Annotated in this window: 63 protein-coding genes, 1 tRNA gene and 1 pseudogene (1 of these 65 running past the window's edge); 29 read left to right on the top strand and 36 right to left on the bottom strand. The window is 65.2% G+C overall.

All coding sequences use genetic code 11. The features are described from left to right. On the top strand, nt 1-269 hold a 269-nt coding region (locus NU1_RS42365), incomplete at its 5' end, for a hypothetical protein (protein ID WP_169815153.1). A 258-nt stretch (nt 270-527) separates the two neighbouring features. On the opposite strand, the gene NU1_RS28265 is transcribed toward NU1_RS42365, so the two are convergent. Beyond that, complete coding sequence (locus NU1_RS28265; protein WP_169815152.1) at nt 528-1847, bottom strand: PIN domain-containing protein; 1320 nt, start codon at nt 1845-1847, stop codon at nt 528-530. Between the two features lie 539 nt (nt 1848-2386). Between NU1_RS28265 and NU1_RS28260 the strand changes: the two genes are divergently transcribed. After that, complete coding sequence (locus NU1_RS28260; protein ID WP_245720350.1) at nt 2387-2644, top strand: DoxX family protein; 258 nt, start codon at nt 2387-2389, stop codon at nt 2642-2644. A 342-nt stretch (nt 2645-2986) separates the two neighbouring features. On the opposite strand, the gene NU1_RS28255 is transcribed toward NU1_RS28260, so the two are convergent. Next, nucleotides 2987-3583, bottom strand: a complete 597-nt coding sequence (locus NU1_RS28255) for a TetR/AcrR family transcriptional regulator (RefSeq protein ID WP_067526096.1) — start codon at nt 3581-3583, stop codon at nt 2987-2989. Between the two features lie 125 nt (nt 3584-3708). On the opposite strand from NU1_RS28255, the gene NU1_RS28250 reads away from it, so the two are divergent. Continuing rightward, the gene (locus tag NU1_RS28250; RefSeq protein WP_067526094.1) at nt 3709-4005 is read left to right on the top strand and encodes a putative quinol monooxygenase; all 297 of its coding nucleotides are present in this window, start codon (nt 3709-3711) and stop codon (nt 4003-4005) included. A gap of 222 nt (nt 4006-4227) precedes the next feature. Here NU1_RS28250 and pip read toward each other — a convergent pair whose 3' ends face one another. Then, the gene (gene pip / locus NU1_RS28245) at nt 4228-5166 is read right to left on the bottom strand and encodes a prolyl aminopeptidase (protein WP_067526092.1); all 939 of its coding nucleotides are present in this window, start codon (nt 5164-5166) and stop codon (nt 4228-4230) included. 126 nt (nt 5167-5292) lie between these two features. Beyond that, nucleotides 5293-5811, bottom strand: a complete 519-nt coding sequence (locus NU1_RS28240; protein WP_371859845.1) for a GtrA family protein — start codon at nt 5809-5811, stop codon at nt 5293-5295. Nucleotides 5812-5885: 74 nt separating this feature from the next. On the opposite strand from NU1_RS28240, the gene NU1_RS28235 reads away from it, so the two are divergent. From NU1_RS28235 to NU1_RS28200, 8 genes are all read left to right on the top strand, one after another. After that, the gene (locus NU1_RS28235) at nt 5886-6188 is read left to right on the top strand and encodes a hypothetical protein (RefSeq protein ID WP_067526089.1); all 303 of its coding nucleotides are present in this window, start codon (nt 5886-5888) and stop codon (nt 6186-6188) included. After that, entirely contained in the window at nt 6185-6517 is a 333-nt protein-coding gene (locus NU1_RS28230; protein WP_067526087.1) for a ribbon-helix-helix domain-containing protein, read from the top strand. Before NU1_RS28235 ends, NU1_RS28230 begins: the two co-directional genes overlap by 4 nt. Before the next feature lie 115 nt (nt 6518-6632). Further along, nucleotides 6633-6977 carry an ArsR/SmtB family transcription factor gene (locus NU1_RS28225; protein WP_212761205.1) on the top strand — a complete coding sequence of 115 codons (345 nt, stop codon included), beginning with the start codon at nt 6633-6635 and terminating at the stop codon, nt 6975-6977. Next, on the top strand, nt 6977-7651 hold the full coding sequence (locus tag NU1_RS28220; RefSeq protein WP_067526084.1) for a cation diffusion facilitator family transporter: 675 nt from the start codon (nt 6977-6979) through the stop codon (nt 7649-7651). Before NU1_RS28225 ends, NU1_RS28220 begins: the two co-directional genes overlap by 1 nt. 128 nt (nt 7652-7779) lie before the next feature. Further along, the gene (locus tag NU1_RS28215; RefSeq protein ID WP_067526082.1) at nt 7780-10383 is read left to right on the top strand and encodes a sensor histidine kinase; all 2604 of its coding nucleotides are present in this window, start codon (nt 7780-7782) and stop codon (nt 10381-10383) included. After that, on the top strand, nt 10361-10786 hold the full coding sequence (locus tag NU1_RS28210) for a roadblock/LC7 domain-containing protein (protein ID WP_067526080.1): 426 nt from the start codon (nt 10361-10363) through the stop codon (nt 10784-10786). The genes NU1_RS28215 and NU1_RS28210 overlap by 23 nt, the downstream gene beginning before the upstream one ends. After that, the gene (locus tag NU1_RS28205) at nt 10786-11160 is read left to right on the top strand and encodes a DUF742 domain-containing protein (protein WP_067526078.1); all 375 of its coding nucleotides are present in this window, start codon (nt 10786-10788) and stop codon (nt 11158-11160) included. Before NU1_RS28210 ends, NU1_RS28205 begins: the two co-directional genes overlap by 1 nt. Beyond that, a complete protein-coding gene (locus NU1_RS28200; RefSeq protein WP_067526077.1) occupies nt 11141-11740 on the top strand; it encodes a GTP-binding protein in 600 nt (199 codons plus the stop codon). The genes NU1_RS28205 and NU1_RS28200 overlap by 20 nt, the downstream gene beginning before the upstream one ends. An 88-nt stretch (nt 11741-11828) precedes the next feature. Here the strand turns inward: NU1_RS28200 and mtnC are convergent, their stop codons facing one another. The 3 genes from mtnC to mtnA form a co-directional block, all read right to left on the bottom strand. Beyond that, on the bottom strand, nt 11829-12509 hold the full coding sequence (gene mtnC, locus NU1_RS28195; protein WP_067526076.1) for an acireductone synthase: 681 nt from the start codon (nt 12507-12509) through the stop codon (nt 11829-11831). A gap of 69 nt (nt 12510-12578) precedes the next feature. Further along, on the bottom strand, nt 12579-13154 hold the full coding sequence (locus tag NU1_RS28190) for a 1,2-dihydroxy-3-keto-5-methylthiopentene dioxygenase (protein ID WP_067526075.1): 576 nt from the start codon (nt 13152-13154) through the stop codon (nt 12579-12581). After that, complete coding sequence (gene mtnA / locus NU1_RS41840; RefSeq protein WP_157553166.1) at nt 13151-15133, bottom strand: S-methyl-5-thioribose-1-phosphate isomerase; 1983 nt, start codon at nt 15131-15133, stop codon at nt 13151-13153. The genes NU1_RS28190 and mtnA overlap by 4 nt, the downstream gene beginning before the upstream one ends. Before the next feature lie 167 nt (nt 15134-15300). Between mtnA and NU1_RS28175 the strand changes: the two genes are divergently transcribed. From NU1_RS28175 to NU1_RS28160, 4 genes are all read left to right on the top strand, one after another. Further along, nucleotides 15301-15582 (top strand): ribbon-helix-helix domain-containing protein, encoded by a 282-nt coding sequence (locus NU1_RS28175; protein WP_067526071.1) that lies wholly within the window; start codon nt 15301-15303, stop codon nt 15580-15582. A gap of 218 nt (nt 15583-15800) precedes the next feature. Then, nucleotides 15801-16064 carry a hypothetical protein gene (locus NU1_RS28170; protein WP_067526067.1) on the top strand — a complete coding sequence of 88 codons (264 nt, stop codon included), beginning with the start codon at nt 15801-15803 and terminating at the stop codon, nt 16062-16064. Further along, entirely contained in the window at nt 16061-16465 is a 405-nt protein-coding gene (locus NU1_RS28165; RefSeq protein WP_067526066.1) for a hypothetical protein, read from the top strand. The genes NU1_RS28170 and NU1_RS28165 overlap by 4 nt, the downstream gene beginning before the upstream one ends. Before the next feature lie 108 nt (nt 16466-16573). Beyond that, complete coding sequence (locus NU1_RS28160; RefSeq protein WP_067526065.1) at nt 16574-17401, top strand: amidohydrolase family protein; 828 nt, start codon at nt 16574-16576, stop codon at nt 17399-17401. Nucleotides 17402-17415: 14 nt separating this feature from the next. Here NU1_RS28160 and NU1_RS28155 read toward each other — a convergent pair whose 3' ends face one another. Together NU1_RS28155 and NU1_RS28150 are read right to left on the bottom strand one after the other, a co-directional pair. Further along, nucleotides 17416-17859, bottom strand: a complete 444-nt coding sequence (locus tag NU1_RS28155) for a hypothetical protein (RefSeq protein WP_157553164.1) — start codon at nt 17857-17859, stop codon at nt 17416-17418. 57 nt (nt 17860-17916) lie between these two features. Continuing rightward, nucleotides 17917-19161, bottom strand: a complete 1245-nt coding sequence (locus NU1_RS28150; protein ID WP_067526063.1) for a KasA/KasB family beta-ketoacyl-ACP synthase — start codon at nt 19159-19161, stop codon at nt 17917-17919. A gap of 39 nt (nt 19162-19200) precedes the next feature. Here NU1_RS28150 and NU1_RS28145 point away from each other — a divergent pair, with 39 nt between their 5' ends. Beyond that, entirely contained in the window at nt 19201-19827 is a 627-nt protein-coding gene (locus NU1_RS28145) for a TetR/AcrR family transcriptional regulator (RefSeq protein WP_067526062.1), read from the top strand. Nucleotides 19828-19885: 58 nt separating this feature from the next. Here NU1_RS28145 and NU1_RS28140 read toward each other — a convergent pair whose 3' ends face one another. Further along, nucleotides 19886-20416, bottom strand: coding sequence for an NUDIX hydrolase (locus tag NU1_RS28140; protein ID WP_067526061.1), 531 nt, complete (start codon nt 20414-20416; stop codon nt 19886-19888). A 162-nt stretch (nt 20417-20578) separates the two neighbouring features. On the opposite strand from NU1_RS28140, the gene NU1_RS28135 reads away from it, so the two are divergent. Next, nucleotides 20579-21034, top strand: a complete 456-nt coding sequence (locus tag NU1_RS28135; protein WP_067526060.1) for an SRPBCC domain-containing protein — start codon at nt 20579-20581, stop codon at nt 21032-21034. Between the two features lie 23 nt (nt 21035-21057). Here NU1_RS28135 and NU1_RS28130 read toward each other — a convergent pair whose 3' ends face one another. From NU1_RS28130 to NU1_RS28115, 4 genes are all read right to left on the bottom strand, one after another. Further along, nucleotides 21058-21927, bottom strand: coding sequence for a GmrSD restriction endonuclease domain-containing protein (locus NU1_RS28130; RefSeq protein ID WP_067526059.1), 870 nt, complete (start codon nt 21925-21927; stop codon nt 21058-21060). 282 nt (nt 21928-22209) lie between these two features. Further along, entirely contained in the window at nt 22210-23331 is a 1122-nt protein-coding gene (locus NU1_RS28125) for an NAD(P)H-dependent flavin oxidoreductase (protein WP_067526057.1), read from the bottom strand. 134 nt (nt 23332-23465) lie between these two features. Beyond that, nucleotides 23466-23873, bottom strand: coding sequence for an NUDIX hydrolase (locus tag NU1_RS28120; RefSeq protein WP_067526056.1), 408 nt, complete (start codon nt 23871-23873; stop codon nt 23466-23468). A 57-nt stretch (nt 23874-23930) separates the two neighbouring features. After that, nucleotides 23931-24365: a VOC family protein gene (locus NU1_RS28115; RefSeq protein ID WP_067526051.1), complete on the bottom strand. Its 435-nt coding sequence runs from the start codon at nt 24363-24365 to the stop codon at nt 23931-23933. Nucleotides 24366-24481: 116 nt separating this feature from the next. Here NU1_RS28115 and NU1_RS28110 point away from each other — a divergent pair, with 116 nt between their 5' ends. Beyond that, a complete protein-coding gene (locus tag NU1_RS28110; RefSeq protein ID WP_067526049.1) occupies nt 24482-25432 on the top strand; it encodes a patatin-like phospholipase family protein in 951 nt (316 codons plus the stop codon). 66 nt (nt 25433-25498) lie between these two features. Here NU1_RS28110 and NU1_RS41835 read toward each other — a convergent pair whose 3' ends face one another. The 4 genes from NU1_RS41835 to NU1_RS28095 form a co-directional block, all read right to left on the bottom strand. After that, the gene (locus NU1_RS41835; RefSeq protein WP_157553162.1) at nt 25499-25642 is read right to left on the bottom strand and encodes a hypothetical protein; all 144 of its coding nucleotides are present in this window, start codon (nt 25640-25642) and stop codon (nt 25499-25501) included. Between the two features lie 4 nt (nt 25643-25646). After that, complete coding sequence (locus NU1_RS28105) at nt 25647-26792, bottom strand: serine hydrolase domain-containing protein (protein ID WP_067526149.1); 1146 nt, start codon at nt 26790-26792, stop codon at nt 25647-25649. 256 nt (nt 26793-27048) lie between these two features. Further along, a complete protein-coding gene (locus NU1_RS28100) occupies nt 27049-28185 on the bottom strand; it encodes a winged helix DNA-binding domain-containing protein (protein ID WP_245720349.1) in 1137 nt (378 codons plus the stop codon). Nucleotides 28186-28545: 360 nt separating this feature from the next. Further along, nucleotides 28546-29709, bottom strand: coding sequence for a thiolase family protein (locus NU1_RS28095; protein WP_067526047.1), 1164 nt, complete (start codon nt 29707-29709; stop codon nt 28546-28548). Nucleotides 29710-29862: 153 nt separating this feature from the next. Between NU1_RS28095 and NU1_RS28090 the strand changes: the two genes are divergently transcribed. Next, entirely contained in the window at nt 29863-30450 is a 588-nt protein-coding gene (locus tag NU1_RS28090) for an HdeD family acid-resistance protein (protein ID WP_067526046.1), read from the top strand. 85 nt (nt 30451-30535) lie between these two features. Beyond that, a complete protein-coding gene (locus tag NU1_RS28085) occupies nt 30536-32161 on the top strand; it encodes a flavin monoamine oxidase family protein (RefSeq protein WP_084521864.1) in 1626 nt (541 codons plus the stop codon). A gap of 45 nt (nt 32162-32206) precedes the next feature. Here NU1_RS28085 and NU1_RS28080 read toward each other — a convergent pair whose 3' ends face one another. The 5 genes from NU1_RS28080 to NU1_RS28060 all read right to left on the bottom strand — a co-directional run bounded on the left by NU1_RS28080 (nt 32207) and on the right by NU1_RS28060 (nt 37197). Then, on the bottom strand, nt 32207-33085 hold the full coding sequence (locus tag NU1_RS28080) for a phosphoribulokinase (protein WP_067526041.1): 879 nt from the start codon (nt 33083-33085) through the stop codon (nt 32207-32209). Between the two features lie 38 nt (nt 33086-33123). Continuing rightward, entirely contained in the window at nt 33124-34194 is a 1071-nt protein-coding gene (locus NU1_RS28075) for a class 1 fructose-bisphosphatase (protein ID WP_067526040.1), read from the bottom strand. A gap of 16 nt (nt 34195-34210) precedes the next feature. Next, a complete protein-coding gene (locus tag NU1_RS28070) occupies nt 34211-35164 on the bottom strand; it encodes an AAA family ATPase (RefSeq protein ID WP_245720348.1) in 954 nt (317 codons plus the stop codon). 131 nt (nt 35165-35295) lie between these two features. After that, a complete protein-coding gene (locus NU1_RS28065) occupies nt 35296-35718 on the bottom strand; it encodes a ribulose bisphosphate carboxylase small subunit (RefSeq protein ID WP_067526038.1) in 423 nt (140 codons plus the stop codon). Between the two features lie 15 nt (nt 35719-35733). Continuing rightward, nucleotides 35734-37197: a form I ribulose bisphosphate carboxylase large subunit gene (locus tag NU1_RS28060; RefSeq protein ID WP_067526036.1), complete on the bottom strand. Its 1464-nt coding sequence runs from the start codon at nt 37195-37197 to the stop codon at nt 35734-35736. Between the two features lie 124 nt (nt 37198-37321). Here NU1_RS28060 and NU1_RS28055 point away from each other — a divergent pair, with 124 nt between their 5' ends. Together NU1_RS28055 and NU1_RS28050 are read left to right on the top strand one after the other, a co-directional pair. Further along, nucleotides 37322-38203, top strand: coding sequence for a LysR substrate-binding domain-containing protein (locus tag NU1_RS28055; protein ID WP_245720347.1), 882 nt, complete (start codon nt 37322-37324; stop codon nt 38201-38203). Nucleotides 38204-38247: 44 nt separating this feature from the next. Further along, the gene (locus tag NU1_RS28050; protein ID WP_067526034.1) at nt 38248-38673 is read left to right on the top strand and encodes a PPOX class F420-dependent oxidoreductase; all 426 of its coding nucleotides are present in this window, start codon (nt 38248-38250) and stop codon (nt 38671-38673) included. Between the two features lie 49 nt (nt 38674-38722). On the opposite strand, the gene NU1_RS28045 is transcribed toward NU1_RS28050, so the two are convergent. Further along, nucleotides 38723-39883 (bottom strand): epoxide hydrolase family protein, encoded by a 1161-nt coding sequence (locus tag NU1_RS28045; RefSeq protein WP_067526032.1) that lies wholly within the window; start codon nt 39881-39883, stop codon nt 38723-38725. Between the two features lie 452 nt (nt 39884-40335). On the opposite strand from NU1_RS28045, the gene NU1_RS28040 reads away from it, so the two are divergent. Next, nucleotides 40336-40719, top strand: a complete 384-nt coding sequence (locus NU1_RS28040; RefSeq protein ID WP_212761201.1) for a hypothetical protein — start codon at nt 40336-40338, stop codon at nt 40717-40719. Between the two features lie 55 nt (nt 40720-40774). Here NU1_RS28040 and NU1_RS28035 read toward each other — a convergent pair whose 3' ends face one another. After that, nucleotides 40775-41209, bottom strand: a complete 435-nt coding sequence (locus NU1_RS28035) for a tautomerase family protein (protein ID WP_067526031.1) — start codon at nt 41207-41209, stop codon at nt 40775-40777. A gap of 81 nt (nt 41210-41290) precedes the next feature. On the opposite strand from NU1_RS28035, the gene NU1_RS28030 reads away from it, so the two are divergent. Then, complete coding sequence (locus NU1_RS28030) at nt 41291-41806, top strand: winged helix-turn-helix transcriptional regulator (protein WP_067526030.1); 516 nt, start codon at nt 41291-41293, stop codon at nt 41804-41806. Nucleotides 41807-42037: 231 nt separating this feature from the next. Here NU1_RS28030 and NU1_RS28025 read toward each other — a convergent pair whose 3' ends face one another. Continuing rightward, complete coding sequence (locus NU1_RS28025) at nt 42038-42235, bottom strand: hypothetical protein (RefSeq protein ID WP_067526026.1); 198 nt, start codon at nt 42233-42235, stop codon at nt 42038-42040. Nucleotides 42236-42645: 410 nt separating this feature from the next. Here NU1_RS28025 and NU1_RS28020 point away from each other — a divergent pair, with 410 nt between their 5' ends. Both NU1_RS28020 and NU1_RS28015 read left to right on the top strand, forming a co-directional pair. After that, nucleotides 42646-43008 (top strand): MarR family winged helix-turn-helix transcriptional regulator, encoded by a 363-nt coding sequence (locus NU1_RS28020; RefSeq protein ID WP_084521871.1) that lies wholly within the window; start codon nt 42646-42648, stop codon nt 43006-43008. 86 nt (nt 43009-43094) lie between these two features. Then, a tRNA-Met gene (locus tag NU1_RS28015) sits at nt 43095-43168 on the top strand. A gap of 99 nt (nt 43169-43267) precedes the next feature. Here the strand turns inward: NU1_RS28015 and NU1_RS41830 are convergent. Both NU1_RS41830 and NU1_RS28010 read right to left on the bottom strand, forming a co-directional pair. Then, nucleotides 43268-43420 carry a hypothetical protein gene (locus tag NU1_RS41830; RefSeq protein WP_157553160.1) on the bottom strand — a complete coding sequence of 51 codons (153 nt, stop codon included), beginning with the start codon at nt 43418-43420 and terminating at the stop codon, nt 43268-43270. Between the two features lie 6 nt (nt 43421-43426). Continuing rightward, nucleotides 43427-44423 (bottom strand): annotated as a pseudogene (locus NU1_RS28010) (acyl-ACP desaturase). A gap of 109 nt (nt 44424-44532) precedes the next feature. Here NU1_RS28010 and NU1_RS28005 point away from each other — a divergent pair. Further along, nucleotides 44533-45468 carry a MerR family transcriptional regulator gene (locus NU1_RS28005; protein ID WP_212761200.1) on the top strand — a complete coding sequence of 312 codons (936 nt, stop codon included), beginning with the start codon at nt 44533-44535 and terminating at the stop codon, nt 45466-45468. A gap of 180 nt (nt 45469-45648) precedes the next feature. Here the strand turns inward: NU1_RS28005 and NU1_RS28000 are convergent, their stop codons facing one another. The 6 genes from NU1_RS28000 to NU1_RS27975 form a co-directional block, all read right to left on the bottom strand. Next, nucleotides 45649-46299 carry a hypothetical protein gene (locus tag NU1_RS28000; protein WP_067526020.1) on the bottom strand — a complete coding sequence of 217 codons (651 nt, stop codon included), beginning with the start codon at nt 46297-46299 and terminating at the stop codon, nt 45649-45651. A gap of 157 nt (nt 46300-46456) precedes the next feature. Then, entirely contained in the window at nt 46457-48991 is a 2535-nt protein-coding gene (locus tag NU1_RS27995) for a TPR repeat domain-containing protein (protein ID WP_067526018.1), read from the bottom strand. Continuing rightward, on the bottom strand, nt 48988-49320 hold the full coding sequence (locus tag NU1_RS27990; RefSeq protein ID WP_067526016.1) for a hypothetical protein: 333 nt from the start codon (nt 49318-49320) through the stop codon (nt 48988-48990). The genes NU1_RS27995 and NU1_RS27990 overlap by 4 nt, the downstream gene beginning before the upstream one ends. A 92-nt stretch (nt 49321-49412) precedes the next feature. Further along, nucleotides 49413-49871 (bottom strand): hypothetical protein, encoded by a 459-nt coding sequence (locus NU1_RS27985; protein WP_067526014.1) that lies wholly within the window; start codon nt 49869-49871, stop codon nt 49413-49415. Between the two features lie 569 nt (nt 49872-50440). Next, the gene (locus NU1_RS41825; RefSeq protein ID WP_157553158.1) at nt 50441-50662 is read right to left on the bottom strand and encodes a hypothetical protein; all 222 of its coding nucleotides are present in this window, start codon (nt 50660-50662) and stop codon (nt 50441-50443) included. A 304-nt stretch (nt 50663-50966) separates the two neighbouring features. Beyond that, nucleotides 50967-51299, bottom strand: coding sequence for a DUF4254 domain-containing protein (locus tag NU1_RS27975; RefSeq protein WP_245720346.1), 333 nt, complete (start codon nt 51297-51299; stop codon nt 50967-50969). Nucleotides 51300-51942: 643 nt separating this feature from the next. Here NU1_RS27975 and NU1_RS27970 point away from each other — a divergent pair. Together NU1_RS27970 and NU1_RS27965 are read left to right on the top strand one after the other, a co-directional pair. Then, the gene (locus tag NU1_RS27970) at nt 51943-52848 is read left to right on the top strand and encodes a helix-turn-helix domain-containing protein (protein ID WP_245720345.1); all 906 of its coding nucleotides are present in this window, start codon (nt 51943-51945) and stop codon (nt 52846-52848) included. Between the two features lie 5 nt (nt 52849-52853). Beyond that, a complete protein-coding gene (locus NU1_RS27965) occupies nt 52854-53255 on the top strand; it encodes a DUF397 domain-containing protein (protein ID WP_212761199.1) in 402 nt (133 codons plus the stop codon). A gap of 152 nt (nt 53256-53407) precedes the next feature. Here NU1_RS27965 and NU1_RS27960 read toward each other — a convergent pair whose 3' ends face one another. Both NU1_RS27960 and NU1_RS43500 read right to left on the bottom strand, forming a co-directional pair. Next, nucleotides 53408-54094 carry a cysteine hydrolase family protein gene (locus NU1_RS27960; RefSeq protein WP_067526005.1) on the bottom strand — a complete coding sequence of 229 codons (687 nt, stop codon included), beginning with the start codon at nt 54092-54094 and terminating at the stop codon, nt 53408-53410. A gap of 194 nt (nt 54095-54288) precedes the next feature. Further along, on the bottom strand, nt 54289-54510 hold the 3' portion of the coding sequence (locus tag NU1_RS43500) for a phosphotransferase (protein ID WP_245720357.1). 321 nt of this gene lie beyond the right edge of the window; only the last 222 of its 543 coding nucleotides appear in the window; its start codon lies off the right edge, out of view — the gene reads right to left on this strand; it ends in the stop codon at nt 54289-54291.

The raw sequence follows: 54510 nt of genomic DNA, 5'->3' as shown, positions 1-54510 counted from the left end.
CGTACACGCAAACCGAGATCGTCCACAAGGCAATCGATGATTTGGACGCCGCCCTCGCCGCCGGGTCGAGGGTGCGCGAGTGGATGTGGGCGGACTGGGTACCGAGTAACAAGCCCTGGCCGCCGGAAGTCGCCACCACCCGTGACGCCGTCATCGAGAAGATCAGCGATGTCCTAGAAGTTCTGGGCGACGCCCGGGAAGAACTGGATCGAGCTCTCCGCTCTCTACCGTCGCTCTACCACCCGGATCTCGCAGATCCCGACCGCTGATCGCAGCCCCCGCGCACCGTCGCACGCGTGCCATCGTGCGGGACCACCATTCGCTGGCCGCACCGACCGACAAGCGCACCACACCCCGCTGGCATCGATAACGCCTCCCGGTCCGAGCTCACTGGCCGGACGTATTGGTAGGACACAACATTCGTGCGGCCACGACAGCGGTCAGCGCGGCCACACCCGCGGTCCGCAGCTTCGTCGAGTCGAGTAGCACGCCACCCGATCTGACACCGCGCCCCCGTCTTTAGGCTCTCAGCTCTTTGACTCGATACCGCTTGTCTCATCGGGCTTGTCGTCCTCATCAGACTCTGCCCCTGCTGCTTCCCGATCCTTCTCGATCTTCGCGGCTAAGTCCGCGATCGAGTTCGGCGCCGTGAACCGCTGAGCAGCCGTCTCCGTGATCCAGCGCGGCATTATGAACTGGTGAGCAGCCATCTCCGTGATCGAGGTCGGCACCATGAACTGCTGAGCAGCTAAGCCCGCGACCGACTGCGGGACCATCAATCGTTTCGTTCGGCGCTTCCATCGAGCCCGCATCGGGTCGTCGGGCAGCGCGTCGGCGGAAGTGACTACAACAGCTTCGATCTTGCCGTCCGATGAAACCATAACGTCGCCGGACACCTGCAACGGTTTGGTGTCTTCCCGGCTGGTCAGGCCATGGTCGACGGCCATGATGTCGACCTCCGTGACGACCGAGAACCGTGTTGTCCACCCGGACTCCCCACGACTTGCGCCGTCACTGAACTGCCATTCTTCGGTCGGCTCCTGCGCCCCCAGTATCTGAGCCTCGACAACATCCAGTGGCAGCGCGCCGCGTTGGGGGTCCACAACCAAACCCTCGAGCGCCGTCACGACCCGCGATCCGAGTGATGCGCGGTCGAGTTCACCGGTCAACCGAGTCAACTCCATCTCAGGGATCGGCCCGAACTGCGACTCGAAGTCTCGGACTAACCGATCCATCTTGACGACGTATTCGACCCGCCCTGACAGTTCCTTACCTTCGAGATCGTCGACCAGGTGAGGATGCAGTGGGAACGGACACGCCTCCTTAGGATTGACACCCCTGCTGTCCTGACCGAAATCGCGATGATTGTCGCTGACGAACCACACCTTGTCGTCCGCGTTCTTCTCGGCCACGGACATCACCGTCAGCCAGATGAGCGTGTCACGAAGCCCGTCGACTTCCTTCTCGCAATACGGGGCCCGCCGCTCCGAAGCTCGGCGCGCAACCTCAAGCCAACCAAATTCCGGAGTCTCGACGATTGGCACGCCGACCTCACCGAGGTGGTCGCGAAGCCACTGCTCGTATTCCTCTATCTGCTGGGCGATCTCATCGATCATCGACTGCTGTTGTTCCTTCAGCCCGAACACCCCGGCCTTCACATTCGCCAGAGTCACGCACTCCTCTGCCCATTTCCGGCGCACCACGTTCACCGTCTCCACGAACACGACCTCCGGCACCACGACCTTCACCCCCCAGGCCTGCCGATTCTTCAATAGCGATTGCCAATCCCGTCGGCGCAGTCGCGGCGAGCTGCAGAGGATGTTGGTGTCCACAACGACCACGGTCATACGACCATTCTGGCCGCTTCCCCTGACATCCCCGACGACGCGCCCACACCGATCCGCCAACCAAGACAACACGAGCACGTGACGAACACGTTCTCGACTGTTCCACCTGCTCAAATTGAGATTCTGTCGGGATGCCAACGCGGTCATCGGTAACAGCGACCATTCGTTCACCCGGATCGGCCCGTTGATCTTCGGCCACCCCAGCTCGCCGGTTTGGTCAGCCCGCAGGCATTACCGGACATTCAGACCTGGACGTCGTGACGGTCCGCCCCCGGAACTGCTCGGGACACCAATCTACCCCGCACCTTTCCGTGTACGCGCACACTCGGACATTGCGGGCGAAATGCGTCAGATTCTCGGCCGAACCCTGTCACATTCGCCGCGCCCGACCTGTCCAATGGTCGACCCCTGAAAGGAGGACATCATGACGAACACCCTGCTCTGGATCGGCCAGGTGCTGCTGGCGGTAATTTTCGTGGTCTCCGGGACCTTCAAAGCCACGATGTCGAAGCCCAAACTCATCGAATCCGGCCAAACCGGTGTGGCCCCGTTCTCGCTGCCCCGCGATCCGAGCCATCGCGGCCACCGAACTGCTCGGGGCGGTCGGCATCATCGTGCCCTGGGCCCTGGGCATCGCCCCGATCCTTACCCCACTGGCCGCCGTCGGCTTCATCCTGCTGATGATCGGCGCGATGATCTCGCACACCCGACTGCACGAGCCCCGCAATGTCGCCATCAACGTGGTGATCCTGCTGATCGCCCTCGGAGTCGCGGTCGGTCGATTCGCCGGCCTCTGACGCCGATCATCTGCACACGCACGGGTCCGGAGCTCGGGCCCGTGCGGCGGTGCGCGCGACGCGTTCGATATCGCAGTCGACCTCGCGTCACGACGAAACGTGTTGTCGTACTTGCGCGATCATCGCTACCGGTTGTCGAGCTCGCGCGGGTGCGTGTTCCATGAACCGGCTCGGCTGATCCGAGAAGATCGGCTACTGCCGTGCGGCGATCGTCGCAGTCCTCGAATCAAGGCAGTTCTCGCTCCACGCTTGGTAGACAATCGATCTGGAGATGGTCGCCGGACACGTCGGCTGCTTGGTCATCGGTGTGGGCAGCATCTACTCGCCCGTCACGCCGGGGATTTATCGCCGATTGCCGCATGCCGAGAGAGGCCGGGTCAGGAGCGGCATCGTGATGCCGTCGACGATCTGTCCGATTGCCTTGTCGGACACCGGCTTCAGCGTCATCAGGACCTCGTGCCGGAACAGGTCGAAGGGGAGTGAAATCAGGCGTGGTTCCAGCAGGGAGGCATCGACCTCGCCCCGGTCGACGGCCCGCTGGACGATGGTCTCGGCGGCCGAGCGACGGCCGGCCAGTATGTGCTCGCGGAGCCGATCCGGGTTGGATCCCGTCTCGGCGAAGTATCCGTCGAGGAGCACCGCGGTCGCGACGAGAAGGTCGACGCGAGAGGTGTTGGCTGCCCGCATAATCGCGATCAGATCGCCGCGGAGCGTTCCGGTGTCCGGGACGTCGATGACCCGTACCGAACTCGCGTGCGCGAGGGCTGCCTCGACCATGAGCGCCTTGTTGGCCCACCGGCGGTAGATCACCGGCGTACTCGTACCCGCCCGCTTCGCCACTGACTCCAGCGTGAACGCCGCGTACCCCCGCTCGGTCAGCTCGGCCCACGCGGCTGCGAGCAGGGCTTCCTCGAGGTCCTTGCCCCGTCTGCGCTGCATCCACCTACTCCCAACAGGATGTGTTTGTGCATCTTATGTGGCCGGTATATCGTGGAAAATAAGAAGTGAATCCACATCTTATTAGATCAGTGCCCACCGACGCCGGCGAACGACAGGTGAGAACAATGAGCCGACAAGGCACCGTCACCGTCCTTATCGAGATCCACGCCGCGGACGGACATGAGCAGGCGGCCCGCGACGCACTGCTGCACGCGATCCAGACCTCCGAGAAGCCGGGCCTGATCAACTCCACCGAGTACGAGGACCTCGACGACCCCGGCGCGTTCTACGCCGTCCAGGTGTGGGAGACCATGAACGACTTCCACGCCCACATGCGGGACGCTGCCGAGAACGGGATGGGCGAGGCGATCCAGGTCCTGCGCGAGCACCCCAAGACCGCCGTGCTGCGCACCATCGGCTGACCTCTCCCCCGCACCGCCGGGCGCCGCGTCGCAACGGGCAGATCACAGCCACTGGTGTGCGAAGTGAGGGGTTCCGACTTCGTAATCCGTTCCATAGGTCGAGCCTTGGTCCACGGTGCGTGAAACCGTGTACTGGCCGATTCGGGCATCCCAGCATGCGGCCGAAAGGACGACTCACAGCCAGCCCTCCGCCTCCGTCTGGCCGATCCGATCGGAATCGAACTACGCGAAGCGGGCGATGGCGCGGACGACCGCTTCGCCCATGGCGGGGCTGCCGGTGTGACCGGAGTCGTCGATGACATGCAGGCGGGCGTCCGGCCAGGCTTGGGCGAGTTCCCAGGCGGTTTCGAGTGGGGCGCTGAGGTCGAGGCGGCCGTGGATCAGTTCGCCGGGGATCCCGGCCAGCCGTCCGGCTTCACGCAGCAGTACCCCTTCGTCGAGCCACGCCGCGTGCGCGAAGTAGTGCGTGCAGATCCGGACGAAGGCGAGCAGGGCGGTATCCGGCTCGGCGCTGTATTGCCCTGGGCTGCCCAGGGATTCGTGCGCGATGACCGCGTCCTCCCAGCGACACCACTCGATCGCGGCGTTGCGGCGCACCGCCGGGTCCGGCTGTTCCAGCAGCCGCCGGTAGCCCTCGACCAGGTCGCCGTCGCCGGGCAGCACGGACCGGAACCGCGCCCACTCGGCGGGCAGCAGCCGGGCGAGTCCCCGGTAGAGCCAGTCGATCTCGCGGCGGCGGGTGCTGGTGACTCCGACCAGCACGATCCCGGTGACCCGCTCCGGGTACCGCTCGGCGTAGGCGAGGATGAGTGTCGAACCCCAGGATCCGCCGTACAGCAACCAGCGGTCGATGCCCAGGTGGGTACGCAGCCGCTCCATATCGGCGATCAGGTGCCCGGTGGTGTTCACCACCATGTCGGTATCCGGATCGGCGGCGCTGGGCATGCTGCGCCCACAACCGCGCTGATCGAACTGCACAATCCGAAAAACGTTCGGATCGAACGCTTTCCGCGCTCGCGGGCTGCTCCCACTGCCCGGCCCGCCGTGCACCACCAGCGCCGGTCGACCGGCGGGATTGCCGCTGGCGCACCAGTACACCTGGTTTCGGTCGCCGACCTCGAGCAGACCGTCGGCGTACGGGTCGATCGAGGGGAAAGGCACGGTTGCCGAGGTTAGCGCAGGGGCACGGCGCGGGCGTTCCCCCGCACCGCGCCAACGACACTCATCATTCGTGCCGTGCAGCATTCAGGTGCGACGGTGACGAGTGAGCTGGGTGTACCGCCGGTCCTACTGGACTGCCTCGGCCCGCTCCAGATCCGGAACCACCGCATGCGGGAACACGAACCGGCGCATCGCCCACCAGCGGAACACCGTCGCGAGCAGCGTTCCGATAATGGATGCGCTGATGAAATCGGCGATGTTTTCCGCGAGGAGTGACACGTTCGGTGTGCGGAATCCGAGTACGTAACTCGATACCGCCAACGGCAGCTGGTTGATCACCATTCCGATACCGGCTACGAGGAAGAACAGTGCGGCTTCGTGTCGGCGTTCGCGTCCGCCCCGGGCGGTGAACGCCCACTCCCGGTTCAGTATGTAGGACAGCACTGTCGCGACCAAGACCGCGATCACGTTCGCGGTGACCGGCTTCTCGTCCAGCACCGTCCACTTCAGGCCGAAGAACAGGACCGAGGTGGTGATGAAGGCGAGGCCGCCGACGGTCAGGAACTTCAGCAGCTCCGCGTGCCGCACGAAGAACGACAGCATCCGGCTCGGTACCCGCTCAGCGGCAATCTGGATCAAGAACACTGGGCACAGGTTAGCTCAGGCATGGAATGCCTTCACAATCGGCGGTACCTCACGCGTGGTACCGTGAAGGGAGAATGAGTTATAACTGGATACCGATCGCGTTGGCAATCCTGGCGGAGTTGAAACTCACGCCCGCCGATATCGCGGACATCGTGTACGGCGCTCGTAAGAGGGTCGTTCCCGCTGCCGGTGGAGGCGTGGCGTCGTTGACATTCTGGGGACGTACCCGGACCGGTCGCCCGATCATCGTCTGGCTGCGGCGGTTACCGACCGTGGACGACGAGGACACCGCGATCAACGACTACGAAATCGTCGCCGTCACCGATATGACGCCGGAGCAGTCGAGGGCCTACGCCGAATGGGAGGACGAGCTATGACCAATGAGCTACCACGTACCGCAGCGGACTTCGCGAAGTGGGCCGAGTCGGTCGAGTTCCATCCCGACGCTCCGATCCCCGCGGACCTGCCGCCGCACACTCCGGCGGATAAGCCCGCCGACGGGATACCGGTGAAGCGATCGGTGAAATGGTCCGTCGAAACCGATGAGCGGTTGAAGGCGACCGCACGGGCGAAGGGTATTACCCAGTCGGAGTTGATTCGCCAGTACATCGAAATGGGGCTGGCGGCCGAACATTCCGGGATGGTCGTCGACCTGGCCGATGCGCTGCGGCTACTGGCCACCGTGGCCCATCGTCCCGCCGCCTGAGCCGACCACGCAGACAATCCGGCCCCGCTCCCCCTCGGGAAGCGGGGCCGGACCGCGTCTGGAGGCGGATTCACCCCGGGAGAAATAATTCAGCGGTTTCTGAATACAGAAACCGATGTACTATCTGTGCGTGGACACTCTCACGCACAGCGATGGGCTGGCTCGCTTCGGTCACGCGCTCTCCGACTCGACCCGCACCCGAATCCTGTTGGCACTCAGGGCAGGTGCGAGTTACCCGTCGCAGTTGGCCGATGACATCGGCGTGTCCCGGCAGATCCTGTCGAATCACCTTGCGTGCCTGCGCGGTTGCGGTCTGGTGGTCGCGGTTCCGGAGGGGCGGCGCAGCCGGTACGAGCTGGCCGACGCCCGCATCGGTCATGCTCTGGACGATCTAATCGGCCTGGTGCTGGCCGTGGATCCCGCTTGCTGCCCGTCCGCCGACACCGAGGACTGCTGCTAATGGCCCTGCCACTCATTACCCGCTCGCCCGACCCGACCCGTCGGGCGCTGCTGGAGCGGCGGATTCGACTCCTGGTGGCGCTGACCATCACCTACAACGTGGTGGAAGCGATCATCGGCTTATCGGAGGGCATTCGCGCCTCGTCGATAGCGCTCATCGGGTTCGGCCTCGATTCGGTGATCGAGGTGTCCTCGGCCGTCGCGGTCGCCTGGCAGTTCGCCGGTCGCGATCCGCAGGCGCGGGAGCGGGTGGCCCTGCGCGTTATCGCCTTCTCGTTCTTCGGCCTCGCCGCCTACGTCGGATTCGACGCCATCCGAGCATTGCTCGGTACCGGCGAATCCCGCCCCTCCCCCATTGGAATCGCGCTGGCGGCAACCAGTCTCGCCATCATGCCGATGCTCTCATTCGTCCAGCGCCGCACCGGCCAGGAACTCGGCTCCCGCTCCGCCGTCGCCGACTCCAAACAGACCCTGCTCTGCTCCTACCTGTCGGCGGTCCTGCTGGTGGGCCTGCTCGTACACGCCCTCACCGACTGGTCCTGGGTCGACCCGGTGGCCGCCCTCATTATCGCCGCGTTCGCCGTCAGGGAAGGCGTGAACGCCTGGCGGGGCGACCTCTGCTGCGCCACCCCGGCGACCAAGGAACCGGAATCCTGCTGCCCCAGTTGCCAATAGGAGCAGTGGGTCAAAACGTCGGTGACCAGTAATCATGCGGAATCACACATAACTATCGATGTCTAATCGGTTCCCGCTCAACGGGACCCGCGTGACGGGTGTGATGTACGTCCCGTTAGGTTGTGCGGATGTTCAGAGCGAGGCTCGGCGTCCGAACCCGCATCCTGGCGATCGCACTCGTCCCGAGTGCGGCGCTGCTCGGGGTCGGTGTGGGAACGGCCGGGTATTTGGTGTCGACCGGCAATCACGCCGAAGACTGGGCGGCGCAGATGATCGACGGCATCGAACCGGTGCAGGAGATGCTGAGGGCCATTCAGGAGGAACGGCAAGCAACGCTGTGGCTCTATGCCGGTGCGCAAACCGATCGCAGTGCGCTCGCCACGGCACGCCTGCGCCTGGACAACGCCTTCCAGCTCATGCTGCCCACCGAAACCAGGGTGAAAGATCTCGGCTCCGATGAGATCCAGGGCGATGTCGGCGGCTTCCTCATGCTCAAACAGCAGCTGCTCGCCGTGCGCGCGGGCGTGGACGCCGGTCAGCTCCCGATCACCGATGCCTACACCTTCTACAGCCGACTACCCGATGTGGTGCTCGTCGGTACCCGCATCGTGCAGGACGACGCTCCGAACGCCGCGGTTTCCGCGGAGCTGTCGGAATCAGTACAGACGCTCCTGGCGCTGGAATGTCTGACCCGTGCCAATGCCCTGGGTGCGGCTCTGGCCAATGAATCCGGATTGCCGGCCGAACTGGCCGCCGAATACGTAAAGCTCATCGGCTTCTACCGCGTCACCGTCCAAATCGTCACCGGAGACCAACATCCGGAGCAGGCCGAGGTCGCGAAGAAGCTGATCGCCAGCCCCGCCTGGCAGAACCTGCAGGCCATGGAGAACGCACTCCTGGAGCGCGCCGTCCTGTCCTCGGTAGAGACCGGCGGCGCGAGAACCGATGCCAAAGCCCCCGCCCTGACGCCGCTTCCGATGAACACCGAGGATTGGCAGGCCGCTGTAGCGGAGGTCGCCGCGGTCCTGTCCGACATCTGGGATGCGCAGAGCCGCAGCGCTAATAGTCTCGCCATGGACGTCGGCCAGGAAAAGGCGCGCGATTCGCTACTCGGTGGCGCGGGTGTGCTGCTGCTGTCCTCGGCCGCCTTCGTGGTCGCGCTGCTTATGGCGAACCGGATCATCGGGCGGCTCAAGCGACTTCGTGACCAGACCTTCGCCCTCGCCGACGAGGGACTGCCGGAGATCATGCAGAAGCTGCGTGACGGTAAGCCGGTCGATCCGGCGGCCGAGGTGGCCACCCTCGACTTCGGTCACGATGAGATCGGCCAGGTCGCCAAGGCCTTCACCCACGCGCACGGGGCCGCGGTCACAGCGGCGGTCACCGAGGCCCGCACCCGGGAAGGCGTGAAGGCGGTCTTCCTCAATATCGCCCACCGCAGCCAGGTGGTGGTGCACCGCCAGCTCGAGATTCTCGACGAAGCCGAAGCCCGCCAGGAGGATCCGACGCTGCTCGAGACCTTCTTCCGGCTCGATCACCTGGCCACCCGCGAACGCCGCAATGCCGAGAACCTGATCATCCTCGCTGGCGGTCAGCCCGGACGGCAGTGGCGACAGCCGGTGGCGCTGGTCGAGGTGGTGCGCAGTGCCGTCGGCGAAACACTCGACTACACCCGCGTGAAGATCGCCCGGATGCCCGAGATCGGCGTGGTGGGAACGGTGGTCGCCGACCTCGTGCACCTGCTCGCCGAACTCGTCGACAATGCCGCGTCGTTCTCCCCGCCGCAGTCGCAGGTGGAGGTGCGCGCCAATGTGGTCGGTAAGGGGCTGGCGCTCGAGGTTCTCGACCAGGGCATGGGTATGCCGGAGTCCGAGCATGTCCGACTCAACGAGATGTTGCGCAATCCCCCGGATTTCGGTGTGAATACGCTGTCGGAGGATTCGCGCCTGGGCTTGTTCGTGGTCGCGCAGCTGGCGGTGCGCCACGGTATCTCGGTGCGGCTCACCGAATCCGACTACGGCGGTGTTCGGGCGATCGTGCTGGTGCCGTCCAGCCTCACCGTCGCGAATCCCGGAACCGGCGAGATCCCCCTGGTGACCCGGCAACCCGCGGGGCCCTCGATCACCCGGATCGCCGAGCCGGCACCGCAACCCGTCGAACCAGCACCCTCGCGACTGGAACTCGAACCGCCGAGGCCCGAGATGACCTCCGAACCCGTCGCACCGGCGCCCCAGGACGATCCCACGCCCTCGTTCGGCTCCGCGACCCCCTTCGGTCCGGGTTCATCGTTCGGCTCCACCTCGGCGTCCGACTCGACGGCGTCCTCCGACACCGCATCATCTTTCGAGGCCACGGGGGCTTTCGAACCGCCGACCAATCCGACGCGGCCGCCGGTGGTGCCGCCGCGACCAGAACGTTTCTCTGAGATCGGACATACCGCCCGCGAATTCGGGCGCGCCCAGTACACTGGCTCCGATGCTCGGCCAGCGCTCCCGCGTCGGCGCCGACAGGCAAGTCTCGCACCGGAATTGGCGAATGCTCCGGCTGCCACCGAACCGGTGGCGCCGTCGGAGCGTCCGTTGCCCACCGCCGAGCAGGCCCGAGACCTGATGTCCGCCATCGAGAACGGAACCAGGCAGGGCCGTCGGGCCGGTTTCGATGCGTTCGGGCCGTCATCCACCCCAACCCCGGACCGACAGGAAGGCGACGGTGACCACCTCCAACGCTGGTGATCTCAACTGGCTACTCGATGATTTGGTCGATCGACTCGCGGGCGTCCGTCACGCGGTGGTGCATTCCACCGACGGACTGCTGCTGGGGCGTTCCACCGCCATGAGCCGCGAGGACGCCGAACATTTCGGCGCCATGTCTTCCACCCTCTACGGTCTGGCACGCAGCGCCGGCAATAGATTCGACGGCGGCGGAGTTCGCCAGGCGGTCATCGAACTGGACCGGGCGGTGCTGTTCGTCACCGCTGCCGGTAGCCACGCCTGCCTGGCGTTGCAGGCCACCGAACAGGCCAATCTGGGCATGGTCGCCTATGAGATGAACCTGACCGTGCAACGCGTCGGTAGCTATCTGTCCACCACCCCGCGGCAAGGCTTAGCGGGACAAGGAAACCCCCGACTGTCATGATGCCGCGGCCGGGGGAACAATGGTTCGATGATGCGGCAGGTCCGCTCGTGCGCCCATATGCCCGGACGGGAGGCCGGACCATGGGCGCGGCGCACGACCTGGACATGCTCACCGTCATCCACGCCCCCTTCGGGGCACCGGTATTGCGGCGCGTCGAACCTGAGTACGCGGAAATTGTTCGCCTGTGCCAGCTTCCGCTGTCGGTGGCCGAAGTGTCGGCTTCCCTGCGGCTGCCGCTGGCGGTGACGAAGATACTCGTCGGAGACCTCATCTCCGACGGGAACCTCAACTTTCGGGCGCCGGTCTCCGCCGAGACCGGTCCCGGCGACCTCAACGTATTGCGAGCTGTACTCGATGGCATCCGAAACCTTTGATCGGGCCGAGAATCGCCAATTGGCGTCCTCGGTCAAGATTCTCATCGCTGGCGGCTTCGGCGTCGGCAAGACGACCATGGTGTCGGCGATCAGTGAGGTGGCGCCCCTGCGCACCGAAGAACTGATTACCGAACTCAGCAGTGGCGTGGACGATATGCGCGGTGTGGAAGGCAAGACCACCACCACGGTGGCCCTGGACTTCGGCCGTATCACTATCGATCCCAGCCTGGTGCTGTACCTGTTCGGCACCCCCGGACAGGACCGCTTCTGGTTCCTGTGGGACGAATTGGCGCGTGGTGCACTGGGTGCCGTCGTTTTGGCCGACACCCGCCGCCTCGACTCGTCCTTCGCCGCGATCGATTTCTTCGAACGGCGCGGACTGGCATTCACGGTGGCGGTGAACTGCTTCGACGGCGCCCCACGCTATACCGCCGACGAGGTCCGCGATGCCCTGGACTTGGACCCACGCCTGCCGGTCATGCTGTGCGACGCCCGCGATCGCACCTCGACCAAGAATGTGCTCATGACCCTGGTGCAGTACCTGATCGAGCGCGCTTCCACCGCCAAGGTGAGCGGCTGACGCCGCAGCCCGTCGACGATCGTGAAAACGTGTGGCCCACCCGGATTCCGGGTGGGCCACACGTGAGAATGATTCGCAAAGTTCCACTTCAGATCAATACGTCAGCGAAACCCTCCACCCAACGGTGTGGCGGCCGAGGGCTGCAAGGCTCTCCAATTCGACAGACACCCACCACCAACCAGCCCGCCGCCACCGCGGCATCGAGCTCGTCGGGATGGTCGGACAGGAACAGAATGCGTTCGGCCGCAACGCCGATCGCGCTGGCGATCTTGTTGTACGACGAGGGCTCCCGCTTCGGTCCGGCGCTGGACAGGTCGAAATACCCGTTGATGAGCGGTGACAGGTCGCCGCCGCGCGCGAACTCGAACCAATCCTGCTGATTGCGTACCGAACCGGACGAGTAGATGTAGAGTTCCAGGCCCTCCGACTGCCATTCCCGCAGTGCGGGTGCCACATCCGCGAAGAACTCGCCGTGCAGCGCGCCCTGTCGGAAGCCCTCGGCGCAAATAATGCCCTGCGCGGCCTTCAACGGTTCGGCCTTCACATCGGTATTGAGCCATTCGATGAGGATGACGGCCACCTCCGCCGGGCCGGCCTCGGGGCGATCCGCCAGCTCGCGGGTCGCCTCGATAATGGAATCCGCTGCTCCGCCCTGGTTTTCGGCCAGCCAGTCCGGCAGTCGGTCGCGGGTGTACCCGTACAGGTCCTCCCGCACCGAGCTGGTCGGACTGGTGGTGCCTTCGATATCGAGAACGACGGCGGCGATCATGCGGTGTCCAATCTCGTATGAGTGGGCCCTGCGCGGTCGCGCGGGCTGTGTTCTCCGAGCCGGATCCGCTCACCCGGCCAGCAATTGGTCGAGGGTGGGGAAACCGCTCGAGATCTGGTCGCCGGTGAAATCGCCGACCCAGCCGTCTTCCTCCTCGAAGAATCGAACGGCCACGAATTCGGGGCGGGTACCCATATCGAACCAGTGCAGCGTGCCCGCGGGGACCGAGACGAGATCGCCTGCGGTGCAGACGGTTGCGAGGACCTCATCGCCCAGGTGCAGATAGAAGCAGCCTCGACCGGTGACGAAGAAGCGGACCTCGTCCTCGGCGTGCCGGTGCTCGTCGAGGAATTTGGTGCGCGCCGCCTCGGCCTTGGCGGGCCATTCCGGATCGGATTCGTCCGGATGGATGCGGGCCACGTCGATGTGCTTGAAGCGGCCGTCGGCATTGAGTTCGGCAATGCGGTCGGCGTATTCGGCCAGGATATCCTCGGTGGGTGTCGCGCCGCTGAGCCCGGCCATGAGCGGCCAGCGCTCGAAGGTAATGCCGCGCTCGGCGAGTTCGGCGGCGATCACGGCATCGTCGGTGGTGCGCAGCCTCACCGCACCGGCGGCGGAATCGGCCATCACCTGTAGCAGAGTCATTGGGAATCCTCCTCGAAACCATGGTCGCCCACGGTGATGTCGCGGCGACCGGTCAATGTCACCAGTTCACACAGGGCCTCCAGACATTCCGCCCGGTCGCGCGCCTGTGCGAGGGTCTCGCCCCAGGCGGTAATGCCGTGTCCGGCAATGAACAGCACCGGTGGGGCATCCGGATGGTCGGTCAGGTAGCGCTCGATATCCGTGCCGATCGTCGGGACATCGGCGTGATTGCGGAAGACCGGAATGTCGATGGTGTGCGGGCTGTTTCCGCCCAGACCCTTGATCAGCTCGAATCCGGAGAAGCGCACGGTCACATCGGTCGCGCCGACGGACAGCGCGGTGGCGTGCGGCGGATGTACATGGACGACGGCAGCGGAGGCGGCAGCGCGGTAGACGGCGGTGTGGATGGTGGTCTCCGCCGAGGGCTTGCGCCGGGCGGCCGCGATCGGCGCGGAATCCGCGACCCGGACCAGCACCATATCGTTCTCGGTGAGCTCGCCTTTGGACATACCGCTCGCGGTGACGATGGCGATATGGCCTTCGCGCACCGAGATATTGCCCGCCGTGCCCGGCATCCAACCCTTGGCGTACAGGCCGCGTGCGATGGCCGCGATATCGCGCCCCGCGCCGGCGGCCTTCGGCTGGCCCTGGGTCAGCTCGGTGACCGAACGGGTGAGGGCGGCCAGGTATTCGTCGGTGGTGGTATCGGGGGCGGGCGGATCGAAGAAGGAGCCGGTACCGGGCTCGGGCTCCCAGGCGCTGCCGCTGCTGGGCCGCGCACCATTGGTGAGTGCGTCGGATTCGGTGGCGCCTCGCTTGGGCAGGTCACCGCTGGTCACCTCCGAGGATGCCGAGCTGCCGCGCTTGGGCAGCCCGCCCTTCGTCACCTCCGGAGCCCGCTGTAGGCCGGAACCATTCGTATTGGCGGCCGGAGGTTCTCGGTACATCCGCTGAGTCTGGGCGTCGGCGGCGGTGCGCGCTTCACCCGGCGACTCCAGCACACCGAATTCGGTGACCACGGCGGTCACCAGTTCCGGCGGAGTGACATCGAAGGCGGGGTTGAAGGTCCGGGTCCCGTCGAGAGCCGTTGCCACACTGCCGAATCCGGTGACCTCGTGCGCGCCGCGCTGTTCCACGACGATGTCGCGGCCGGAGGCGGTCGCGATATCACGGGTGGATTCGGGGGCGACCACAATGAACGGAATACCGTGGTGCCGCGCCGCGAGGGCCAGCATGTAGGTGCCGATCTTGTTGGCGACCGAGCCGTCGGCGGTAATCCGGTCCGCGCCAACGATTACCGCATCCACCTCCTCGGTGGCCATGGCCCACGCGGCGGCCGAATCAATGGTGAGCCGGTGCGGGATTCCGGCCTCGGTCAGCTCCCACGCGGTCAGGCGGGCGCCCTGTAGCAGGGGTCGGGTCTCGTCGACGATGACTTCCGCCAGCGCGCCGCGCTGATGTAGGACGTTGAGCGCGCCGAGGGCGGTGCCGACCGCCGTGGTGGCCAGGCGGCCGGTATTGCAGTGCGTCAGAATACGCAGCGGCCGAGCCGGGCACAGGCGCTGCACCAGATCGGCGGCGTGGGTGGCGGCGGCCAGATTCACCCGGCCGTCCTCGGCCAGCATCTCCAGGGCCTCATCGAGCATGGCCTGCACCCCCTGCGGCAACTTCGCGAGCGTGCGCCGCACACCCCAGGCCAGATTGACCGCGGTCGGCCGGGCATCGGCGATACGGTGCGCCTCGGCGGTCACCCGTTCGGTATCGACCACTCCGGCGGTGCTGTGCGTGAGCGCGGCGATCACCACACCGAACGCGCCGGACACACCGATGGCCGGAGCTCCGCGAATCGCGAGGGCGGTGATCGCGTCGATGAGGTCGTCGACCGTCGTGATCCGCAGCTCCCGCAGCTCGTGCGGCAGTGCGCGCTGATCGATGGTGACCAGCGCACCTTCGACCCACGCGATCGAATTTTCATCCATCCGTGGCCCTCACCTCTATCTCGATCCGGCGGCCCGTGACGTGCAGTCCACAGTGTCACCGGTCGGGGCTGCGAGAAGTCCGGGCCTGCCCGCATCCGCGGGCGCATCCGCAACCGTATCGAACACCGATCGACGCGCCACGGGCCATACCCGCCTACCATTCGGGTATGGCGAGAGAGCGCCGCACCCGCAGGATCACCGTGACGATGCCCGAGGAGGTCGCGACCACCCTCGATCGCTGGCGCGGCAGCGGCCGCATCGAGTCGGTGTCCGCCTTCGTCGCGGAGTCCGTGCGGGCCCGCGTGGACCGCACCGAATCCCTCGCTCGGATCGAGGAGGTGTTCGGCGGCCGCCCACCGCTCGACATGATCAACAAAGCGCGCGCGGTTCGAGGCCTGCCGCCCCTATCCGACGAGGAGGCCGACGGCGACCACGTCGGCGCGGCATGATCGCCCGGATTCCGGTCTCGTCACCGACGCCACTCTCGGCGGCATAGTCTTCGACACCGCGGCCTACTTTCAACAGCATTGCCAACTGCGTCAGTGGAACTCGGCACCTGCGGCCGCCCCTACGCCGCTGCGGACACCGACCGGCGTCGCTGATTCGGGGACGCCGATTATCCACGAATCGGGCAGCTGATTCGGTATGCCCTCGATATGCTTCCGGTATGCCCGGCAGAGTCCGCAAGACCCGAAAAGTGACGATCACCGTGGCCGAAGAGGTCGCTGACAGACTCACTCAATGGGCCAGGGACGGAGAAATCGACTCCGTCTCCCGCTATGTCGCCGAGGCTGTTGAGCAACGGATGCGCAGCGACGAAGCAATTGCTGTCTGGGAAAACGCAATTGGAGGCCGTCCTTCGGTCGAGCTGATCAACCGCGCCAGGGCAGCGCGCGGTCTGGCGCCGCTCGACACCAACGCGGTCGCGTGATTGTCGGCGGCGTCGTTCTCGACGTTCCGGGAGTTGTCGGCGCATGCCGTCGTCACCCCTATCCAGAAGCGGTTGTCTGGACGGCTCTCCATACCGGTGATGTCATCGTCATTCCGGCAGCGGTTCTCGCTGAGGCCCGCTCCGGGCGCGTCTCGACCGAGGGGCTGGACATCCTGGAGGTGTTGCTGGGGTTGCCGCAAACCGTCGTTGCCGAGCTGGACGCAGACACGGCACAGCGATGCGGGGTCATTCTCGCCGCGGCATCCACCCCGCAGGGGGCGGACCTGGCAGCTGCGCAAGCTGTCGTGGAGGCAACTCGACGTCGCTGGCCGGTCACCACCAATCGGAGCACGGTTCTCACCGCCTTGGACGCCACCACGATCATCGACGAGATGCCTTGAGCGCTGACCGGAACCCCTTCTGGGGCCAAACCGACACGCTCCCCCGAGCTTTCGGTGGACCATCGACTCATGACGGGTTCCTCGGATCCGGGATGAGAAGGAGTTCATATGACCATCGATGTCTGGATGCAGCATCCCACCGTGCGGTTCTCCCAGCATGAGATGTTCGATTCGTTGCGGCGCTGGACCGGGCAGCAGGCGCTGAGTGCGGAGTTGCCGATCGAGCTGACCCTCGCCGCGATGGATCAGGCCGAGGTGGGGTTCGGCCTGCTCAGTGCCTGGCACGGGCCGCGGGAAGGGGCGATGATCTCCAATGATGAAGTAGCCGAATGGGTTCGAGCGCATCCGGGACGGTTCGCGGGGTTGGCGGCCGTTGATCTGGCCCAGCCGATGCGGGCGGTACGTGAATTGCGCCGGTGTATCGGCGACCTCGGGTTCAAGGGCCTGCGTGTGGTGCCCTGGCTGTGGGAGGCCGCGCCGACCGATCGCCGGTACTACCCGCTCTACGCCACCTGCATTGACCTCGGTGTCCCGTTCTGCACCCAGGTGGGGCACACCGGGCCCCTGCGACCGTCGGAGACCGGACGCCCGATCCCCTACATCGATCAGGTCGCTCTCGACTTTCCCGAATTGACCATTGTCGCAGGGCATATCGGCTATCCCTGGACCGAGGAAATGGTCGCGGTCGCCCGCAAACACGAGAACGTCTACATCGACACCTCGGCGTACACCAGCCGCCGGATTCCCGGCGAACTGATTGCTTACATGAAATCCGGATCCGGGCGCCGCAAGGTTCTGTTCGGCACCAACTATCCGATGATCGGCCACGCCAGCGCTCTCGAGGGGCTCGACGATCTGGGGTTGGACGCCGAAACCCGCGAGCTCTACCTCCATGGCAACGCGACGCGGGTATTCGGGCTGGCGCACAAGGATTAGGTCACCGGATCAGGTCATGCGGCGTCGCGATGTGGCCGGTCGATAGTGCGGCGGGCCTGCGTCAGTACCGCGGCACTGTCGAACCGGGCGGCGTGCCAGGAATCGGAGACGACTCCGACTCGGCGTACCCAGGCCCGCATGATCTCGGCATGTACCGGCCAGCGGACGAAACGCCGCATATCGGCTTCGGTTTCCCATACCGAGATGGACCCGCCGCGCAGCTGCGAGGGTTTGCCCCACAACCACAGGCCCACCGCGCCGTGCATCACCGGCCAGGTGCGTTCCAATTCCAATCCGAGCTCGAAAATACGTTGGACGTCGGCATCGGATCCGGCGAGGAAGTCCGTTACCGCGACGAAGACCGGACCCGAGATGTCATGGCGCGGGCCGGGTTTCCATGGCATCAGTACCAGGTCGTCCGCGGGAGGTGGTTCAGGGTTCACCGAATTGATAAGCACGATGAGATGATATGCATGCACGTACTAATTTGGCAATGACGCGCCGCTTCTGGATTGTCAGCGACGGCCGATGGCCAGGGTGACGTTGTGACCGCCGAAGCCGAACGAGTTGCTCAGGGCGTAGTCCGGGGACTGTTCGCGGGGTTTATCGGCGACGACATCCAGGGCGGTGTCGGGGTCCGGATTCTCGTAGTTCAGTGTGGGAGGGATGATCTGGTCGCTCAGTGTGCGGAGGGTGAGGATGGCTTCGAGTGCGCCCACCGCGCCGATGGAGTGGCCCAGGGCCGACTTCGGAGCGTAAACCGAAGCATTCGGGGTGACGGCCTCGATCGCCTTGGCCTCGGAGGCATCGCCGATCGGGGTCGAGGTGGCGTGGGCATTGATATGGGCGATGTCGGCGGGGGTGAGACCGGCGGCGCGGATGGCTTTGCGCATCGCTCGGGCCGCACCGTCGCCGTCGGGTGCGGTGCCCGTGATGTGGTAGCCGTCGGAGGTGATGCCCGCACCCAGAATGCGGCCGTGCACCTGTGCGCCACGGGCTTTCGCGTGGGCTTCGGATTCGAGGACCAGCATCGCGCCCGCCTCGCCGAAGACGAAGCCGTCACGATCACGGTCGAAGGGGCGCGAGGCGCGGGCGGGTTCGGCATTGCGGGTGCTCATGGCGCGCATCATGGCGAAGCTGGCAATGGGGACGGCGTCGATATGGCCCTCGACGCCACCGGCCACGACCACATCGGCCTCGCCGGTGGTGATGAGCCGCCAGGCGTGGGCAATGGCTTCCGCGCCCGAGGCGCAGGCCGAAACTGGCGCGTAGACACCGGCTTTCGCGCCGACCTCCAAGCCGATGGCGGCGGCGGCGCCATTGGGCATGACCATGGGAACCGTCATCGGTGGAACTTTGCGATAGCCGCCCGCCCGCATACGGTCCACGGCATCGACCAGTGCGTCGCCACCACCGAGCCCGGTGCCGACCGCTACCGCGAGCCGCTCGGATTCCACCTCGGGAGTACCGGCTCCGGCCCAGACCTGTCGTCCCAGCATCAGGGCCAACTGCTGCACGAATGACATTCGCCGCTGCTCGATACGTGTGAGGTGCTCGCCCGGCGGTGCGGTCAATCGGCCGCCGATGCGCACCGGGAGGTCGTAGGCGGTGACGAATTCATCTGTCAGCGCACCGATTCCGCTATCGCCGTCGAGCAGTCGTGCCCAGGTGGTGTCGAGGTCGGGGCCCAGGCAGGTGGTGGCGGCCATGGCGGTGACCACCACACCGCCCCGAGTTTCTGAAGCACTTGTTACACCCATGGGGTCATGGATACCTGTAGCGTCCGCTACAGTCAAACCGTGCCCCGCCCCCTCGACCACGTCCGCCGCGCCGACCTGCTCTCCGGCGTCATCTCCTACATCGCCGAATACGGCCTCATGGAGCTGTCGCTGCGCCCGTTGGCCGAGTACCTGGGCACCAGTTCCCGCATGCTCATTCACTACTTCGGCACCAAGGAGGCCATGCTGGTGGCCGCCCTGGAAACCCTGCGGCCCGATATCGGCGCACTCTTCGCCGACGTCGACGACCGAGAAACCCTGCGTACCCGCCTGAACAGCGCTTTCGAGCTCAATACCAGCGGCGGGGCGGCCACCAGCTTGCGTGTACTGCTCCAGGTGCTCGGTGCGGCCTGCGTACCCGACAGCCCCTTCCGCGACTACGCGGTCGCGGCCGTCCGCGTGGTCGTGACATCCCTGAGTGAGGCGCTCGCCCGCATCGACCCCACCCTCGACGATCCGGAATCCGCGGCCACCCTGCTGGTCTCGGGCATGCGCGGCCTCATTCAGGACTGGTGGATCACCCGCGACACCGATCGTGTCGAGCGCGCCACCCGCCGCCTCATCGATACGGCGGTCTCCCCCCGCCGGGCCGCTACAGAACCGGACATAACACCCGGCGCGCCGATCCCGCAGGCTGAGCCCCGGTAACCGCCGCACGCCTCGGGCTCCCCGCTGAGCGAGATGGCGGCTCGGTGATCGCTGTCGGCTATCCCGCGCCGCGCAACTCCGCCGCGAGCCCGAGTAGCTCGGCCATATGCGCCCCGTCCGTCGCGGCCAACCGAATCGCCTCATCGAACGGCCAGGCCCGTACTTCCAGAATCTGTTCGGCGTCATCGGGATTGGTGGGCGCGCCGCCCAACACCACCTCGGCGCTGCACCACAGCCACGCCTTGTGTGGATGCGGCTGCCACTCCCGATACGGGGTAGGCCGGTCACTCGTCGCGTAGTGCGCCCCCAGCCATCGCAGCGGCCCTGCCAACCGTGCGCCCGCTTCCTCCCGAAGCTCGCGAATCACACAGTCCTCGATGGCTTCCCCGGCCTCGCGCGTTCCGCCCGGCACCAGCCACGCATCCCGATCATCGCGGCACAGCACAATCCGATCGTCGACAAAACACACGACGTGAATATTGGTGATCAGTTCATCCGGCGGTGGATCGGTGGAGAACGGCACATCCAATCCACCCCACTCCCATCGACTCGGGGCGTGCAGGATCGGATAGCGATCGGCGAGGGTCACCCTTTCGACGGTAGCCGTGGAACGTAACCGCTTCGGGCCGTAGCGATAGCGTCACACCCACGGGCTCGCCGGTAGCACGCCGTAGACGATGAGCCTGATACCCAGAATGGGCCAGGGGGTACGTCAGTAGAACACGTTTCAGTCTATTGCTATTGTTCGCCCATGGCACTGATCATCGACAAGAGCGTCGAGGTCGACGCACCCGCCGAATTGGTCTGGCAGGTACTCACCGACGTGGATCGCTACGGCGAGTGGAACCCCTTCTGCATCGCCTGCAAGACCACCTTGGAACCGGGGACACCCATCGATATGACGGTGCGGCTCATCGGACCCAGCCCGAAGAAGCAGCGCGAGTTCATGCACTCGCACACGCCCGGACGGGAATTCAGCTACCGCATGAAGCCGGTACCGCTGGGCACCCTGCACAGCGAGCGGTCGCACACCGTGACCCCGCTCGGCGCGGACCGCTGCCGCTACGACTCCCACTTCGCGCTCGAGGGCTGGCTGAGCCCCGTCGTCAACGGTCTGCTCGGTGGTGCGCTGCGCCGCGGGTTCTTCGATATGACCGACGCTGTCAAGCAGCGCGCCGAAGCGCTGCGAACCACCGTGGGTGACTGAGTAATCCGCGGCGCGCGACCGAACTATTCGCAGGCGACGCCGTCGCCGTTGCCGTCGAGCTGGGGCCGGTATCCGGGCTGTCCGCGACGCAGCGGCGCGGCACCGGCGGCCCGCACCTCGTCGCAGTTCTTGTAGGACACATTCGTCGGCGGTGCCGTGGTCGTCGGTGCTGCCGAGGTCGGGTCGCTCTCCCCGCAACCGTTGAGCACCTTGGTCATATTGTCGTGTTCGGCGCGGGTGACCCACAGGTTGTAGGCGGCTTTCACCTCGATCTGCTTCGCCACATAGAGGCAGTGGTACTCCTTGCGCGGCGGCAGCCACGCCCCCGCATCGGAATCGCCCTTACCCTGATTCGTCGGCCCGTCCACGGCCACCAGGTTCCGCGGATCGTTGGCGAGGTTGCGGCGTTGCTCGGGGGTGAGTTGCTGTGCCCCGGTGAGCCACGCATTGCTCAGCGCCACAATGTGATCGATCTGCACGGCGGCACTGGTCTCGCGGCCCTGTTTGAAGGTAATGGTCTTGCCGGTGTACGGATCGACAAGTGTGCCGCTGAGAACCTTGCAGCCACCGCTTTCCAGCTTCTCGTCGCGCAGATCCCGCTGCAAAATGTCATTGCGGGTATCGCAGCCGTTGTTTCCGAGTTCGACGCTCACATTGTCGGTCCACGCCGGACCGAACTGGTCACGGGAGTAACCGTCTTTGGATGCCCAGTTCTTCACAGGCAGTGCTTCCAGTCGTGTACGCGCCGCCGCGAGCTGATCGCCGGGGACCGTGCTGGTCGGTGTGTCCGACGCATCGAACGTGGTCAGCACGATGCTCAGTACCGCGAGTAGCACGGCAATAGCCAAGGGCAGGAGGAGTTTCCGCGCGCGTGACGGTTTCTTCTTCAGCATGTTCCGACCACCGTCGCAATCCCTCGTCCCAAACAGCAAGCCGCACGGTCTGTTCCGAGACGGTTCTCACATCGCCACTCTATCGAGGACGCTGCTCGGGGCAGACGGCGACTCGGGGCTTCCTACCCAGTGTGCCCCGGCGAGGATCGAGATCAGTGGAGATGTACCTGAATTCGACGAAGGTCGGCCGCGGTCGGGTGTGCCACGAACACAACAAAGGGCTCGTTGCGCCCAACACCTTCGAGAAGGTGAGCCCCTGGGCGCGACGAACCCTGTTGTGAATCAGGCGTTATTAAGCTTGTTCAGTCGCTCGCACGATTCGAGGTACTCCGCGATCAGACGCTGCACCACATCGGTGGAGCGCTCGACCTTGTTCATCATGCCGACCACCTGGCCGACCGGATTGAAGTTCACGTCCTTCGCGGCCTCCGGGTAGCGATGGCCGCGCTTGACGCCATCGAGGGCCACCATCATCTGCAGCGGCATGCCCAGCGGCTTCGGATTCTCCGGGGCCTCCCAGGCTTCGGTCCAGTCGTTCTTCAGCATGCGGCAGGGCTTGCCGGTCCACGAGCGCGAGCGCACGGTGTCGCTGCTGGAGGCATCGATGTAGGTCTGCATCTGCGCGGGCGGCACATTGGCCTCCTCGACGGTCAGCCACAGCGAGCCGGTCCACGCGCCCGCCGCACCCATGGCCAGGGCGGCGGCGACCTGACGGCCATTGCCGATACCGCCCGCCGCGAGCGCGGGCATATCGCCGATCGCATCGATGACCTGCGGCCACAGCACCAGCGAGGAGATCTCGCCGCAGTGGCCGCCGCCCTCGGTGCCCTGCATGACCACGAAATCCAGTCCGGCGTTCTTGTGATTGAGCGCGTGCTTGACCGAACCGCAGAGCGCGCCGATGAGGCGGCCGGAGTCCTGGATCTGCTTGATCACGTCATCGGGCGGGGTGCCCAGCGCGTTGGCGACCAGCTTCGCCTTGGGGTGGCGCAGGATCACCTCGATCTGTGGGGCGACGGTGGTGGCGGTCCAGCCGAGCAGCTGGTTGTGGCGCTCCCCCTCGGGCAGGTGCGGCACATTGTGGTCTTCGAGGATCTTCTCGGCGAAGTCGCGGTGTCCCTGCGGAACCAGTTTGGCCAGTTGGGCTTCCAGTTCCTCGGGGGTGAGCCCTTCGACGCCCTTGCCCTCGTACTTGGACGGGATCACCAGGTCCACGCCGTAGACGCCGGTGACGTGTTCATCGAGCCAGGTGAGTTCGACCTCGAGCTGTTCGGCGGTGAATCCGACCGCGCCGAGCACGCCGAGTCCGCCGGCATTGCTGACCGCTGCGGCCACATCGCGGCAGTGGGTGAAAGCGAAAATCGGGACGTCGATGCCCAACCGATCGCAGATCTCGGTACGCATAGGGTGCTGGACTCCTCTAACTGTCCGGGGCGGGTTACGTAGTCCCCATCACAGTAGAACATGTTCTAGATTCTGACCAGAGTCCCCACTACCGGAGGTGAGCAGGTGTCAACAACCTGTTCTACTGACCGGTATTACGCCGCCAGCAGACCGGCCGCGACCAGGTCATCGAAGAGAAGTTGGTCCACCGGCGGCACCTCATCGCGATGGGCATAGGTGAACCAGGCGATTTCGTCGATCTCGCTGCTGGCCGCGAGGTTTCCGGTGTAGTCGGCGGTATAGCAGGCCATCCGCACCACCAGATCGGGCAGCGGAGCCTCATAGGTGCCGACGTGCTCGACGGACTCCGGCACCAGCGCGACCGTCAACTCCTCCTCGATCTCGCGCAGCAGTGTCTGCAGATCGGTTTCGTCGCCCTCGCGTTTGCCGCCAGGGATATAGAAGATGTCCTTACCGCGCGGGCGGGCGCACAGGATGCGGCCGTCCTCGATTCGCACCCAGGCCACCGTATCGATCAGCTTTCGCGCGGGCTCGGTTCGCATTCGCGCAGCTTAGTGGCTGTGGGCGGGAGCTCTGACGGAGCAGGGCCGGGGCATCTGTCAGAGCGCACCGAAGTCCGGGAGCGTGAGGGTGCCGTCGGCGGCGAGGGGGAATCCGGGGTTGTGGGCGACCTCCCACGCATGCCCGTCCGGGTCGAGGAAGACGCCCGCGTAACCGCCGTACGACGTGGTGGCGGCCGACTTCGTGACGGTGGCACCGGCCGCGTGCCCCGTCATCAGCAGATCGTCGACCTCGGCCGGTGAGCGCACATTGTGAGCCAGGGCGATGCCGCCGAATCCGTCCGTGCGCGGGTCGGAGATCGCACAGTCCTCGGCGAGCTTCTCCCGACTCCACAGCACCAGCCCGAGGCCGCCCGCCTGGAAGAAGACCGTTTCCTCGACCTCCTGTCCCCGCCAGCCGAGGTTCTCGTAGAAGGTGCGGGCGCGGGTCAGGTCGGCGACGCCCAGCGTGATGAGACTGATGCGCTGTTCCATAGGGCCACGCTAGAGCGGCGACCGCAGAATCGGAGCGGCCTGCGGTCGACTCGCGATGCCCTATTCGACAACGTGGTACACATGCTGAGTAATGTCTCAAATCTAGGAGTGATGGCGTGTCGGAGACCGTCGATGTCGGACAGCTCATTGCCCAGCGGCACCTCGACGACAGTGTCCCCGGACAGCGGAGTGACGGTGCGCGCCTGGCCCTGGTAATCGAGGGCGGCTCCTCGCGCGGCGCGTACTCCCACGGCATGGTGATGGCCCTCGAGGAACTCGGCGTAACGCCCTGCTTCGACGCCGTTTACGGTGCGTCGGCAGGTGCGCTCAATGGTGCGTGGCTGCTGTGCGGGCGAGCGGTGAACGCACGCCGCGCCTGGCATCCGACGGTGATCAACCGCGTCATCTCCCCCGCTCGGGCCCTTCGTGGTGGACCGGTCGTGGACACCCGCTTCCTCGTGCACTCGGTCTACGAGCGCATCGTCCCCATGGATTTCCCGGCCATTCTCGCCAACCCGGTGACCTTCCATCCCATCGCCACCGATACCGTCGATGGCACCGCGGTCGACCTGCGCCCCTTCATTACCGACGTCGCGACCCTCCAGCAGGCGCTACGCGCCACCACCTGCCTGCCGATCCTGGCCGGTCGCTCCATCCGGCTCGGCGAGCGCCGCTACGTCGACGCGGGCCTGTCCGAATCGGTGCCCGTCCGTACCGCGCTGGCCCAGGGTGCGACCCACGTGCTTGTCCTGCGCACCCGCCGCGCCGACGAAAAGCACAGCACCCCTTCGCGCCTCGAATCCCGCGTCGTCACCCGCTTCCTCTCCCGCCACGCCCCCGGCACCGTCGCCGCCTGGATGGCGCGCGCCGAAATCCAGCACCGCGAGGAAACCGATATGGCCGCCAACCCCGCCGTCCTCCAGATCCGCCCACCCGCGGGTTCCCCGCCCATCGGCCGAATCGGCCGCGACGCCGGCACCATTCAACAGGCCCTGGACCTGGGCTGCGCCGCGACAACAGCCGCCTTGGAGCCGTACCTGCGACCACTGCTGGCACCCGGCGCATAAACGCATCCGCTGCATGATTCGTGGGCGGCACTTCACGTCGAATGGAAGTCGCTCGGGCGTGGCGGTTTACGGCGTGGCGAGCAGTTGGGTCCGTTGACGGCGGGCGAATTCAGGCGCGTGTTCGGGTCGGATGCCGATGCCACCGACATAGGCGGTCAAACCGGCGAGGGCGGGGATGCGGTCCATGGCGAAAATCAATGGGCAGCTCACGGATTCACGGGCAGAGCGCGTGGCTGAGCAGGTCCAGCATGTCGACCTCTGCCTCGGTTTCCTCGGTCATGGTGATGGTGACCGCGCGGCCCTCGCGGGTGGCTCCGGACAGGGTGATGAAACCGGTAATGCCACCGGTGTGGCCGAAGTACTGTGCACCGCAGGGCAGTTCAATTGTGCCGACGCCCAGGCCGTAGCGCAGGGGGCTGCCTTCCTCCTGCGGTTCGCCCGCGAGCATTTCCTCCAGTTGGGCGTCGGCGACGATCTTTCCGGCCAACAGGGCCGCCCAGAAACGGTTGAGGTCCGCACCGGTGGACACCAATGCGCCTGCCGCCCACGGCACCGACGGTTCGATTCGGGTGACATCGGTGCGTACGCCGTCGATGGTGGCGTAGCCGTGCGGGTGCGGACCACGAATATCGAGCTCGCCGGTGTCGGGGAGATAGGTATCCGACAGCTGCTGCGGGATTGTGACGCGGCCGGTGATCTCGTCGGAATACTTTTCGCCGGTGACCTTTTCGACCAGCATTCCGGCCACGATGTAATTGGTGTTGGTGTACCTGTATTGCGTCCCCGGGGCGAACTGGGCCGGTTTCCGCAGTGCCAGCTCGACCTCCTCGGCAGGTGTGGAAGTACGCCCGTCGAGCCCGGCGCGATACTCGTCGACCGATGGATCATCGCTGAATTCCGGTAGTCCACTGCGGTGTTGGAGCAGCTGTCGCACCGTGATCGCCTTGCCATCCACGCCGTCTCCGACCAGCAGGCCGGGCAGATAGGTGTCGACCGGATCGTCGAGCCGAACCCGGTCCTCCTCCACGAGCTGCAGAATGATCGCGGCGATGAAGGTCTTGGCGATACTGCCGACCCGCACCTGCTGCGGCGGCGACATCGGAATCGTCGCCCCCGTGGCACGATCGGCTACCCCCGAAGTCAGGGTGACGGTCTGCCCGTTCTCGGTGAGGGTCGCGATCACCCCGGTGATGCCGATCCCCACCAGTGCGTCGATATCGGCGCGCACCTGCTCCACCCGCGTGGGCGATACCGTGGTCGGTGGGCCGACGGCCTTGGGGCCCGCTCCGCTGTCCAGGCTCGAGCAGGCGGCCACGGCCAGCAGCGCGAGCGCGACGGTGAAGGCAGGCGCGATTCTCATGCACTGACCGTAGAAACCCACACCGCCCCAGCACATCCGGTCCAACCCTGAGTCCACCCCCGAGATTTCGGCCGACCTCCGGCGTATCGACAGCAGCCGATCGTGCGCGCGACGAGAGCTGATCACCCTCGGGTGGACTGCGGTGGTTTCGGCGAAGCAAGTGCCGCGTAGCGGATTCCGAATCCCGGGTCGCCTTGTCGACCGCGCCGCCGTGCAGAGTCGGCCGCCACCCCGGCTCGGGCCGAGCGGCCGTCCTTCAGGCCGACCGGACGCCGTTCACCGGTTGACCGGTAGCTCGGGCGATATGGGGCACTTCGGCCTGCAATCCTGCCTTCGGCAGTGGTGCGTCGTCGAACATGGCGACAGCCAGATCGCCGTTATCGATCTCCCAGGTACCGGCGATCCGGCCGTCCACGAGGACCAACGGGGAGATCCAGCCCGCGGTGCGGCTGACTTTGGCGCGGTGATCGCCGGGTAGTAGAGCGGTGTCATTGGTGCCGGGCCCCAGGACGTACTGGTCGAAGGGGCCGAGCAGGCGTACCGAGTGCGCCGGTTCGGTGGCGGCCAGTTCGTCGGCGTGTTCGGTGAGGATGAAACCGGTGCGGTCGTCGACTTCGACCTCGGTGAGGCGGTCGCCGAGTTCGGAGAACCAGCGCCGCACAACGGTTTTGCGGAGACTGCCACGGGTGAGCCAGGCATCGAATGCTTCCGGGGTGCCGGGGCCGTAGGCGCCGAGATAGGCGGTAATCGTCTCGGGTGCCGCGATATCGGGCTCGGGGATACCGGCCCAGCCCGGAATGAGACTCGCCGGGTTGGTGAAGGTGATCGTTTTACCCTGCGTCGGACCATGACACAGCGCCCCCTGCCAGGCGAGCGGCTTGAGGAGCGCGCCCCACCCCGAGCGCAGCTCACGTTCCATGGATTGGAAACGCCGCTCCGCCAATAGCGCCGACACCAACTGCTCCCGGGTCAGCACCGCCCCATCGAGAATCCCCGCCACGGCCTTCACCAAATCGGCCACCTCATCGGGCGAAGCCCCGAACGCCTTCTGCCAGGACGGCTTCTCCCACGTCCGCGCCGAAGCCATCAACGACAACACGGCGACCGCCATCCCCGGTGTCAATGCGTGCAATGTCCCCCGCATAGCCCACGTCTTGACCAACGCCCCCTCCCCGAGCGCCGTCACCACCCCACCCGGCTCCCCCGCCGACTGCCGCACCGCCACCGCTGTTTCCGCCGCCGACGTCACCTGCGCCTGCACCCCACCCAACCGCGCGGCAACCTCGACCGCTCCGGCCTTCCCTCGCGGATCGACGAATTGCCGCCGCATCCGCCAGGCGAAGACCTGATCCCAGGAAACGCGCACCGATACCTCCCACAACGATCCCGTCAACCGCCCCAACCCTACGACCGCCCGCCGACACCATTCGCGCATTTCCACCCTCGGCGCGCGAGAGCATGGCACCTCGGAACACTCACTCCGGCAAGGCGCAACGGAAGCCCACTGCCAACCTCAATGGGCTACCTACTCGACCACATAACACCCCCCGTCATTCCGGCGCGCTTTTGGCCGGAATCCACACCATTCGATGCGGTACATCAGAGTGTGGATCCCGGCCGAAACCATGCCGGAATGACTGCGACGACCGGCTCACACCGTTTCGGGTGCGTTGTCGGTGCCATGCCGCGGCCACTGGTAACCATCACCGCGTCGATGCCGAAATACCGTGCGGTACCCGGTATCCCGCTACGCTCAGACCCGTTCGATAATGGTGGCGTTGGCGAGCCCGCCCGCCTCGCACATGGTCATGAGGCCGTAGCGGCCACCGGTCTGTTCCAGGTGGTTGAGCATGGTGGACATAATGCGGCCGCCGGATGCGCCCAGCGGATGGCCGAGGGCGATGGCTCCGCCGCGAGGATTGAGCTTGGCCGGGTCCGCACCCAGCTCCTGAGCCCAGACCAGCGGCACCGGGGCGAAAGCCTCATTGACCTCGTAGACGTCGATATCGTCGATGGTCAGGCCCGCCTTGGCGAGGACCTTGCGGGTGGCGGGAATGACGGCGGTCAGCATGAGCAGCGGATCGTCACCGGCCACGGCGAAGGAGTGGAAACGGGCGCGCGGCGTGAGTCCGAGCTGGGTGGCCTTCTCCTCGCTCATAATGAGCATGGCCGAGGCACCGTCACTGAGCGGTGAGGAGTTGCCGGGGGTGATGGACCAGTCGATTTCCGGGAAGCGCGCTGTGTATTCGGCGTCGACGAAAGCGGGCTTCAGACCGGCCAGGCCCTCCACGGTGGTGCTGGCGCGGATGGTTTCGTCGGCGGTCAGGGTTCCGGCGGCCACGATTTCGCGGTCGAAGCCACCGGCGGCGGCGGTTTCGGCGGCCAGACGGTGTGAGCGGGCGGCGAAGGCGTCGAGGGTCGCGCGGTCCAGCTTCCAGCGCGCGGAGATGACCTCGGCCGAGATGCCCTGCTGCACAAGGCCATCGGGGTAGCGGGCGGCAATGGGGGCGTAAATGTCGACGCCCTGGGTGTTGGAGAACATCCGCACCCGGGACATGGACTCCACACCGCAGGCGATGGCGATGTCGTAGGCCCCGGCGAGTACACCCTGCGCGGCGAAGTGCGCGGCCTGCTGGCTGGATCCACACTGCCGGTCGACGGTGGTCGCGGGCACCGACTGCGGGAACCCGGCGGCGAGCACCGCGATACGCGAAATATTGCCCGCCTGCTCACCTGCCTGGGTTACGCAACCACCGATCACATCATCGACCAGTGCGGGGTCCAGCCCGGTGCGTTCGATCAGATTCTCGAGCACTCCCGCCAGTAGTGTGGCCGGTGCGATATCCGACAACCCACCACCGGGTTTCCCCTTACCGGAGGGTGTGCGGACAGCGTCGACAATGACGGCCGAGGTCATGACTGCTCCTAGCTCGTGCCTACCCGAAACCATGTGAATGCTGGTTAACTTCAGACACTGTACCGCACGGTGGGCGACACTCTCGTGTATAAGTCGGCTGCAACACGTGGCAATCTCCCCGCTAATGCATTGACCTGTGCTTATTCTGTCGCAATGACAACCAGCAAAGAGGAAGTTTTCGAGGGGCCCGTGCACGCATTGGCTCGCAGCGCGTGGCAGTGGATTTTGGTCACCGGCGTCCTCTCGGTGGCACTCGGCATTCTGATCCTGGCCTGGCCGGGTAAGACCCTGGTGGTCGCGGGCGTCCTCTTCGGTATCTATCTGATCGTGTCGGGCGTTTTCCAGCTGCTCGCCGCTTTCGCCGGGCACCTCACCGCCGGGATGCGGGTGCTGGCATTCATCAGTGCGATCCTGTCGTTCATCCTGGGCTTCTTCTGCTTCCGCGATGAACTCGAGGCAATTTGGTTGCTCGCCATCTGGATCGGCATCAGCTGGATCTTCCGCGGTGTCACCACCCTGGTCGCGGGAATTTCGGCCGAGGGTATGCCCGGCCGCGGTTGGACGATTTTCTTCGGCATCCTGCTCGCCATCGCGGGCGGCTGGTTGATCGCGGTACCGTTTGCCTCGATCAGCGCTCTGACCCTGGTGGTCGGCTGCTGGCTCATCGCCATCGGCATTATGGAGATCGTGTCGGCGTTCCAGGCGAAGGGCGCCGCCAAGGCAGTTCCCCGAGAGCTATAGATATCGCAATCCGATTCAACCCGGCGGTCGTCCTCTACCGAGGCGGCCGCCGGAGTCCGTTAGGCCCAACCCCCATGGAGGCGTGATGGTGACTGTTCGGCGGCGGGAACTCTTTCGTATGGCGGCGGTCGGCACCCTCGGTGCTGCCGTCGGCGGTGTGACGGTGGCGGCCATCGAAGCCGATCGGAATACAATGCTGTTCGCGCACACCAGGATTCCGCAGGAAAGGCGTAATCGTGCCCGCTTGGTCGCCCAGGATATTGTCGGCGTGGACGCGACGGGTGCCGATGTCCGCGCGCACTATGCCAGCCTGCTCGTAGGCAACGGTCCGCAACCCGCCACCACTCCGCTCGATATCGCGGTGGTCGGTGCCGGTGTCTCCGGCTTGGCTTCGGCCTGGATGCTGGCGCAGGCCGGGCACCGGGTCCGGGTGCTGGAGGGCTCCGACCGCTTCGGTGGCCGAATCCGCACACTGCGCGAACCGTTCGCGCGCACCGGCGGTCATGCCGAAGCCGGAGCGATGCGTATTCCCACCAGCCATACGCTGACCACCGGCGTGCTGCGGCGGCTGCGGGTACCCACCCGTCCGTTCCTGCTCAGCCACCCGAACCGTGTCGTTCAAGCCTGCGGAAAGCGGTTGACCCGTTCGGAATACGACAACGATCCCGCTCAGATCGCGGATGTCTTCGGGCTCGATCCGGTCCACGGCCGCGCACTGCTCGACCGCGCCCTGCACTCCGCCGATATCACTTCCGATTCCGGCGTCGACGAATGGGCCGAATTTCTGGCGCGCCATGACGAACTGTCCCTGCGAGATTGGCTGCTCGACCGCAGGCTGACCGATCAGCACATCGACTATCTCGGTTCGACCGAGGGGCTCACCGCCCGCATGGGTCTGAGCCTCACTCACAATATGATGACCGCGGCCTACCTGGGCCCGGGTACCGAGTTGGTCGAAATCATCGACGGCACCGACCGATTGACCTCGGAGTTGGGCTTCAACGCCCTGGCGGCGGGCGCGGAGCTGCAGACCAATGCTGAGGTCACCCGAATCGACGGCCGCGACGGACGCGTTCGCCTCACCTACGGCCCGGATGCCGCCCAGCTGGAAGCCGACCGTGTGGTGGTGACCGTTCCCTTCTCGCTGCTGCGGCATATGACCTTCACCCCGTCACTGTCCTATGGCAAACAGCGCGCGATCGCGGAGCTGCATCATGATGCCGCGACGAAGACCTTCCTGGAATTCGGGACGCGTTGGTGGGACGGGCACGGCGGCGTGGATGTCACCGACGCCGCACCACGTGTCTCGGTCTACCCGTCGCATCCGGTCGGCGACGGTGGCGTGGTGATCGCCTCCTACACCTGGTCCGACGATGCTCGCGCCTGGGACGCGCTGCCCCCCGAACATCGCGCCGCCGAATGTCTCGACCACCTGACCGAGCGCTACGGCGATCAGGTGCGTCAGGCATGGACCGGTGGTTTCGCATCGCATTCGTGGGCGCAGGACCGCTGGGCGGCTGGTGAGGCGGCGGTGTACATGCCGGGCCAGGCGGTCGAGATCGGACCCGATACGCGCACCACCGAAATGGACGGGCGCATCGCTTTCGCCGGTGACGGCACCTCCACCCGAGGCCGCGCCTGGATCGAGGGCGCGTTGGAGAGTGCTGCCCGCGCGTGTACCGATCTCGGAGTGACCGCACGCCAGGCTTGACGCAATCTCGCCACGGGTGCCGCCGCCGAACCGGCGGCGGCCCGATCATCGAAGGCGCTTGGGCCGCTTATCCATCAACCGCAGGATCAGCGGGGTGAAGATCAACTGCATGGCCAGATCCATTTTCCCGCCCGGCACCACAATGCAGTTGGGCCGCGACATGAACGAATCATGCAGCATGGACAGCAGATACGGGAAGTCGATCACCTTCGGATCGGCGAACCGAATGACCACGAAGCTCTCATCGGCGGTGGGGATCGTCCTGGCGGTGAACGGATTCGAGGTATCCACGGTCGGGACGCGTTGGAAGTTCACGTAGGTCCGGGAGAACTGCGGACAGATGTACTTCACGTAGTCCGGCATGCGCCGCAGGATGGTGTCGATGATCGCCTCGTCGGAGTATCCGCGTTCGGTCCGGTCGCGGTGCACCTTCTGAATCCACTCGAGATTCACGATCGGCACCACCCCCACCAGCAGATCGGTGTACTGCGCCACATCGACGGTGCTGGTCTCCGCCGCACCGTGCAGCCCCTCGTAGAACAGCAGATCACTGCCCGGCGGCAGCTCCTCCCACGGCGTGAACGTTCCCGGTGGCTGTCCGAACGGTTTGGCCTCGTACTCATCGTGTAAGTACTTGCGCACCATGCCGACACCGGTCTCGCCGTAGTCGCGGAACAGGCTCTCGAGCTCCGTGAGCATATTCGCCTCCGGCCCGAAGTGGGAGAACTGGAGGTTCCGCAGCTGTTCGGCTTCGGCCATGGCCAGTTTCATTTCATTGCGGTCGAAGCGATGGAACGAATCGCCCTCCACAATGACCGCATTGATGCCCTCCCGCCGGAATATCTCCTGGAACGTCCGCGTGACACTGGTCGTCCCCGCACCTGACGATCCGGTGATCGCGACCACGGGATGTTTGACCGACATGGAACCTCCTCGATTGCCGGACAATGGAATTCACGCACTCAGCGCCCCGCCGACCGGAACAGCGAGCGTGAACCGAACAGTGAGGCGTCGAATACCGGACCGGCGTCGGGTTCCCGGTGGTAGCCCTCGATACGTTCGACCTCCTTGCGGGAGCCGAAGATGAAGGGAATGCGCTGATGCAGCGCCTCCGGCCGGACATCGAGGACGCGCTCGTCGCCGGTGGTCGCGCGGCCGCCCGCCTGTTCGACGATGAAGGCGATCGGATTCGCGCCGTAGAGCAGCGAAACGCGTGGCGGGCGCTTGCGGGTATCGCGCGGATACAGGTAGACCCCACCGCGGGTGAGGATGTGGAAGGTGTCGGCGACCAGGGACGCCACCCAGCGCATATTGAAGTCGCGCCCGCGCGGCCCGTCCACGCCCTCCAGGCATTCGTGGACATAGCGGCGCACCGGCCGTTCCCAGAACCGCTCATTGGAGGCGTTGATGGCGAAACCCGCAGTGTCGTCCGGGATCCGCATGCGCGGATGGGTGAGCACGAAGGCCCCGATCTCACGGTCGAGGGTGAAGCCGTCCACCCCATTGCCCGTGGTGATCACCAGCATGGTGGCCGGTCCGTAGAGGGTGAATCCCGCACACACCTGCCGCATACCGTGCTGGAGGAAATCGTCGGTGGACGGTTCGCGGCCGTCCTCGGGCGCACGCAGCACGCTGAAAATCGTTCCGACGGGCAGATTCACGTCGATATTGCTGGAGCCGTCCAGGGCATCGAAGGCGAGCAGGTACTTCCCCCGCCGCACTTCGGTGGGCACCGTGTGCAATCCGCTGATCTGTTCCGATACCAGCGCCGAAAGCGGCCCGGTCCACTGCGTTTCGGCCACCATGACGTCATGAGCGATGGCATCCATCCTGCGATGCACCGTGACCGGCAGATTGTCGGCGTCGGCGGCACCGAGCGAACCCACGACAGCACCTCGTGTGACCTGGTTGGCAATAATCTTGGTGGCGGTGGCCAGCACATTCACCAATGCCGAGAATTCCCCGGACGATCCGGGATGCCGATGCTCCTGCTCGATCGTGTAGCGGGTGAGGGTTTTCAATCCTTCAGGCATGGGCCCTCTCAATTTCTCATTGGTGCGCCCCTTCGGCCGGGGCGTCCGCGAACACACTGCTGCCGTAGACGTCGCTATCGGTGAGGGTGATCAGATCGGCGCGGCTCACCGGCCGGTGCAGCTGTACCAGGCGGTTGGCCTGGCGCAGGCGACACCGGTCGATGGCATTGCGCACGCTGCGGGCATTGGCGAAGCGGGGGCGCGCCATCCGCAGTTCCAGGTAGCGCGAAAACGCCTGTGCGGCCGTCTCGTCGAACCGGAAGTTCTCCTGCGCCACCATGAGTTCGGCAATGCGCAGGAGTTCGTCGTGGGAGTAGTCCGGGAATTCGACGTGGTGCGCGACGCGCGAGGACAGGCCCGGATTGGCGGAGAAGAAGGTTTCCATCCGGTCCGGATAGCCCGCGAAAATGACGACCAGGCTGCCGCGCTCGTTCTCCATCTCCTGCAGGAGGATTTCAATGACCTCTTGGCCGTAGTCACGCTCGTTCTCCGGGCGGAACAGGTAGTAGGCCTCGTCGACGAAGAGCACTCCCCCGGCGGCCTTGGCCAGGGCCTCCTTGGTCTTGGGGGCGGTGTGGCCGATGAACTGGCCGACCAGGTCGTCACGGGTGACGGTGTGCACCTTGGCTTTTCGTATATAGCCGAGGGCGTGCAGCATCTCGGCCATACGCAGGGCGACCGTGGTCTTACCGGTGCCCGGCCCGCCGGTGAAGCTCATATGCATGGTGGGCCGGGTGGCGGAGAGACCGAAACGTTCCCGCGCGCGGTCGATGAGCAGCAGTGCCGCGATCTCGCGCACCCGGCGCTTCACATTGGCCAGGCCGATGAGTTCGGCGTCGAGCCGGGTGAGGGTGTCCTCGACGTCCTTGCCCGCGATATCGGTGGACAGGTCCAGGAGCGCGTCATCGGGCAGATGGTCGGCCGCCGCCGGGTCCCCGGGTCGGGAACTCTCGGCGGTCGAACCGCGCACCGGAGCGGGGCTCGTGGCCCCGGGGCGGTGCATTCGGAACCCGGTCGTCGGACGTTCGGGTGCAGGCTCCCGATGGTTCGACGCCGCGTGGCGATCTGTACTCAAAATAGGCCTTCCGCAGGATATTACGGTCAGTCTCGATAGCGGTTTCCGGGGGCGGACTCGGCGGCGTACGGATGGAATCCGTAGCTCTGCCGCCGGTCGGCACCCTCGGTGCGGTCGAGCCGGAATCCCGGTTCCGCCACCGGCCGCTGCACCAGGAAACTCAATGCCGTGGTTTGACGCCCGTAGCTGGCGTCGTAGGCGTTGACGCGAATGTAGTGGCGCGGGAACGTGGCCCGGCACGCGTTGATCTCCGCGAGCACGCCGTCGGGCTCGTCGAGATCGAACAGCGGCAACCCCCACATCTCCCAGTAGGTATTGCGGGGGTGTGGGTCGTCGCTGTACTCGATGGAGACCGGCCAGTTGTTGAGCAGTGCGTAGCGCACCTGGGCGGCGATTTCGGCATCGGTGAGGTCGGGCAGGTAACAGAAGGTGCCGTGACGCAAATACATTGCGGCTCCTCGCTTTCAGCGGCTTGCCGTGGGTACGGCGTCGGGGGCATCGGTGGAGGTGTACTCGAAGGTGACATCACCCCAGGTCTGCAGGGCTACTTCGAGCGGACGGCAGCCCTCGGCCGCCTTGCGCAGCACCTCCGGGCCTTCCTTCAGCAGATCGCGACCCTCATTGCGGGCCTTGACGACCGCCTCCAGCGCGACGCGATTGGCTTCGGCCCCGGCCGAGATGCCGAGCGGGTGTCCGATGGTGCCGCCGCCGAATTGCAGGATCACGTCGTCGCCGAACAGGTCCAGCAGCTGGTGCATCTGCCCGGCGTGAATGCCGCCGGAGGCCACCGGCATCACTCCACCGAGGCTCGCCCAGTCCTGGTCGAAGAAGATCCCATTGCGGGGATTGGCGGGAATATGGTTGTCCCGCAGGGTGTCATAGAACCCCTTGACCGTATGCGGGTCGCCTTCCAGCTTCCCGATGACGGTGCCCGCGTGCAGATGGTCCACGCCGATCAACCGGCACCATTTGGCCAGGACCCGGAAGCTGACGCCGTGTGTCTTCTGCCGTGTGTAGGTGGAGTGTCCTGCCCGGTGCAGATGCAGCAGCATCCCATTGCGTCGCGCCCACTTCGACATGGACTGCATGGCCGTGTAACCCACGGTCAAATCCATCATGATGATGAGGCTGCCGAGGGATTTGGCGAATTCGGCGCGCTCGTACATATCCTCCATATCGCCCGCGGTGACATTGAGGTAGTGGCCCTTGAGCTCGCCGGTGTCGGCGGTGGCGCGGTTGACGCCCTCCATGGCGAACAGGTAGCGATCACGCCAGCGCATGAACGGCTGCGAGTTGATGTTCTCGTCATCCTTGGTGAAATCGAGTCCGCCCTTGCACGCTTCGTACACCACGCGGCCGTAGTTGCGGGCCGAAAGGCCGAGTTTCGGTTTCACCGTGGCACCCAGGAGCGGGCGACCGTATTTATTCAGATACTCCCGTTCCATAACGATTCCATGCGGCGGACCCTGAAAGGTCTTGACATATGCCACCGGAATACGCATGTCCTCCAGTCGCAATGCCTGCAACGGTTTGAAACCGAAAACATTGCCGATCACCGAGGAGGTGAGATTGGTGATAGAACCCTCTTCGAAGAGGTCCAAATCGTAGGCGACATAGGCGAAGTACTCGCCCGGTCGGCCCGGCACCTCATCAACCCGGTAGCACTTGGCCTGGTACCGGTCGTGTGCGGTCAACCGATCGGTCCACACCACCGTCCATGTGGCCGTGGAGGATTCGCCCGCGACCGCCGCGGAGGCCTCGATCGGATCCACACCCGGCTGCGGTGTCACCCGGAACACCGCGAGTACATCGGTATCCTTGGGTTCATAGTCGGGGGCGTAATATCCCATCGACGCGTAGGACTGCACGCCCGGATCCCAGCGGTCACGTTCCGGTGTGCCACGGTCGCTTTCAGATGTAGCAGCCATTGTTCCTCCTGCTCGCGCCGGTGGTCGCCTTGCGAATTCCAGGATGACGGGGGCGTTATCGACAAACAATTCGATTGTTTCTCGTCTCGCACAATCGATTAGTAGAGTTTGCTACCGTCTGTAGATGGGTACGGTCAGTGCGGTTCGAATGGAAACCTTTCTGGTCGTTGCCCGGCACAGCAGTATTCGACGCGCCGCCGCACAGCTGCACATCACCGAAGCGGCCGCCTCCGCCGCCGTCGCGCACATCGAAAAACAGCTCGGGGCAAAGCTGATCGCCAAGCACGGGCGCGGCATCGCGCTGACCGACGCGGGGCGGGTGTACGCCGGTTACTGCCGCAGCATTCTGGGGCTGATGAAGGAGGCACACGCCGCTGTGCGGGAGGCCGAAACCGGTCGCCTGCGGATCGGCGTGGTATCCACGGCGGGCGAATACGTCCTGCTGCGGCTGCTCGCGTCGTTTCGAAATCGATACCCGGACATAGATATCGGCCTCTCGATCCAGCCGCGCGACCTGCTGTTCATCGAATTGACCCATCACGAAACCGATCTCGTCATCGCGGGTCGCCCGCCACGCGACAACGGCCTGGTGATCCGGGCCCGCCGCCCCAGCCGCCTGGTCGTGGTCAGCGCGCCCGGCCAATGGCCCGATCCTCTCACCGCCACCTGGCTGCTACGCGGCCAAGGCTCCGGGACCCGGGATACCACCCTCGCCCTGCTGGACCGCCTCCAGATCCGTCCCAGAACCCTCACCCTCGGCACGCATGGTGCGGTCCGGGCTGCAGCCCGAGAAGGCTTGGGTGTCACGCTCATTCACAGTGATGCCATCGAAAACGACCTCGCCCATGCGCAATTGGAGGTCTTGGATGTGGAAGGCACACCCCTCGACAGACCTTGGCACGCCGTCACCACCCGCACCCCCACCCCGACGGCCCGGTTGTTCCTCACGCACATCATGGACACCGATCAGGTCGGCGCACACGCCTTCCGCGCGGCCCGAGCTTGATCGAACCTTGCCCTCAACCGCGGTTCATCTTCTACTGTCCCCACATGCCCTTCACCGAAATCGAACGCACCTACCTGTCCGCGCAGCGACTGGCTCGGCTGGCCACCGTCAACAAGGACAACCATCCCAACCAGGTCGCCGTCGGCTTCCGCCTCAACCCCGACGGAACGATCGACATCGGCGGACCCAACCCGAATGCGCAGCGGTACCGCAATGTTCGGGCCAACGCCAATGTCAGCCTGGTGGTCGATGATATGACGCCCGACGACCCGAGCGAGGTCAAGCCCGGCTGGGGGCGCGGTGTCGAAATCCGGGGCACAGCCGAGATTCTCACCGTCGACGACATTCCCGTGGCCCCCGACTGGTTCTCCCACGAGATCATTCGAATCCACCCGCGTCGAGTCCACAGTTGGCATATCGATCCGGCTGATCCGGACGGCGGTTCGCGAAATGTCGAGTCGGTGTCGTGAGGTAGGCGCCGGGCGCGCGGGCATTCCCGCCCGCGCGCCGCTCACCTGTCTATGAGCGCAAGCTGCGGAAGAACGCGCGGACGTCGGCAACCAGGAGATCCGGTGCTTCCATGGCCGCGAAGTGGCCGCCCCGCTCGAATTCCGTCCAGTGCACGATGTTGGACCCGCCCTCGGCATAGCGTCGGATAGCGACGTCCTCGGCGAAGACCGCGACGCCGGTCGGCGTGGTCAGCGGTGTGGTGTGCCAGGTCTTGGTGTGCATGCCTTCGTAATACAGGCCCGCGGAAGAACCTGCGGTGCCGGTGAGCCAGTACAGCATCACGTTGGTCAGCAGCCGATCGCGATCCACGGCCTGCTCCGGCAGCCCGGATGCCGGGAACGACCATTCCTTGAACTTCTCGACAATCCACGCCAGCTGACCGATCGGTGAGTCGTGCAGCCCGTACGCCACGGTCTGCGGTCGAGTCGCCTGGATCTGGAAGTACCCGCTGCCTTCCTTCTGGAAGGCCGCCAACCGATCCAGCCGCGCCAGTTCCGCCGCCGTCATGGTCGCCCGCTCTTCATCGGACACCGGTCCGAACGGAATGAATCCGAAGGTCGCGGCATTGACATGCACGCCGATCACCTTCTCCCCACCCGCCCGGGCCACCTCGGGCGTCACCATCGCACCCCAGTCGCCACCCTGCGCCCCATAGCGCTCATACCCGAGCCGACTCATCAACTCCGCCCACGCTTTTCCGATACGCGCGGCATTCCAGCCCTCATCGGTAGCCGGACCGGAGAACCCGTAGCCCGGTAGTGACGGGATCACGACATGGAAGGCATCGGCCGCCTCTCCCCCGTGTGCGGCCGGATCGGCGAGCGGCCCGATCACATCGAGGAACTCCACCACCGACCCCGGCCACCCGTGCGTGAGAACCAACGGCGTCGCCTCCGCCTCCGGAGACCGCACATGAATGAAATGGATGCGCTGCCCATCGATCTCGGTGGTGAACTGCGGGAACTTGTTCAGCTCCGCCTCTGCCGCCCGCCAGTCGTACGCCACCCGCCAGTACTCCGCCAACTCCCGCAGATACCCCACGGGCACACCTCGACTCCACTCCTCGCCGGGCTGCTGCGCGGGCCACCGCGCATCGCCCAGCCGGGTCTGTAGATAGTCCAGGTCGGACTGCGGGATCTCGATGTGGAACGGGACGATCTCATTGCTCATGGGATCCACACTATGGGCGGTCGGCGCGTCATGGCCAAGATGAGATTTCCCAGCGATCAGTCCGCTCAGCTGCCGATACTTCTCGCCGGATCCCGTTCCGCCACACCATTACTGCCGATACCAGCCAGCCCGTGATGGCGGCCCTGTTGTTCGGGTATCACCGGAGGCGGCCCGCGGCGACGCCCGACGCGGCCCTGGAGCGCCTGTCCTACGACCCGGGTTCCGGACTTGCAGAGGACGCCACCCGAATCTGTGCTCACCGACCTGAATAGCGCTGTGAGCCAGATCACGGTTGAGGTTGACCTCGGGTCAGGGCGGAAGCTCATTGCAGCGGCATGACGCCGACTCGGACACAACGGATTCGAAGGAGCAAACCACCATGAACGTCAACCTTTCCGACCCGGACAGGAGCACCACAACCGTCGACCGCCGTCGGCTTCGGTCCCGACTATGTGGCAGCCCAACGCGAGGCCCTGGTACTGGCCAGGGCGATGGTGCCGGAGGGCTTCGACAGCTTCCTCGGCCAGCTCGAACACCGGCTCGACGACCCCGGGTACATCGACCTGATCAGGCGCGCTTCGGAGGCCGAGACCTGGGAACCGGACGACCCGAGGATCGAGGAACTCGCGGCCGCCATAGCCGAGCACTACCTCGCCCACCCAGCACTGCTGGGAAATCTCACCGGCGCGCACGTCTGGACCAACGCCTCCACCCAGTACCGGCTGATCAATAGCCACCGGCAGGACCAGGCACCGATCGCGGCCCGGCTGACAGCGCTCACCGAGACGAAACTCCGTGCCGCCGGCATTCCGATCCCCAGGCCGGACTCCTACTGACCGCGCCGTGCATGGGTGACCAAGTCCTGCCACCTGGTCGCAGCGCCGCGACGCGCTAGCCGGCGGATACGAGTGCGACGATGTCCTCGGTTCGCACGATCTCTCCGCGCGCTCCCCAGTTGCCCTCCGGGATCTCGTTGATATGTACCCACGCGGTGGCGGCCTGAGTGAAACGCGTCGGGTCCTCGTCGGCGTCGGCGAGGACCCGGGTAACTCGCGAGACGATGTCGCGGCGCTTGTCGTCGTTCATCGAACCGGCCGGAACACCCACCCGGACCATATATTTCGGCTTCTCCCCGGCCGGCAGTTGCTGCCCGCCGACGAACCAGGCGTCGATTTCGTTCACCACGAGCCATGAGATGGCACGGGCCGCCTCGGTATCCGGTGCCCCCTCGGCGAGCATCACCTCCGAGACCAATCGGCCGCCGATCTCTTCTCGGCGCTCCGGATCGAGTGAACCCTTGGGAACGAACAACTCTACGAACGGCATTCGTCAGTCCTTTCATTGAACTCTGTCGAAGATCACCGTACGCCTTGTGGGTTCAATCAATCAACCCTCTAGACTGGGGACATGCACCGGACCAGCTTCGCGGAGATGCACTGTTCGATCGGACAATCCCTGGAACGCGTCGGGGAATGGTGGACTCCGCTGATCGTGCGGGATATCTACCTCGGCCTACACCGGTTCGACGACATCGCGGAGAATCTCGGCATCTCCCGCAACCTGCTCACCCGCCGACTCGAGGCGCTGGTCGGTGACAGCATTGTGGAGCGCCGTGTCTATCAGGAGCGCCCGCTGCGACACGAGTACCACCTCACCGAGGCCGGTCTCGAACTTGTGCCGGTACTCATGGCGCTGATGGCCTGGGGTGATAAGTGGGCGACCCCGCCGGGTGGCCCACCGGTGCGGCTGGTACACCGGGCGTGCGGGGAGGCGTTCACGCCGCGGGTCTGCTGCTCGGCGTGCGGGGAGCCGGTGCATCCGTCGAATGTGACGGCGCTGCCCGGACCTGGTGCGGCGTCCGGCCCGGGGACGACGGTACTGGCCCGCCACAGTGGTCGAGAGGAGCCTTACACCGAGCCATGAACCAGCGCAACAGTATTCGCGAAGGCCACTCGGTGCGACTTCCCGCACGATGAACGCTACGTCTACCAACGGCGGGGCTCGGACCGTCCTGCGTACACGACCCGACGCCGCGTGCGATCCAGCCTTCCGGACCGGGTGTCAGCTCGCTCGGGCGGTGGTGTGTCGTTCGGGCGGCAGGCAGACGCATTCGAGTCGAGCGAACCGCACCGGAGCAAGTCGGAAGTCTGGCTGTCAGGTCGGGGGCAACGGCACGATGTGGACGGGCATCTCGACCCGGAGAGGATCGCTGGAGGGCTCGGTGACGGTGTAGCTGAACGCCATTGCGACGCCGATGATCAATGCCAGTGCCGCCGTCGCACCGAGTAGAGGCCGCACGAATCTGAGCCCGCCGCGCCGCGGCGGCCACCGCCATAGCTGAAATTCGTTCATCCCACGGTCCTGCCCTCACCTGTATGGGCTGAATCGCGCTGGCGACCAATGCGTTACGGAACAATAGGCCGCCGCCAGGGACCGAGTTTCCGACCTAGGAGGATCGACTCATCGGTACAGGGGCACCTGTCGTCGTCCGGGCATATCGCCGGGCTCGCATACGCCCGACGCACAAACCCTCGTGCGAGGACAGCGTCCCCATTTCCGCCGTCCGAGGAAGGATGTCAAAATACTCATCGGCACGGTGCCTGACCGGACCGCCGAACTCGACGCAGCCGACCGCGCGGGTATCTGATCCGCCAATAAACTAGGAGCCCACGCTGCCGGAGCATGCGAGTGCCGACATCGACGCCACCGATCACCTCAGCGAAGCCGCCGAGGTGTACCTCACCCTCGGCAGACTGTGGCGGATGCTGCGCAATTCCAGCGATGCGGGCGCACTGAGCCCCGGTTCGGCCTCCGCCCTGGCCACCCTGGCTCGCTCCGGCCCCATGCGGCTGGGCGATCTGGCCTCGACGGAACGAGTCAGCGCGCCCACCATGTCGCGCATAGTGACCGGCCTGGAAAAGCTCGGCTACCTGGCCCGCGCCGCCGACCCCGAGGACGGCCGCGCGCAACTCCTCAGCGCCACCCCATCCGCCCAAAACCTCGTCAGCGGCCTCACCTCCGCCCGCATCCAACGCTTCGCCGCCGCGATGGACCGCCTGGACCGCGAGCAAAAGGACGTTCTCACAACCGCTTTGGCAACAATCATCGAAGAACTCGACCGCTGACTCCCCTCGAGTTGCCCCGCAAAAAGCCCCTTGGCCAGCCGTTTTGGTATCTCGACCCACTGTCTGTACTGTTGTCCTCACACCGACGCGGGGTGGAGCAGCTCGGTAGCTCGCTGGGCTCATAACCCAGAGGTCGCAGGTTCAAATCCTGTCCCCGCTACTAACGCTTGACCAGCGAAACGGCTCCGGAACCAGATGGTTCCGGAGCCGTTTCGCATCGCAATGGCAACGGATTCGGCAGCCTCGGCCAAACTGAATGTCATCCGTGCTGAGGTGTCCCGCGCTGTTCGTGGCGTCCACTCAACAGGTGGGTGGCGGCGCGGTCGGCGGCGTCTTCGTCCTGGCCGGGCAGGACGTGCTGATAGGTCTTCATGGTGAAGCTTCGTCGGCGTACCCGGCGCTGGCTCGCCATTTCGGGTCACTCTGAGAGCACTATCGCGTCCCGCCTATCCGCGGTCCGAGCGGCTATCCGGTCGCGGCGCTCCTCGAATTTGAGGGTGTCTTGCTGGTACTTCGCCAGAAACGCATCGAGTCGCTCACGGGCTTGTTCACCACGGCCGGTGAAGTCGTTGCGCTCGAACACTTTCCATAGCCGCAGCACGGGCATGATGACCTCGTCGAGGTGTTGACGCATGTCGTAGATGCCGTGTTTGGCCATCAGCACGCCGTAGCGGCGGAAGTTGGGGTTGCCGGCACCAGTCAATCTGGAAGTTCGTCAGCATGATGGTTACCGCTTCCATGGCCTGGTCCGGGGCGAGGTCCAGCGCCGCACCGTAGAGGTTGCGGTAGAAGATCATGTGCAGGTTTTCGTCGGCGGCGATGCGTTGCAGCATTGTGTCGGCGACGGGGTCGTTGCACACCTTGCCGGTGTTACGGTGGCTGATCCGGGTGGCCAGCTCCTGGAACGTCACGTACGCCATGCCGTACAGCACACCGGCTTCGGGGATCTGGCTTTGCTCGAGGGTCGAGTAATCGATAGTGGCCAGTGGATCGAACCCTGTGGTCATCGCGGCCATACGAGCCTGTTCGAGTTCGACCGGGTCCACGCCGCGGGTGACGACCAGATAGTCGCGCATCGCGATGCCGTGCCTGTTCTCTTCGGCAGTCCAGCGACCGACCCAGGTACCCCAGGCACCATCGCGGGAGAAGTTGTCCGCGATCACCCGGTGATAGGACGGCAGATTGTCCTCGGTGAGTAGATTGGTGATCATCGCGGCCTTGGCCACCTCCGACAATCGCGACTGCCCGGGATCCCAGTCGACGCCACCCATCGCGGCGAAGTTGCGGCCCTCGTCCCACGGCACATAGTCGTGCGGATGCCATGGCTTGGCCAGCGACAGATGCCGATGCACGTTCTCTTCGGCGACCGGCTCGAGCTCAATGAGCAACTCACGCTGAGTCAGCTCTCTCCCCAACGACTTTCCCTTCTCGGACCATTCAGCAACAGGTGCGCGTTCGCTCGGTGAACGAGAACGGCAGTGCTAGTACGCTAAGACCTCCACCCGGGTGGAGGTTCAAGAGACTGTGACGGACGACACGCAACGCTCCATGCTGGTGAGCATCGGAGAGCTGGCTCGTACGACCGGACTTGCGGTACGAACGATCCGGTTCTATTGCGATGAAGGGATTCTGGAACCGCAACGCAGTGCGGGCGGGCATCGGATGTTCGACCCGGACGACGCAACCGAACGTCTGCTCCTGGTCCGGCGACTGCGTGCGCTGGGTCTTGGACTGGAATCGATCACCGACGTACTGCGTGAGGAACGCTCGATCACCGAGGCCGTCGCCGCCGAAAGCGCCCGGCTCGATATCGAATTCAGGTCAATGGCATGGCGCCGGGCGTCACTGCGGGCAGTCGAGACAGCTGCCCCGGCGCAGCGCGCCGACCGGCTCGCGTTGCTCGCGGCCGTGCAGGACGGTAGCGCCGCCCACGATTGCCTGGTGCGCTTCTGGTGGCGCGTCCTGACCGGGCTGACCCGAAGCGACTTCGACAGCTTCGTGTGCGGCAATATCCCGCAGCCTCCCGCCGATCCGTCGGCAGGTGACGTTGTCGCGTATGCCGAGTTGACTGCGCTCGTGGCCGAACCTGGGCTGCATGGTGCTGTGGGACAACACCTCTGGGGACGTCATCCGCAGACGATACGCAACCGTCGCGAATTGTTCTTCAATGTAGGGGACGTGCTGATGGATGTGTTTCCGCTCGTATCGGAGGGTGTACGACCTCATGCCGGCGACGAACTCGACAGATTTGTAGACGCTCACGCCAACGCACGAGGCGAACGTGATTCCCCGCAGTTCCGCAAGCAGTTATTGGCCGCCGCAACCGACACCGACCACCGCATCCACCGCTATTGGTCACTGTCGGCCCAACTCTCGACCACACCCGCCACGATCGGACAGGCGCACCATTGGTTGCACGGCGCGCTGAACCGCTCGACTGGCCACGCCTCGGAGAACTAGCCAGGCCGTGTTTGCCGCATGGGATCCAACGTTGGTTCAGACGAGCCCCTCGCCCCGAGGTGGAGTCATCGCGTTCAATGGCAATACTGTTGACCGTTGGCAGCCCTCGTCACCGACACGGAATCAGAGGGCCTACCGGAGGACACAGCGGATATCCCTAGCGCTCGTGTCGGTGTGCGATCAGTATCCCGGGTAGGCGGGAAGCGTTGGGGGTGGTTCGTTTTCCACCAGTCGCTGTCCCACCTCGGCGGGCAGGTCGGGGAAGACGATGTCATCCCAAGCGCGGCACCGTTCCACATATTCACCTTGGAACGGGTCGTCTCGTTCTACCCCGAACAGGACCCGCCAGCCGGTGAAGAGATCCACGGTAGGAGCGGACCATTCGGTTGGTCCCGGTGTGTACGTCGGCTCCACCGCCGGAGTCATGGATGGACTGGTAGGCGTAGCAGGAGTCGTCGGGCCCGTGTCGCCGATCCGCTCGAGCGCTACCGTAAAACTGCTCCCGGGTTTGAAGACAGTTCGTTCGTACTTGCCGTTGTTGAGTTTCGTCGCCACGCCGGAGACTTGCGAACAGACGAGGCCGCTGAGTTGATGCCCGTCGTCCTTGATGGCAGCCAGGTGATAGCGGTAGGTCCCGACCTCTTGCGGGAAGTCGTACTTGGATTGGTCTTTGCGCATCCGGTCCGCAACATCTGAGGGCAGTGCTTGTTCGAAACCCGCATATGCCTCGGATACACCGAATTCGTCCGCGATGAAGACCGACTCTCTCGTTGCGCGGATGAGGGTGCCTTCGGAGCCGGTCAAACTGATGCCAGGTTCGGCTGACCACACGGTAGTAGCGTGCCGGATGGCGTCCGGTACTTGGTATCCAGTTGGAGTCGGGGTCGCCGACGGGGTTGGGTCGGTTGGATCCTGCCGCCCGCATCCGGCAAGGAGTGCGGCTATAGCGGCTGCGAGGGAAACCGTGCGCAATACCTTGTGGCTCATGTTATTTGATCCAGTGGTTGTCGGTGGGGACATAGTTTCCGTTGACGAGGACCGAGGTGAAGCCGTCGAAGAAGTCCTGTCTTCCGGTTTGAACGATGGCGAAGGGCTCATTCGCTCCCTCTGCGGCATTGCGCAGATAGTGCGTTAGCGGGTCGTGGTCACCGGGCATTGCCTTGCTGAGCACGTTCGATCCGTTGTTCGTCAGCCAGGGATTGTTGTTCTCCGTGAGTTTCCCGTAGGGCAGGAGATTGTTGTCGGGACCGAGCGCTCTCTCCGATTCCGGCAACGTGGCTGGATCGAGTCGCCCTTGTCGGATGAGTTCGTCGATCATGTTGTACATGCGGTGATTACTGTTGCCGGCATCGACCAGGGTGAACGGCTGTCCCTTGAACTGCGGCGTGGGAGTCTGGTTGACGTATTCACCCTGGTCGTTGACGATGCCGTTGATAACGTCGGTTTTGAAGAGTTCGCCGGTCGCCGCTACGACCGCTCCCGGATACCCTTGTGCACCGAGGATGATCTCCGCACCCGTGTAGATCGCGGAGTATCGGTTCTTGAGGTCATTGGTAGCCGCTTGGTCGTCACGGTTATCTTGGTTGCGGTCGGCGATTTCGGCGTTGAGACCGGCTTCGATGAGTCCGCGCAGCTGCCCGGAGCTACGGCCGAGGGAATTCCTGCCGCTTTCCGGGTCGCTGGTTTCCTGGGTGGCGAACATCCGGTCGTATCGTTCGGCTTCGGCGAGGGCGGCGCTGTTGATGAGCATCGACGCACGAGGGTCGGAGTCGAGGATGGTCATGACTCGGGTGGCTTCGACGGGGTCGAGCCCGGGGAATCCGTGGGTGCCTGTCAGTTCGGGTCCGGCTTGGACGAAATCACCGACATAGGGCATGAGCGCCTTGGCGAGAGTTTGGGTCAGCTCCGGGTTTCGTTGGCCTATAGCGTCGTTGGTGCCGTTGATGTTGAGCAGGTCGTTGTAGTTGTTGGTGCCGTCGGCTCCGGAGTTGATGGTCGACATGACCTCGGTCAGCCCAAACGCAGCTTTCCCGGCACGTTCGGCAGCGGCGATCTGTGCCGGGTCGCTGGGATCGGTCGGTATGGCGTCGGTACCGATCCAGCTGAACACCTTGTTGATCGGCGCGTCCTCGGTGTCGGGCCAGTCATAGGTCAGCAGCGGCATAACGGTGGAGTCTCGGTGGTAGCCCGCGCCCAATTGGTCGGGGGTGCCGTCGCCGGTGAGGACGATCGCGGACGCTTCCTCGTTGCGGGAGGCGATGTCGACGAGGTTGGTTACCGATCGGCCCAGCACATCATCGCTGTTGGGTTGGTTGGGGACGTCGTCGATGAGCCAGGCGGTGTGCCCGGCTTGGCGGTACAGCTCCGTGCTGAGCTTGGTCCCCGGGACGTATTCATCGTCGGCGAGCGCCAGAGCATTGGTCAGGCCCATGAGGTTGTTGGTGAATTCCGTCCCGGCGCGGTACTGGCCCAGGCCGTTCGGGTCGGGGTACCGAGTGGTGTTGCCGTCGTTGCCTACCCCGGGGACTTCGACTCCGGGTTCGACCACGCGGCTCGAGAGGATGTCGCGGTACTCCTGCGGCAGCTGCTCGTAGCCGCCTTCGATCTGTTTGCCATCGGCTTTGACGCCCTTGACGTTCTCATTCGACAGCAGCATGACCGAGTTCGCCAGCGCCTGTGCCTTCGCCTGCCCGTCAGGTCCTTGCGCGTTGAGTTGCTCGCTGAGCCGGGTGAATCCGTCGGGGCCAGCGGAGTCGAGGAACTTCTGCGTGAACTCCAGCGTGGACGCCGGGACAACGACGGCGTCCCCTGCCTGCAAGGCGGCTTTCTCCGCATCGGAGAGGCTGGTCTGGTCGAAAACCTGGTCGATCTGGGCAAGCACCTCCGGTGGGATCTCGCCGCCCTTGCTGACCTGCTCGCCGAGCCGCTCACCCGTCACCGCGTTGACGGCGGGATTCTCCGCGCCCTCGCCCGCGTTCGGCAGCTCGGCCATGGCCTCGTTGACACCGTCGGCCACGCTCTGCGCTGCTACGCCCGCCGCGGCCAGCGCGGCCTTGAGCGCTGTCGCGTACTGATCGGCTTGCCGCTGCAATGCCGCGAGCTTGATGACCGCGGCGTCGCGGTCCTTGTCGGCCATGGCGTTGGCCAGCTGTGACAGTGACAGCGTCACCGACCCGTCTTCACCCCACAGATAACCCCCGGACGTGATCGTGGTCAGCAGGTCGGTCACCGTGGTCTTGGCGAACCGAACCGGCTCTATCCCGGTAGTGATCCGCTCACCGGCGGCCTCGAGCGCGTCGGCGGCCTTGTATCCCTGGTCTCGGACCACCAGGCCCTTGTCCCGGGCACCAGTGCCGAACTTCCCGACCAGGTAGTCCACCGAGTTGCCGACGGCGGTATGCGCGGCGTCGAGCTCGGTTTTGAACCGGGACGCCTGCTGCGTCCAATAACTGCCTTGGCGGGCCAGCGCCTCGAGGTCCCACGCTCGTACCTGCGACACGGTCGGGATCGGGACCCCGCTCATCGCTGCTCCTGGCCCAGCTGCGTGAACTTGCCCGCCGTCTCGGCTTCCTGCGCCAGCACCGTCGCGAGGCCGTTGTCGGTGCGCACGGCCAGCACCCGCACCTGCTCCGTGGCCGCCTGCAACGCGTTCGTCGCCGTGGTGGCACCGGACAGGCACGCGGAATTGACTGCGGTACCGGGCAGCAGCGAACTCATGGTGATGGCGGACTCGAGCGCCTGGTCGTCGGCGCGAATCCCTGCCAAAGTGTCAGCGGCGGAGTTCAAGGTGGTGACCAAACCGCGCGTACGTTCCGGATCGACGTGAATGAAGTCCTCGGCGTCGTACCCCACTGCCGATCCCCCTTCGGGTGCGTACCAGTCCGTTTCCGCAGGTCACTCTACTGGACCGGTGACTATGCCAATCCGCTCGAGATCATGAACGGCTACCACTGGTCGTCGGCTGAGATGCGAGAACGGGGCCGCAGCGGGCTGTAGTCCTCGTCATCGGGGTTGCTGTACCCGTAGTCGTGGGAAGCCGAACGTGCGCTCGCCGGGTCCACCGGTGCGGGCAGGGACCGCTCGGGAGCGTCGCCGACCTGGTCGACGACATCGCGGACGCGCGGGTCGGTCCACGCCTCGCGCACCAGGTCATCTGCCTGACTTCGGGCTTGTTCACGGGCCTCGTTGAGCAGGCGCGTCAGCAACGGACCCAACCGGCGCCCACCCGGAAAGACATCCTCGTCGACATGGACGGCCGTGACGTGGCCGTCGGTCCGAACATCCACGTGGACGCCATCGGCCCGGGCGATGGCGTGACCAGTCGTCAGGGCATCGGCCAGCCTGTCCAGCTTTGTGCCCAGTGACTCGGTGTACGTGGGCGGATTCGATGGTTTTGAACCCATAGGTGATCCCCCTAACTGCCCAGATTATGTCTGCTTTCAGGACACAGTACGGGAGGCGTCCCCGGCTACTCGGGAAGGAGAGGTAAGGGGGTCAGAACGTTTGTTGCTCCAGGTCAGCACGTCGTTTCGGTGAGTGGGACCGTCGCGCTACTCGGACGCCTAGCCGACGGTGACCTCATCACCAAGAAGCATGATGCCGGACTGCCAGCCCACCTGATCGCGCACGAGGATGCGTTCGTCCTGGAACGAACTGAAAAGTTCTCGGGTTCAACGGAACTGAAGAATTTCGCCTGGCAGAGCGCCCGCCCCGGAGGCGAGTTCGCTTGGCGATCAAGACAAGTGAAGTTCGGTCGCCGCGATGACCAGACAATCCTCACGACGGCAGCCGTGATGCAAGGCGTGCAACACCTCCGCGCGGGATCTCGTCAGACCCAGCAGCTCGACGTGACACAGGTACTCGGCCAGCTCGCCATCGGCGTGCACGAACATGTGAGGCAAAGCGGGAGCGGACATCATCGGTCTCCGGTTTCGGCCCAACAGGTCTCGTTCTCGGATTTCGGTGCGGGCGGTCATCCGCACCTCACCGAGTCACCCGCTTGCGCGGAGCGATTCGCCTCCAGCCGCTCCCGGAGACATTCGCGTTCGATCCGCGCTTTGATGCTCTCCACTGTCCAACACTCCTGCGGTGTCACCGATGGAGTGGGATTCAGCGCCGTGTAGGACACCAGCGCCCACACCACCACCCCACCCAGGCCGAGGCCGGACAGGAATGTCACTATCGCCGTCACCATCACACCCTCCTGAACTTGCGGAACTGCCTGCGAAATTGAACTGGCCGGCCACTAGCGCCGGTCCGTCGGTGGTGGCCAATTCGCACCACGCGACCGGTGTGCCCGAAGGCGACATACTCACCGCAACACCGACTGATCGCTGCTACCCGCTGTGCGGTCACCATGATCTCCTCGGCGACCTCGCCCGGGTTCGGGTCGGGCGGACGATCCTGGACGATCGAGTGCCGCGTGAAAGGCAGGCGGCGACTCGGCTCAATTGCGCAGCGAGCGAGGTACTCTCGGCGATGCGGCACTGCGAGACTTCTCATGGCGCACAAGGCAATCGCCGCCTGCCCGAAGACAATTCGTCAGTGAGGTCCTCGAAAGCGACGGCCAGTTCGGCCAACCGTTCCCAGGCGATGAATGGCTCGCCGTCACGGGGGTTGGCCAGTGCGACGAAAGCGCTGGCGCTGAACTCCGCCAGCCGGTCGATGACCGCGCCCACCGTCTCGGTGTGCAAGCGAGCGCAACCCAACGAGGGCGGCAATACCCGCGCAATCCATTCATCGATGGCACGGATCAGCTCGGCTCTCCGCTGATCGATCTCTGGCCGCACAACTTCATCCACCGCCAACTGCTGCTTGTGAAGCTCTGACAACTCGAGCGCCCACCGAAGGAGAGGGTGATCGTCCTGGACGTCTCCGCGGCATGCCGCCAGGATTCGGTGCTTGGTCGGGAAGAACTCCATCGGATTTCACCCCTCATCCGGTGGAGGACAGGGTGTTTCACCGCTTCGGTTCAGCGGACTCGACTCCGTCAAGAGGTGCGCACGGCGATGGCGTATATGCCGCTTCGCCGACCGTAAACGGCTCGAAGCAGCTCCGCCTCGAATGCCTTGCTGCGGCGTCAACGGCGCGGCGAGCCTGCTGATCTGGCCGATGCCGATTCGGCCGGGTGTCGAGGTTGATGCGTGAGGTTTTTCGCGATGGCGGCACTGCCGCATCGCCGGGGCGCGTGAACTTCCACCTGGATCGAGCGTCATCAGTCCCACCTGTATCGGTGTCGTGTACGGGATGACTCGAATGTCGCTTTCACAGTGCGTTACTCTGTGCCAGATTGTCACAGTGCATCGCAAGGTGCAATAGAACTCCGAAAAGGCGGGAACTATTGCGTCGAACTGCCGGATTCTGCCCATTGATGGCGGGTGGTCGGCCATGGTGCCGGACGGCCGCAGCGGGCTATTCTGTGACAGCGAGACCTCTGTGACAAATTGTCACTGTGTAGAAGAGGAGGCGTGACCAGTGCCGCAAGCGCCTATCCCGACCAAAACCGAGCGCTACTCCCCGTACAGTCGGCGGCTTCATCTCGGTGATTCCCTGCGCCAACTCCGGCAGGATCAGGACTCGTCGATCCAGCAGGTCGCGAAGACTATAGGGATGGATCGGACGCTGCTGACCAGGATCGAGACCGGTCAGCGACGGGTCGCGGCCGACGTGAGCATCTCGATCGCCGAACACCTGGGTATAGAACAGCACTCCGCCCGATGGCAGGAGTTTTACGCGCTGGCCCGTGACGCCGCCCAGTCGGGATGGTGGGAAGGCCGCGCATTCAAGGGGCTGTCGCCGCGTCAAGCCCTGCCCGCGGATCTCGAAGCCGGCGCAAGCACGATCCGCTGGTACGACTTCTCCCTGATCCCCGGGTTGCTCCAGTCACCGGCGTACTTGCGAGCGCGGCACAACGCCTCGGTCACCAATGATCATTCCTTGGACAACCCGATCGACGTCCGGGCCCGTGAACGTCGCCAGCAGGAGGTATTCGTCCCCGGTGGCCCGCGCATCGAGGTTGTCGTCGAAGAAACCGTTGTTCGGCGGGTTGTCGTTCCCAAACCGGCGATGCTCGAACAACTCGAGCATCTACTGGATCTCATCGATACCAACGGCCAGGTCGACTTTCGAATCCTGCCGGTCGGCGGCGAACTACTCGGCGTCCGGGCACCTCGATCACCGTGGGAGATCTACGAATTCGTCGCTGGCGACCCACCTGCGGTGATGGTCGAATCCCTGACCGAGGATGTGCTGTTACGCGACCACACCGAGGTCGCCAACCATGAGCGGCTCTGGCGCAGACTCCACGAAATCGCACTACCCCCGGACGAAAGCCGGAAGCTCATCGCACGGAATATCGAGATCATCTCGAAGGAGCAGTGAACAAGATGGCGAGCAGGACCATGACCGAGCGCAGGCCACGCGACGGGTACGTCAAGTCGTCGTTCAGCGAGGGCGGCGGCCAGTGTGTCCTTGTCCGACGGCAAGCAGACGACCCGAATATCTTCCTCCGCGACAGCAAGTACGAGCGCAACCCGCGCAACCGGCCCGAGGACGAGCCGATCATCGAGATGCCAGCAACCGCCTGGGCTACGTTTGCGGCACTGGTACTGAACCCGACCGATCAGCTGGTTGTCGCCGCCCCTGAGGTGGAGTTCACGCCGGAAGGCGGCGGCGTGGTGCTGCGTGGAAACGACGGAGCCACACTGATATTCACAACAGACGAGTGGGAGGCTTTCCGCGCAGGTCTCGCCGCAGGAGAGTTCGAACGCCGAGCAGAGGCCGCATAGTCCTGCTCGGCGGTGCGCACGGCGTTGAAACGGCGCTCGCGGTAGTCGACGCGGGCTGATCGCCGAATCTGGAGTTCGGGCCGTTCCTGCCGCGCTCCTGTCTCGAAGTCTCAATGGACGACGATCCTGGCGCTTGCCTCGACGACCCGCCATCACGGGGAGGCCGTGGTGGATGTCTCGTCCCAGTACGCGGGGTCACGGCCATAGTTCGCGGTGGTGAAGGCCCGATCCCAGGGGGCGTCCTCGGCGAGGAGTTCGCGCCAGGGCGCGACCTCGATGTAGAGGACGCGCATCGAATTGAGTGCGCTGTGGTGCAGGTCTGGGCCGTCGGTGGAGACGGCGTCCTCGGCGACGGCCACCTCGTAGTTGTGGTCCAACGCTGCTCGTGCGGTCGCTTCGACGCACACGTTGGTTTGTAGTCCGGCGATCAGCAGGCGTTGGGCACCGAGGCTTCTCAGGATCGGGTCGAGTTCGGTGTAGGTGAAGAAGCTGGGTCGGGTCTTCTTGAGTACCAGATCACCGGGTGCAGGCGTGACGGTCTCGATGATCTGACTACGCCATTCACGCTGTGCGGCAGTCAATTCCGGTAAGCGCGCAGCGCGTGAAAGCTGGTGCCGGGCGGCTCGTGGATTGGCCGCCAGGGCACCGGCCGGACTGGTGATCGCCCGCGAGTACACGATCGGAATCCCGCAGGCTCGCGCGGCGGCCAGGAGGTCGGAGCATTCGCCGACGACCTCGTCCAATCGCCAGATCGGCGGCCACCCCAAGACATCTCGCACACGGTCGTCGACGAGATAGCCGTTCTGGACGTCGATCATCAACACCGCGAGGTCATTCACCGCACATCATCTCCTCATTTCGCCGCGCGCCGACAACGCACTATCGATCATCCACTCGGGCAAGGAGCTCGGCGGCGAAACCGATGATGGCGGCCAATTGCGCTGGTCGGTGAGAAGCTCGCGCTGGCCGGGCTGGCTGCCATTTCTCGCCGCGGTTGTCGTCAACGGTCATGGCGCTGAGGGATGTTCGCGGTTCACCAGCGGTGGGCTGAATCGACGAGGCGTTGCAGTGCGGAGTGGGCGGGCGGGCCCCAGGTGGGCTTGCCGCCGGGGCGGGCGTGGACTCCGGCGTCTCCGATGAGGATGCCGGCGAGGGCCTTCAGTACTGCGCATCCGCGGGCGCGGCGCAAGGTCGCGGCGTCCGGGCGTGACTGGAGGAGGTTGTGGAAGTGCTCGGAGGCTCCCTCCGGTAGCAG

This window comes from Nocardia uniformis NBRC 13702, from assembly GCF_001613345.1.
Classification (GTDB): Bacteria; Actinomycetota; Actinomycetes; order Mycobacteriales; family Mycobacteriaceae; genus Nocardia; species Nocardia uniformis.
The sequence above is the reverse complement of the archived record's forward strand: the minus strand, read 5'-3'. Positions and strand labels throughout refer to the sequence as shown.

Coding starts and splice junctions, on each gene's coding strand:
- NU1_RS28265 (WP_169815152.1), bottom strand. CDS start 1,847: ATGACCGTGGTCGTTGTGGACACCAACATCCTCTGCAGCTCGCCGCGA.
- NU1_RS28255 (WP_067526096.1), bottom strand. CDS start 3,583: ATGCAGCGCAGACGGGGCAAGGACCTCGAGGAAGCCCTGCTCGCAGCC.
- NU1_RS28250 (WP_067526094.1), top strand. CDS start 3,709: ATGAGCCGACAAGGCACCGTCACCGTCCTTATCGAGATCCACGCCGCG.
- NU1_RS28235 (WP_067526089.1), top strand. CDS start 5,886: ATGAGTTATAACTGGATACCGATCGCGTTGGCAATCCTGGCGGAGTTG.
- NU1_RS28230 (WP_067526087.1), top strand. CDS start 6,185: ATGACCAATGAGCTACCACGTACCGCAGCGGACTTCGCGAAGTGGGCC.
- NU1_RS28225 (WP_212761205.1), top strand. CDS start 6,633: ATGTACTATCTGTGCGTGGACACTCTCACGCACAGCGATGGGCTGGCT.
- NU1_RS28220 (WP_067526084.1), top strand. CDS start 6,977: ATGGCCCTGCCACTCATTACCCGCTCGCCCGACCCGACCCGTCGGGCG.
- NU1_RS28215 (WP_067526082.1), top strand. CDS start 7,780: ATGTTCAGAGCGAGGCTCGGCGTCCGAACCCGCATCCTGGCGATCGCA.
- NU1_RS28205 (WP_067526078.1), top strand. CDS start 10,786: ATGCCGCGGCCGGGGGAACAATGGTTCGATGATGCGGCAGGTCCGCTC.
- NU1_RS28200 (WP_067526077.1), top strand. CDS start 11,141: ATGGCATCCGAAACCTTTGATCGGGCCGAGAATCGCCAATTGGCGTCC.
- mtnC (WP_067526076.1), bottom strand. CDS start 12,509: ATGATCGCCGCCGTCGTTCTCGATATCGAAGGCACCACCAGTCCGACC.
- NU1_RS28190 (WP_067526075.1), bottom strand. CDS start 13,154: ATGACTCTGCTACAGGTGATGGCCGATTCCGCCGCCGGTGCGGTGAGG.
- mtnA (WP_157553166.1), bottom strand. CDS start 15,133: ATGGATGAAAATTCGATCGCGTGGGTCGAAGGTGCGCTGGTCACCATC.
- NU1_RS28175 (WP_067526071.1), top strand. CDS start 15,301: ATGGCGAGAGAGCGCCGCACCCGCAGGATCACCGTGACGATGCCCGAG.
- NU1_RS28170 (WP_067526067.1), top strand. CDS start 15,801: ATGCCCGGCAGAGTCCGCAAGACCCGAAAAGTGACGATCACCGTGGCC.
- NU1_RS28160 (WP_067526065.1), top strand. CDS start 16,574: ATGACCATCGATGTCTGGATGCAGCATCCCACCGTGCGGTTCTCCCAG.
- NU1_RS28150 (WP_067526063.1), bottom strand. CDS start 19,161: ATGGGTGTAACAAGTGCTTCAGAAACTCGGGGCGGTGTGGTGGTCACC.
- NU1_RS28135 (WP_067526060.1), top strand. CDS start 20,579: ATGGCACTGATCATCGACAAGAGCGTCGAGGTCGACGCACCCGCCGAA.
- NU1_RS28130 (WP_067526059.1), bottom strand. CDS start 21,927: ATGCTGAAGAAGAAACCGTCACGCGCGCGGAAACTCCTCCTGCCCTTG.
- NU1_RS28125 (WP_067526057.1), bottom strand. CDS start 23,331: ATGCGTACCGAGATCTGCGATCGGTTGGGCATCGACGTCCCGATTTTC.
- NU1_RS28120 (WP_067526056.1), bottom strand. CDS start 23,873: ATGCGAACCGAGCCCGCGCGAAAGCTGATCGATACGGTGGCCTGGGTG.
- NU1_RS28115 (WP_067526051.1), bottom strand. CDS start 24,365: ATGGAACAGCGCATCAGTCTCATCACGCTGGGCGTCGCCGACCTGACC.
- NU1_RS28105 (WP_067526149.1), bottom strand. CDS start 26,792: ATGAGAATCGCGCCTGCCTTCACCGTCGCGCTCGCGCTGCTGGCCGTG.
- NU1_RS28095 (WP_067526047.1), bottom strand. CDS start 29,709: ATGACCTCGGCCGTCATTGTCGACGCTGTCCGCACACCCTCCGGTAAG.
- NU1_RS28090 (WP_067526046.1), top strand. CDS start 29,863: ATGACAACCAGCAAAGAGGAAGTTTTCGAGGGGCCCGTGCACGCATTG.
- NU1_RS28085 (WP_084521864.1), top strand. CDS start 30,536: ATGGTGACTGTTCGGCGGCGGGAACTCTTTCGTATGGCGGCGGTCGGC.
- NU1_RS28080 (WP_067526041.1), bottom strand. CDS start 33,085: ATGTCGGTCAAACATCCCGTGGTCGCGATCACCGGATCGTCAGGTGCG.
- NU1_RS28075 (WP_067526040.1), bottom strand. CDS start 34,194: ATGCCTGAAGGATTGAAAACCCTCACCCGCTACACGATCGAGCAGGAG.
- NU1_RS28065 (WP_067526038.1), bottom strand. CDS start 35,718: ATGTATTTGCGTCACGGCACCTTCTGTTACCTGCCCGACCTCACCGAT.
- NU1_RS28060 (WP_067526036.1), bottom strand. CDS start 37,197: ATGGCTGCTACATCTGAAAGCGACCGTGGCACACCGGAACGTGACCGC.
- NU1_RS28055 (WP_245720347.1), top strand. CDS start 37,322: ATGGGTACGGTCAGTGCGGTTCGAATGGAAACCTTTCTGGTCGTTGCC.
- NU1_RS28050 (WP_067526034.1), top strand. CDS start 38,248: ATGCCCTTCACCGAAATCGAACGCACCTACCTGTCCGCGCAGCGACTG.
- NU1_RS28045 (WP_067526032.1), bottom strand. CDS start 39,883: ATGAGCAATGAGATCGTCCCGTTCCACATCGAGATCCCGCAGTCCGAC.
- NU1_RS28035 (WP_067526031.1), bottom strand. CDS start 41,209: ATGCCGTTCGTAGAGTTGTTCGTTCCCAAGGGTTCACTCGATCCGGAG.
- NU1_RS28030 (WP_067526030.1), top strand. CDS start 41,291: ATGCACCGGACCAGCTTCGCGGAGATGCACTGTTCGATCGGACAATCC.
- NU1_RS28025 (WP_067526026.1), bottom strand. CDS start 42,235: ATGAACGAATTTCAGCTATGGCGGTGGCCGCCGCGGCGCGGCGGGCTC.
- NU1_RS28020 (WP_084521871.1), top strand. CDS start 42,646: ATGCTGCGCAATTCCAGCGATGCGGGCGCACTGAGCCCCGGTTCGGCC.
- NU1_RS41830 (WP_157553160.1), bottom strand. CDS start 43,420: ATGGCGAGCCAGCGCCGGGTACGCCGACGAAGCTTCACCATGAAGACC.
- NU1_RS27995 (WP_067526018.1), bottom strand. CDS start 48,991: ATGAGCGGGGTCCCGATCCCGACCGTGTCGCAGGTACGAGCGTGGGAC.
- NU1_RS27985 (WP_067526014.1), bottom strand. CDS start 49,871: ATGGGTTCAAAACCATCGAATCCGCCCACGTACACCGAGTCACTGGGC.
- NU1_RS41825 (WP_157553158.1), bottom strand. CDS start 50,662: ATGGTGACGGCGATAGTGACATTCCTGTCCGGCCTCGGCCTGGGTGGG.
- NU1_RS27965 (WP_212761199.1), top strand. CDS start 52,854: ATGGCGAGCAGGACCATGACCGAGCGCAGGCCACGCGACGGGTACGTC.